Raw genomic sequence first — 56,307 nt, forward strand, 5'->3', positions numbered from 1 at the left:
TGAGGCTGGTCGCTCCGGCGACCAGGACAGCGGCGAGCGACTGGGCGAAGGTGCGGACGGCGCGCTCGGCGGTCGCTTTCCAGAAGGCTGCGGTGAACATGGCTCGCTCGCTCTCGGACGACGGGTCCGGGGCCGTGAGCCCGGTCTCCTCCCGGCATACCGCTCTCAAGCCCCGGGCGACAGATCCCACGTTCCTACTCCACGGTAGAATTGCGCCGCCATGGAGTTGAATGCCAATTACACCAGTCTCGTCGCGGTCGGCGACTCCTTCACCGAGGGAATGTCCGACCTGCTTCCCGACGGTTCGTACCGCGGCTGGGCCGACCTGCTCGCCGCCCGCCTCGCCGCCCGCACGCCCGGTTTCCGGTACGCGAATCTCGCCGTACGCGGAAAGCTCATCGCCCAGATCGTCGACGAACAGGTCGACGCGGCGGCCGCCATGCAGGCGGACGTGGTCACGCTGGTCGGCGGGCTCAACGACACCCTGCGGCCCAAGTGCGACATGGACATGGTCCGCGGTCGGCTCGAAGAGGCCGTCGAGCGGCTCGCACCGTCCTGCAAGCAGCTCGTGCTGATGCGCAGCCCCGGCCGCAACGGCCCGGTGTTCGAGCGCTTCCGTCCGCGCATGGAGGAGCTCTTCGTCTTCATCGACGACCTGGCCGCGCGCCACGGCGCCGTGGTCGTCGACCTGTACGGGGCCGAGGTGCTCGGCGACCAGCGGATGTGGGACGTCGACCGGCTGCATCTGACGGCCGATGGCCACCGCAGGGTCGCCGAGGCCATCTGGCAGGCCCTGGGACTGGACGTGGAGGACGACTGGCAGTCCCTGCTGCCGCCCGCCGTCGCACCTGGCTGGGGCGCCCGGCGCACCGCCGATCTGCGCTTCGCCCGCGAGCACTTGGTGCCGTGGATCGGGCGGCGGCTGACCGGCCGTTCCTCCGGCGACGGGCGTGCGCCGAAGCGGGCCGAACTGCTGCCGTACGAAAACGAGCCGCTCTCGTAGCAAGCCACAAACGAGGCCGGGGCTCTGGCCTGCACAAACCACCAGTAGAATCTGGTTACGTGACTGCAAAGCCTCGCATCCCCAACGTCCTGGCCGGCCGCTACGCCTCCACGGAGCTCGCCGTCCTCTGGTCCCCCGAGCAGAAGGTGAAGCTGGAGCGCCAGCTCTGGCTCGCCGTGCTGCGCGCGCAGAAGGACCTCGGGATCGAGGTGCCGGACGCCGCTCTCGCCGACTACGAGCGGGTCATCGACGACGTCGACCTGGCCTCGATCGCCGAGCGCGAGAAGGTCACCCGGCACGATGTGAAGGCCCGCATCGAGGAGTTCAACGCCCTCGCCGGGCACGAGCAGGTCCACAAGGGCATGACGTCCCGCGACCTCACCGAGAACGTCGAGCAGCTGCAGATCCGGCTCTCACTGGAGCTGATGCAGGGCCGTACGGTCGCCGTCCTCGCGCGCCTCGGCAAGCTCTCCGCGGAGCACGCCGAGCTCGTGATGGCGGGGCGCTCGCACAACGTCGCCGCGCAGGCGACCACCCTGGGCAAGCGCTTCGCGACCGCCGCCGACGAGCTGCTCGTGGCATACGGACGCCTGGAGGACCTCCTCGCCCGCTACCCGCTGCGCGGCATCAAGGGCCCGGTCGGCACCGCCCAGGACATGCTCGACCTGCTGGGCGGGGACGAGGCGAAGCTGGCCGATCTGGAGCAGCGCATCGCCTCCCACCTCGGCTTCGCGCACGCCTTCACCTCGGTGGGCCAGGTCTACCCGCGCTCGCTGGACTACGACGTGGTGACCGCCCTGGTGCAGCTCGCCGCGGCGCCCTCGTCCATCGCCAAGACGATCCGGCTGATGGCCGGGCACGAGCTGGTCACCGAGGGCTTCAAGCCCGGCCAGGTCGGCTCGTCCGCGATGCCGCACAAGATGAACACCCGCTCCTGCGAGCGCGTCAACGGCCTGATGGTGATCCTCCGCGGTTACGCGTCGATGACCGGCGAACTGGCGGGCGACCAGTGGAACGAGGGCGACGTGTCCTGCTCCGTGGTCCGCCGCGTGGCGCTGCCGGACGCGTTCTTCGCCTTCGACGGTCTCCTGGAGACCTTCCTGACCGTCCTCGACGAGTTCGGCGCCTTCCCCGCGGTCGTCGCCCGCGAGCTGGACCGCTACCTGCCGTTCCTCGCCACCACCAAGGTGCTGATGGGTGCGGTACGGGCGGGAGTCGGCCGCGAGGCCGCGCACGAGGTCATCAAGGAGCACGCGGTGGCCTCCGCGCTGGCCATGCGCGAGCAGGGCGCCGAGCGCAACGAGCTCCTGGACAAGCTGGCGGCCGACGAGCGGATGCCGCTGGACCGCGCCCAGCTGGACACGCTGATGGCGGACAAGCTCTCCTTCACCGGTGCGGCGGGCGCCCAGGTCGCGGCGGTCGTCTCCCGTATCGAAGAGATCGCCAAGCAGCACCCGGCAGCCGCCGGTTACACGCCGGGATCGATCCTCTGACGCTCCCCTCGCGCGAAGAGCTCGAAGCCGCCCGCGACCGCCTCGTTCCCGATGTGGCCGCGGGCGGCTTGCGCGTGCTGTTCTGCGGGATCAATCCGGGGCTGATGACGGCCGCGACCGGCCATCACTTCGCCCGGCCGGGCAACCGCTTCTGGCCGGTGCTCCACCGGTCGGGGTTCACGCCACGGCAGTTGAGGCCCGAGGAGCAGGAGGAACTGCTCTCGTACGGTCTCGGCATCACCAATGTCGTCGCGCGGGCCACCGCACGGGCCGACGAGGTGAGCGCCGAGGAGTTCCGCGAGGGCGGGCGGATCCTCACCGCCACGGTGGAACGGCTGCGGCCCCAGTGGCTGGCGGTCGTCGGGATCACCGCCTACCGCACGGCCTTCGGGGAGCCGAAGGCGCGGATCGGACCGCAGGACCGGACGTTTCGCTCCACCCGGATCTGGGCGCTCCCCAATCCGAGCGGCCTCAACGCGCACTGGACCGCCGAGACAATGGCGGACGAATACGCCCGGCTGCTGCGGTCCACCGGACCAGCCGGTAGCATCCGGCAGACACACGCATGAGCTGAGCTGGGAGGACACGTTGGGGCACCTGACCGGCGGGGATCCCTCGCTGCTGCGGCGGATCAACTCCGCGGTGGTTCTCCACGCGCTGCGCGCCGCCGACTTCCCGACCTTCACCGACCTCACCCGCATCACCGGCCTCTCCAGGCCCACGGTGGAGGGTGTCATCGAGGGCCTCATGGAGGCCGGGCTCGTCGTCGAGGACGCACCCGAGGAGGACGGCGAGACACGCCGGCAGGGACGGCCCGCGCGGCGCTTCCGCTTCCGTGCCGAGGCCGGGCACCTGCTGGGCATCGAGATCGGACCGCACCGGGTCGCCGTCTTGCTCTCCGGGCTCGACGGACGGATCATCGGGGCCGGCTCGCGCGAGGTGCCGGAGGCGGCGCCTGCGGACGAGCGTCTCGAGCGGGTGCGTACGACGGTGGCCGATGTGCTGCGCCGGGCCGGGGTCGCCCGCAGCAGCCTGCGCGCGGTCGGCGTCGGCAGTCCCGGGATCGTGGAGGCGGACGGCACCGTACGACTGGGAACCGCGCTGCCCGAGTGGACAGGTCTTGCGCTGGGCGAACGGCTACGGCGCTCGTTCCGCTGTCCCGTACTGGTGGAGAACGACGCCAACGCGGCGGCGGTCGCCGAGCACTGGAAGGGCGCGGCCACCGACTCCGACGACATCGTCTTCGTGCTCGCCGGACTGAGCCCGGGTGCCGGTGCGCTGATCGGCGGACGGCTGCACCGCGGTTACGGAGGCGCGGCGGGCGAGATAGGCGCACTGCACCTGCTCGGTCACGGCGCCACCCCGGAGAAGCTCCTCTCCACGACGGACGAGCCGCTGCACCCGCTCGACGAGCTCGCGGTGGCCCAGGTCTTCGCCGATGCCAAGCGGGGCGACGTACAGTCCGGGGCCGCGATGGAGCGGTTCATCCAGCGGCTGGTGCACGATGTGGCGGCGCTGGTGCTCGCGCTCGATCCCGAACTGGTCGTGATCGGCGGCTGGGCGGCCGGGTTGGAAGACGTACTGGAGCCGCTGCGCGGGGAGTTGGCGCGGATGTGTCTGCGGCCGCCGCGGGTGGCGCTCTCACTGCTCGGCGACTCCGCCGTGGCCACGGGTGCACTGCGCCTGGCCCTCGACCATGTCGAGGAGCAGCTCTTCGCGGTCGAGGGAACGGTGACGGCCCGCCGCTGAACCTTCGGCGACGGGCCGTGGGACGAAGCTTGTTCAGGAGGCCTGGCGCTCTTCGCCCTGGTGACTGATCTCCAGGTCGCCGGAGTCCCCGAAGGTGAGCCGGCAGGTGTCCGCACGGTAGGTCGCCACCGATACGGCGACGGTTTCACCACCGGCGAGGTAGCGCGTGGTGACGACCAGGACGGGTGCGCCGGGCAGCCGGTCGAGTTCCTTGGCGTCGTCCGCGCGGGCCGAGCCGAGTTCCACGGAACGGTCCTGGCCTTCGAGGGCGAGACGCTGCAGTTCGCGCAGGACACCGCGTGCACGGGAGGCGCCCGAAGGGGCGTCGATCGCGGAGAGTTCGGGCACGGACCCGGCCGGTACGTACAGCAGCTCGGCCGCGACCGCCTGACCGTGCGTCATACGGATCCTGCGTACGGTGTGCACCGCGTCGCCGGAGCCTTCGGCCACGTCCAGCATCCGTGCCACCGCGAGGGGCGGGGCCGCGAGCGTGCAGTCCAGCGGCTGCCAGGCGTCGTCGCCGGCTCCGGGCCAGACATGCTGCGAGGTCGAGACGTCCACGCCGACGCGCGGCGGTGCGACCGTGGTGCCCACACCGCGGCGGCGCTGCAGGCGCCCTTCCAGCTCCAGCTGTTCGAGTGCCTGGCGCAGAGTGGCGCGCGCGACACCGAAGCGGGCTGCGAGATCGCGTTCGTTCGGGAGGATCTCACCGACCGCGAAATCCGAGTCGAGAGCGTCACTGAGGACGGTCTTGAGGTGCCAGTACTTCGGCTCCGGCGCCGTTTCCAGCTGCGTGGTCCCCACCCTGATCCTCCGCAATCGCCGTGTCCCCGGCGGCTTTTCCGTGCCCTTGTTTATTAAAGGTTCCTGCACTAACTCTGCGACCATAGGGCGGCGCTCCCCCTTGGTCAAGACCAATCCTCCTTCCGTTACGCAGCGAAACCGAGGCCTGCCGCAGAGCGTTCACAGGACGTTCGTACGGCCGTGAGGTGCGCGCAGCACTGAGCCCCGCGTCCGGAACGGATCGCGGGGCCCAGTGGCGTCATCGGCCGTCTACTCCACGGCGAGCAGGGCGAGTTTGTCGGGATTGCGCACGATGTACACGCAAGCGATGCGCCCGTCGGCGACGTCCAGCTGGAAGACGCTGTCCACCACCGGGCCCGAGAAGATCACCAGCGCGGGCCCGCCGTTGAGCTCCGCGAACCGGAAGGACACGTCGTCGACTCCCTTGCTGCCTGCACCGCGCAGGAAGCGACCGACCTTGTCCGCTCCCTCGATGATGCGCAGCGGCGCCTTGGACTTGCCGCCGCTGTCGCCCACCAGCCGCACATCGGGGGCGAGGAGCGCGAACAGTCCCTCCAGGTCGCCTTCCACCGCCGCGGCGAGGAACCGCTCGGTCAGGTCGCGGCGTTCGGCCGGATCGACGTCGTAGCGGGGCTTGCGTTCGTCCACGTGCCTGCGGGCACGCCCGGCGAGCTGACGCACCGCCGCCTCGGACCGGTCCAGGGTCTCGGCGATCTCTCCGTACGGGAATCCGAAGGCCTCGCGCAGTACGAAGACGGCACGCTCCAGCGGCGAGAGCGACTCCAGGACGACAAGGACGGCGAGCGAGACGGACTCGGTCAGCATCGCCCGCTCGGCCGTGTCGGGGGTGGCGCCGGCGAACTCGGTGACGATCGGCTCGGGGAGCCAGGGTCCGACGTAGGTCTCGCGCCGCGACTGCATGTGCCGCAGGCGGTCGATGGCCAGGCGCGTGGTGATCCGTACGAGATACGCGCGCGGTTCGCGGACGGTGTCGCGCTCTCCGGCGGACCAGCGCAGCCACGTGTCCTGGACGACGTCCTCGGCGTCGGTGACCCTCCCCAGCATGCGGTAGGCCACCCCGGTCAGTACGGAGCGGTGCTCTTCGAAGGTGTCGGTTGCAAGGTCAGCTGCCACTCCCCCATCCCAGCCGACGGGTCTGCCGCTGTCCAGGCGGATTCTGCGTGCGACAGCGCACAATATCGGGGCGGCTGCCGCCCGGTGGCGGCCCAACAGGGGGAGGGTTTCCATGCGTTACGCAGTACTGGGGACAGGCGCGGTGGGTGCCGCGCTCGGCGGCAAGCTCGTCGAGCTGGGGCACGAGGTGGTGATGGGGTCCCGTACCAAGGACAATCCGCAGGCGCTGGAGTGGGCACAGGGCGCGGGTCCGCGGGCGGGCAGCGGGACGTTCGCCGATGCCGCGGCGTTCGGCGAACGGATCATCGTGGCGGTCAACGGCCGGGTGGCGCCGGCCGCTCTGCAGGCCGCGGGCGAGACCGAGTTGGCGGGAAAGCTGGTCGTCGACGTATCGAATCCGATGGCTTTCGAGGACGGTCTGCTGCGTCTTGCGCCGGTGGAGTCGGACAGTGTGGGCGCACTGCTGCAGCGCTCCTTCCCGCAGGCGCGGGTGGTCAAGACGCTCAACACCGTCAATGTGGCCGTGATGATCGATCCGGACTGCGTACCGGGCGATCACCAGCTGTTCATGTGCGGTGAGGACGCCGGGGCCAAGGCGGAGACGGTTTCGCTGCTCGGCGAGTTCGGCTGGCCGGCCGGGCGGGTGCTCGATCTGGGCGGCATCGTGGAGGCGCGCGATCTGGAGATGCTGATGCCGCTCTGGCTCAATCTGTACAAGCGGTTCGGCGACGGGGCGTTCAACTACGAGATCCGCCGGGCGCATTGACGCGCCTGTACGCGTCCGGATCGCGGCGGCCTCTTGAAGTGGAAGCTACTCAGGGGTAATCCTTGTTGACACGGTGTCTCACCACCGTCCCCGACAACAGGAGCAGCAGCATGGCCGCCGCCCAGGTCTCTTTCACCGTCGAGTCCCCCCAGGGGAACCGCACGGTCACCGTCGCGTACGAACGCACCGGCGGGGGCGAGCCCCTTCTGCTGCTGCACGGCATCGGGCACCACCGGCAGGCCTGGGACCCGGTCGTCGGGATCCTGGCCGCCGAGCGCGAGGTCATCGCCGTGGACCTGCCCGGTTTCGGTGCGTCGCCCGCGCTGCCCGAGGGGCTCTCGTACGGCCTCTCGACGGTGGTTCCCACCCTCGCGGCGATGTGCGCGGCGCTCGATGTCGAGCGCCCGCACGTCGCCGGGAACTCCCTGGGCGGCCTGCTCGCACTGGAGATGGGCCGCGAGAAGCTCGTACGGTCGGTGACCGCCCTGTCGCCGGCCGGTTTCTGGACGCAGGCCGAGCGCCGGTACGCCTTCTCGACGCTCACCGCCATGCGGTCCATCGCGAATCTGCTGCCGCTCCCGGCCATAGAGCGGATGTCGCGCTCGGCGGCCGGGCGCACAGCGCTCACCAGCACCATCTACGCCAAGCCCGCCCGCCGTTCACCCGAGGACGTCGTCGCCGAGACGCTCGCGCTGCGCGAGGCCACCGGCTTCGACCAGACGCTCGCCGCCGGCCGGTCCGTCCTGTTCACCGACGATGTGAGCGGCATCCCGGTCACGGTCGCCTGGGGTACGAAGGACCGGCTGCTCCTGCGCCGCCAGGGGATCCGGGCCAAGCACACCATCCCCGGCGCCCGCCTGGTCAGGCTGCCCGGCTGCGGCCATGTCCCGATGAACGACGACCCGGCGGCCGTGGCGCGCGTCATCCTCGACACCAGCCGCTGAACGGCGGCGCGCGAGAACCCCCGAGCCGAGCGCCACGCCCACGCCGACCAGCGCGCTCCCGGCTCCCTGCGCGATGCCGTACGTACCCGTGCCGACCAGCGGTGCGGTCATCGCGGCCGCGACCGGGATGAGCCCGGAGAAGAGGGTGGCGCGCTCGGCGCCGATCCGCTGCACCCCCATGTACCAGCAGACGAAACCGATGACGGTCACGACGGCGGCCTGCCAGATCAGCGCCGCTGCCTCCCCCGCATCGGGGACGCGTACGAAACCTCGCCCGTCCAGGACCAGCCCGATGACCGCCGACTCGACAGCGGCGACCCCGCACACGGTCGCGGAGAGCAGCCGGGGGCCGAGCGGGCGCAGCACGGGCACCGCCAGTACGGCGAAGCCCACTTCGCCCACCAGAGCACCCGCCGAGAAGGCGATCCCCGCGAGATCGGTGCGGCCCCAACCTTGGACGGTGAAGGCCCCGGCGGCGACAAGAAGCGCGCCGACGAGGACGGGCCTGGTGGGCCGCCTGCCCGCGAGCAGGGGGACGAGGACGGCGACCACGACGGGCGCGCAGCCCACGAAGACGCCGGGGACGGCGGGCTCCGCGCTGCGTTCGGCGGCGAGCACCGCCAGATTGAAGCCGACCATGCCGATGGCGGCGACGAGCGCGATCCGGGCCCATTGGGCACGGTCGAGGGTACGGAGCGGGGCCGTCGCGCCGCGTCCGAGCAGCGGCAGGAGCAGCAGGCAGGCGAGTCCGTAGCGCAGGGCCTGGCCGCCCGCGTACGGGTAGTCGCCGAGGACGGAGTTGGCGGTGAAGGAGCCGCCGACGAGGATGCAGGCGAAGGCGGCAAGAAGCGCTCCTCGCAGGGACGTTGTGGTCATGGGGATGACGCTATGCAGTGGAGTGGTCCGTATTAAGGTCCACTTCCATGGAGTCATCGGGGACCAATTCACCGTCCTGGGAACTGTTGCTGCCCGCGGCCGCCGCTCCCGCCCGGAGCCGGGGCAGGCAACTGCAGGAGGCACTGCGCGAGGCGGTCCGTTCGGGGCGGCTCGCCGCGGGCACCCGGCTGCCCGCCAGCCGTGAACTCGCCGCGGATCTCGGGGTCTCGCGCGGGCTGGTCACCGAGGCGTACGAGCAGCTGACCGCCGAGGGCTATCTGCGCAGCGGTCGCGGTGCGGGCACCTGGGTGGGCGATTCGGCGAGGGCCGCGGTGCGCGGTGCGGCGCGTGGCACGCGCGATCTGGCCCCGCACCAGGTCGACGCCCTCGTCAGCTTCCGGCCGGGCACCCCGGATCTCTCGCTCTTCCCGCGCACCGCCTGGGCGGCCGCGCACACCGCCGTGCTCAACACCCTGGAGCACCACGCGCTCGGCTACCCCGATCCGCGCGGGCTGCCCCAACTGCGTATCGCACTGGCCGCGTTGCTGACCCGGCGCCGCGGGGTGGTCGCCGACCCCGAGCGGATCGTGGTCTGCTCAGGGGTGGCCCAGGCCATGACGCTGCTCGGCTTCGTGCTGAACGCGGCAGGGCGGCACACGGTCGGCGTCGAGGACCCGGGGAGCCCCGAGCACGCCACCCTCTTCTCGGCGGCCGGGCTGCGTACGACCCTGCTCCCCCTCGATGACGAAGGGCTCGCCATCGGCCCGCTCGCGGCCAGCGGCGTACGCACCGTACAGACGACGCCCGCGCACCACTTCCCCTCCGGAATCGGTTATTCGGCCGCCCGGCGCGCCGAACTCCTCGAATGGGCACGCTCGGTGGACGGCCTGATCGTCGAGGACGACTACGACGGGGACTTCCGCTACGACCGTGCACCCGTCGGCGCCCTCCAGGGCCTCGACCCCGAACGCGTCGCGTACACCGGCTCGGTGAGCAAGTCCCTTGCCCCCGGTCTGCGGCTGGGCTGGCTGCTCGCACCGGGGTGGCTGACCGACGAGATCGTCGCCCGCAAACGCACCCTGGACCTGGGCCACCCGGTCATCGACCAGGCGACCCTCGCCGCCTTCATCACCGGAGGCGGCTACGACCGCCGACTGCGCCGCTGCCAGCGCCTGTACCGCGAGCGCCGCGACACCCTTCTCGCCGCGCTCGCCGAGCACTTCCCCGGCACCGAGGTGAGCGGTATCGCCGCCGGACTGCACGTCATCGCACGCCTTCCGGAGCGTTACGGCCCCGAGAGCGGCTTCCTCCGGCGGGCGGAGCGCAGCAAAGTCGCCGTCCGCCCGCTGTCCGACTACGGCAGTGCACGCCCGCAGGACGGCTGCGTACGGCTGGTCCTCGGATACGCACATCTGGCGCCCTCCGAGATCGTCCGCGGGGTGCGGCTGCTGGCGCAGGCCAACTGACGCCACCTGCCGTTCATTTGAGGTTCGCCCGGGCGCCTCGGCCGGGCAGTAGGCATGGCTCGGCACACCCGGCCGTCCCGCCCCTGGAGGCGCATCGATGTCGTACAGCCCCCGCATCCACATACCCGACCGCCGCACCGTTCTGCGCGGTTCGTTCGCCGCCTCTGCCGCCTTGGCCGTCCCCGCGGGCCTCGCGGCCGCACCCGCACAGGCGCTCTCCGGACGCCCCCGCGCCGACTGGGGCATCCAGGCGGGCGACATCACCACCTCGTCCGGGACCATCTGGGCGCGCTCCGACCGGCCGGCCTTGATGACGGTGGAGACCTCGGCGACCGAGTCCTTCCGGCGCGCCCGCACCTGGCACGGACCGCTGCTGGGCTCCGCGACCGACTTCACCGGTACGACGGCGCTGCACGGCCTGCCGGCCGGCGAGCAGATCCACTACCGCGTCACCCTGTCCGACCCGCACGACCCGCGCCGTACCTCGGAGCCGGTGTACGGCACCTTCCGCACGGCACCCGCCCGCCGCCGCGACGGGGTGCGGTTCCTGTGGTCCGGTGACATCGCCGGCCAGGGCTGGGGCATCAATCCGGACATCGGCGGCTACACCGTCTACGAGGAAATGCGCCGCCTGGACCCGGACTTCTTCCTGTGCAGCGGCGACAACATCTACGCCGACGGCATCATCCTGCCCAGTGTGACGCTGCCCGACGGGCGGGTGTGGCGCAATGTGACCACCGAGGCGAAGTCCAAGGTGGCCGAGACGCTCGACGAGTACCGCGGCAACTTCCGCTACAACCTCCTCGACCGGAACCTGCGTCGCTTCAACGCCCAGGTGCCCTCGATCATCCAGTGGGACGACCACGAGGTCCGCAACAACTGGTACCCGGGCCAGATCCTCGACGACGTCCGCTACACCGAGAAGAACGTCGACGTGCTGGCCGCCCGGTCGATGCAGGCGTTCCGCGAGTACTTCCCCGTCTCGACGCTCCGCCCCGACCGGCCCGGCGGCCGGGTGCACCGCGTGGTCAGCCACGGCCCGCTGCTCGATGTCTTCGTCCTCGACATGCGTACGTATCGCGACGCCAACTCCCCCGGCCGGCAGAGCGACGACACGACCGGAATCATGGGCGCGGAGCAGCTGGCCTGGCTGAAGCGCGAGCTGGCGCGGTCGCGTGCGACCTGGAAGGTGATCGCCGCCGACATGCCGCTGGGCCTGGTCGTACCCGACGGCGCGACCAACTTCGAGGCGGTCGCGCAGGGCGATCCGGGGGCGCCGCTGGGGCGGGAGCTGCAGATCGCGGAGCTGCTCAGGTACGTCAAGCACCGCAGGATCACCGGCACCGTGTGGCTCACCGCCGATGTCCACCACACCTCCGCGCAGCACTACGTACCGGAGCGTGCTCAGTTCAAGGACTTCGCGCCGTTCTGGGAGTTCGTCTCGGGCCCGCTGGCCGCCGGGGCTTTCCAGGCGAGCGCGCTGGACGCCACCTTCGGCCCTGACCGGGTCTTCGTCGCGGCCCCCGCGGTCGCCAACGCCTCGCCGCTGGAGAATCCGCCGTACTACGGTGAGGTCGAGATCGACGGCGACAGCGGTGAGCTGACGGTACGGCTGCGGGCACAGGGCGGCACCGTGCTGTTCACCCAGGTTCTGCAGCCCGGGCGTGTCGGGCAGTAACGGCAAGGGAACCCGGCATTTCACGCCATCCGTGGCGGGAAAAGGTACCCAAACAGCCAAAACCACACTTAACCCGTCAGTCACAGAACGTTCGTGATCACGCAACACCGCTTTGCCAGAGTGATGCCATGACTGATGTGACTTCCTCGAAGAGCGCCCGCCGTCCGCACCACTGGCGGCGGGACCTCGTCGAACTCGCCGCGCTCTTCACCGCTGTCGCCGTGGCCGACGGGATCGCCAATCTCGTCGCGCACGGCCCCGACGGCCGATACCTCCTGGTGTTCTCGGCCGTCGCACTCGCCGCCACGGCCGGCTTCCACACATGGTGGGCACGCCGCCACAGCCATGCACCACCGGCCGCCGAGCCTGTTCCCGACGCGGATACGGACACGACCGGCGCTGCCCCCGCCACCCTGTGGCGGATGCGGACGACCGTACGGGACGAACCGGGCACCCTCGGCGTGCTCTGCAGCGCGCTCGCCCGCCACCGCGTGGACATCCTGACCCTGCAGACCCACCCGCTCGCCGACGGAACGGTCGACGAGTTCCTCCTCAGGGCCCCCGCCACCGTGCAGGCGGCGCAGCTGAGCCGGGAGGTCGCCGCGGCAGGCGGCCAGGACACCTGGATCGAGCGCGCCGACGCCCACGATCTGGTCGACACACCCACCCGGGTCCTCGGCCTCGCCACCCGTACCGCACTGGACGCCGCCGAACTTCCCCTCGCACTGCGCCAGTTGCTCGGCCGCTGCACGATCCACTCGCTGCCCGCCGTCTCCTTCACCGGTCGTCCGACGGGCGAATCGGCCCCCGTGGAAGGCGTACTGGACGGAACCTCCCTGCGGCTGCGCGACCCCTCCGGCGGAGTCATCACCGTCGAGCGGCCCTATCTCCCCTTCACCCCCACCGAGTTCGCCCGCGCCCGCGCACTCGTCGAGCTCGACGCGCGGCTCGGCCCGCGCATCCCGCGCAGCCAGGACGTCCTCACCCTGCCCGAGGGCAACGAGATCACCGTCCGCCGGGCCGACGTCGCCGATGTCGAGGCGGCCCGCGCGATGCAGGAGCGCTGCTCCGAGCGGACCCTGGGCCTGCGCTATCACGGTCCGGTCGGCGACGCGGGCCGCTACCTCAACCATCTCCTCAGCCCCCGCTTCGGGCGCACCCTCGCCGTACAGACCGCATCGGGACGCATCGTGGCCCTCGGCCACCTCCTGTGGGACGGCGACGAGACCGAGGTGGCGCTGCTCGTCGAGGACGACTGGCAGCGCCGCGGCATCGGCTCCGAACTCCTCGGCAGGCTCGTCGCACTGGCCGTCGAGGCCGGCTGCGACAGCGTGTACGCCGTGACCCAGGCCTCCAACACCGGGATGGTCGCGGCCATGCGTGGCCTGGGCCTGCCGCTCGACTACCAGATCGAGGACGGCACCCTGGTGGTCACCGCACGGCTGGACGCAACGCCGGTCCGGTCGCGTCTGCCGTACGAGCAGTCGCAACGTTCGACGCCAACGGAGCAGAGCGAGCAGGCCGAGCGCTGAGGGCCTCGCACAGGTCCCTCCACAGGTCCTCGACGTCTTCGAGCCCGACCGACATCCGCAGCAGCCGCTCGCTGACCCCCGCGGCGCGCCGGTCTCCTTCGGCCACGATGCGGTGGCTGATGGAGGCCGGATGCTGGATGAGGCTGTCGACGCTGCCGAGGCTGACCGCGGGGGTGATCAGCCGTACGCCCGCGATGACCTCGTGCGGATCGCCGTACACCTCGAAGGCGATCATCGCGCCGCCCAGTTTCGGGTAGTGGACCCGTGCCACGCGCGGGTCCACGGCCAGCCTGCGGGCCAGTTCGGCGGCCGTCGCCGATGCGGCCCGCATCCGTACGGGAAGGGTGGACAGGCCGCGCAGCAGCAGATAGCCGGCCATCGGATGCAGGACGCCACCGGTGGCGAAGCGCATCTGGCGCAGCTTCCCGGCGAACTCCTCGTCGCAGGCCACCACCCCGCCCATCACGTCCCCGTGCCCGCCCAGGTACTTCGTCGCGCTGTGCAGCACGATCCGCGCGCCCAGTTCCAGCGGCCGCTGCAGCACGGGGGTGGCGAACGTCGAGTCGACGAGCAGCGGGACCGACCCGCAGGAGTGGGCGAGCGCCCGGATGTCGGTCTCCGCGAGGGTCGGGTTGGCGGGCGTCTCGACCATCACCAGACCGGTGTCGGGGCGTATCGCGTCGGCGACACCCGCCGAGTCGACCCAGGTGACCTCGGTGCCCAAGAGCCCGGCGGTGAGCAGATGGTCGCTGCAGCCGTAGAGCGGGCGCACCGCCACCACGTGGCGCAGGCCGGCAGCGGCCCGTAGGAGAAGGACCGCGGTCAGCGCCGCCATGCCGCTCGCGAACGCGACCGCGCCCTCGGCCCCTTCGAGCCGGGCGAGGGCCGTCTCGAAGCGTCCGGTCGTCGGGTTGTCGAGGCGGGCATAGACGGGCGGGCCCTCGGGGCGGGCACCGGTGGCGGCGAACTCGTCGATCCTGGCCGCCTCCGCCCTGCTGTCGTAGGACGGGTAGGTCGTCGAGAGATCGAGCGGCGGGGCGTGCACTCCGAGAAGGGCGAGGTCTTCGCGTCCGGCGTGCACGGCTTCGGTGGCCAGGGCCCGGGGTGTGGTCGAGGCGTTGGTGTCCATGGCCGTACTCTGAACAACCTCCGGGCAGTGGCCGTCAACTGCCGTGTTACGTTCGCCCGATGACCACATCCGTCGCACTGGACCCGGTCGATCTGCACATACTCCGCCTGCTGCAGAACGATGCCCGGACCACCTACCGTGAGCTGGCCGCCGAGGTGGGCGTCGCCGCTTCGACCTGTCTGGACCGGGTGGCGCGGCTGCGGCGCTCGGGGGTGATTCTCGGCCATCAGCTGCGGCTGGATCCGGGGAAGCTGGGGCGCGGCCTGGAGGCGCTCCTTTCCGTACAGGTGCGGCCGCACCGCCGCGAGCTGGTCGGCCCCTTCGTGGAGCGGATCCGGGCGCTGCCCGAGTCGCGGGCGCTGTTTCATCTCGCCGGGCCCGAGGACTATCTGGTCCATGTGGCGGTGGCCGACACCGCGGATCTCCAGCGGCTCGTCCTGGACGAGTTCACCGCACGGCGGGAAGTGGCCAGAGTGGAGACCCGGCTCATCTTCCAGCAGTGGGAGTGCGGGCCGCTGCTGCCGCCCGCGTCAGGAGTCAAGTCCTGAAGAGTGATGACGCGGACCCCTCTTTCGTATGAGGATGTCCGCATGTCAGAGACTCACCGCAGCCCGCTGCCCCGCCAGGTCGCCGACGCCTATGTCGACGAGCTCATCGCACTCGACCCGATCAACGGCACGTACCTCGGAGTGAAGGAGAGCTCCGCGGCCCTGCCCGACTTCTCCCCCGCGGGCACCGCGCGTCTTGCCGCGCTCGCCCGTACGACGCTCGCGAAACTCGACGCGGCCGAACAGCTTCCGGACGCCCAGAGCGAGGCCGAGAAGCGCTGCGGGCGGCTGCTGCGCGAGCGCCTCAATGCCGAACTCGCCGTGCACGAGAGCGACGAAGCGCTGCGCGCCGTCTCCAACATCCACTCGCCGGCGCACAGCATCCGCGAGGTGTTCTCGGTGACGCCGACGGAGACCGAGGAGGACTGGGCCGCGGTCGTCGAGCGGCTCGGCGCCGTACCGGCCGCCCTGGAGGGCTACCGCCAGTCGCTCGCCCTCGGACTTGAGCGCGGACTGCTCGGCGGGCCGCGCCCGACGGCGACCTTCATCGAGCAGCTCACCGAGTGGGCGGGCCCCGGGGACGCCGGGCGTGGTTGGTTCGAGGACTTCGCGGCGGACGGTCCCGACGCATTGCGCAAGGAGCTCGACACCGCGGGCCGCTCCGCCACCGAGGCCGTCGCGGCACTGCGCGACTGGATGCGCGACGTGTACGCACCGGCGGTCGCCGGAGCCCCCGACACGGTGGGCCGCGAGCGGTACGCCCGCTGGTCGCGCTTCTTCAACGGCACCGACCTCGACCTGGACGAGGCGTACAGCTACGGCTGGTCGGAGTACCACCGTCTGCTGGCGGAGATGAAGACCGAGGCGGAGAAGATCCTTCCCGGAGCGGGCCCCTGGGAGGCGCTCGCCCACCTCGACGAGCACGGCACGCACATCGAGGGCGTCGACGAGGTCCAGGCCTGGCTGCAGTCCGTGATGACCGAGGCGATGGACGCACTGGACGGCACCCACTTCGAACTCGCCGAGCGGGTACGGAAGGTGGAGTCGCGGATCGCCCCGCCCGGCGGCGCAGCGGCCCCGTACTACACCCAGCCGTCGGAGGACTTCTCACGCCCGGGCCGCACCTGGCTCCCGACGATGGGCCAGACCCGCTTCCCGGTCTACGACCTGGTGTCGACCTGGTACCACGAGGGCGTTCCCGGCCACCACCTGCAGCTGGCGCAGTGGGTGCACGTCGCCGACCAGCTCTCCCGCTACCAGGCGAGCATCGGCATGGTCAGCGCCAACGTCGAGGGCTGGGCGCTGTACGCGGAGCGGCTGATGGACGAGCTGGGCTTCCTGCCCGACGCGGAGCGCAGGCTCGGCTACCTGGACGCGCAGATGATGCGCGCCTGCCGGGTGATCGTCGACATCGGCATGCACCTGGAGCTGGAGATCCCGGCGGACTCGCCGTTCCACCCGGGCGAGCGCTGGACGCCGGAGCTGGCCCAGGAGTTCTTCGGCAACCACAGCGGGCGCCCCGCGGACTTCGTGGAGAGCGAGCTCACCCGCTATCTGTCGATGCCCGCGCAGGCGATCGGCTACAAGCTGGGCGAGCGTGCCTGGCTGCTGGGCCGCGAGAACGCCCGCGCGGCGCACGGCGATTCCTTCGATGCGAAGGCCTGGCACATGGCGGCGCTGTCGCAGGGCTCGCTCGGCCTGGACGACCTGGTGGACGAACTCTCCAAGCTGTAGCGGTGGTTGTACGTGGATGAAGGGCCGGGCCCGGGGCGCATCGCCCCGGGCCCGGCCCTTTGTGCGTGCCGCTCCGTTCAGCAGCCGCAGTCCTCGGAGTCGACCGGAGCGGTCAGCGGGTCGGCGTCGCGCTTCTCCCTGCCCTCCCACGTCTCGAACTCGAAGCCCTCGCGGGCCCAGTACTCGAAGCCGCCCAGCATCTCCTTGACCTGGAAACCGAGTTCGGCGAGGGCGAGCGCGGCGCGAGTGCCGCCGTTGCAGCCGGGGCCCCAGCAGTAGGTGACGACCGGCACCGCCTTGTCGAGGAGCCGCTCGGCCTGCTCCGCGATCAGCGCGGTCGGCAGGTGGATCGCGCCGGGAACGTGCCCCTGGTCCCAGGACGCGGTCGAGCGCGAGTCGATGACGACGAAGCCCGGGTCGCCCTCGGCGGCGATCGCCGCGGCGACGTCGGAGACGTCCGCGTGGAAGGCCAGGCTGGCGGAGAAGTAGGCGGCGGCCGCTGCGGGGGACGCCGGCGGTACGCGGAGAACGGCGTTGGCAGGGGCGGTGAGCTGTGTTGTCATGCCCAGAAATCTACGGTGTGGTGATCCTTGCCGGAAGTGGGATTCCCCGGCACTCCTCTTGATCGGCAGAGGATTTCACGCTTTGCTGGCTCGTATGACCGAGTATTCCCCGGACGCCACCGACTGGCGCATTCTCGATGTCCTGCAGCGCGAAGGACGGGCCAGTTTCGCCGAGCTGGCGCGGGCCGTCTCCATGTCCGCGAGCGCGGTGACCGAGCGGGTACGACGCCTGGAGGAGTCCGGGATCATCTCGGGCTACGCCGCTGTGGTGGACCCGGACCGGCTGGGGCTGCCGATCCTCGCGTATGTCCGGCTGCGCTACCCCAACGGCAACTACAAGCCGTTCCACGACCTGGTGGCGGTCACGCCGGAGATCCTGGAGGCGCACCATGTGACCGGCGACGACTGCTTCGTCATCAAGGTCGCGGCGCGCTCCATGGGACATCTGGAGGAGGTCTCCGGCAAGATCGCCACGCTCGGCGCGGTCACCACGAGCGTCGTCTACTCCTCGCCGCTGCCGAGCCGCCCGCTCAGCCGCTGAGGCCCGTGGCGCGCAGGCGCACCCGCGATCCGTCGCGCTCCTTGTGGATCTCCAGCTGGGCGGGGATGCGGCGCCGCAGATCGGCGACATGGCTGACGATGCCGACACTGCGGTCCCTCTCGCGCAGTGAGTCCAGTACGTCCAGGACCTCGTCCAGCGTCTGGTCGTCGAGGCTGCCGAAGCCCTCGTCGATGAAGAGGGTGTCGAGCCGGGTGCCGCCCGCCTCGTCGGTGACGACGTCGGCCAGGCCCAGCGCCAGGGCGAGCGAGGCGAAGAACGTCTCGCCGCCGGAGAGCGTCGCGGTGTCGCGTTCGCGCCCGGTCCAGGCGTCGACGACGTGCAGCCCGAGTCCGGAGCGGCTGCGGCCTCCCGCGCGGGCATCGGAGTGGACCAGGGTGTAGCGGCCGGACGACATGCGCTGGAGGCGCACGGTGGCGGCCGCGGCGACCTGCTCCAGGCGGGCGGCGAGGACGTACGACTCCAGGCGCATCCTGCGTTCGTTGTCCGCGGAGGTGCCTGCGGTGAGTCCGGCCAGCCGGGCCACCCGGTCGTACTCCTCGCGCAGGGGGCCCAGGCTCCGCAGTTCGTCGGCGGCCTGCCGCGAGAGGCGGGCGAGGGCGCTGCCGCGCTCGCGGGCCGCGTCCAGTGCCGAGCCCGCTTCCCGTACGGCACGCTCCGCCCCGTCGAAGGCGTCGCGTGCGGAGTCAGGATCCGCCCGGGGCAGCCGGGCCGCCCTGGCCGCGTCCTGCTCGGCGAGCCGGTCGGCGACGGTGGCCTCCTCCGCCTGCCAGGCGTCCGCCTGGTGCTGGAGACGGCGGTGCCCTTCCTCCGGCAGGAGCTCGGCGGCGGCAGCCTGCGGGGTGTCGAAACCGGCCCGGAACGCCGCGTCGGCGAGGCGGTCGTCGGCCTCCTTCAGCTGCTGCGCGGTCGTCTCGACCGCCCGTACCGCATCGACGGCCTCTTCGAGGAGCCGGACCCGGCGCTCCAGGAGCGCGGCGTGCTCGGCGACGCTTCCGGCGTCCGCGCGGGCCCTGACCAAGTCCTTTTCCAGCGCGATCCGTTCACCCTCCAGGGCTTCACGCCGTGAGGTCCGTCCCGAGGCGCGGAGTTCGGCCTGCTGCTGTGCGGCGAGGCGTCCCGCGTGCTCGCGCTCGGCCCGGTCGAGCGCTTCGCGGGCCGCGTGCATCCCGGCTGCGATGCCGCGCGCCTCGGTGTGCTCCTGCTTCAACCGGCCTGTCAGTTCGGCCAGTTCGGCGACGGTGGCGGCGCCCGCCTCGCTCCGGGCCACGGCAACCGCTTCCCGTACGCCCGCGAGCCTGCGCTCCGTCTCGGCGCGGGCCTCCTCCGCGCGGGTGTGGCGGGCATACGCCTCCTCCTCGGCCGCCCGGTCCACATGGCCGGCACCGGCCCGCGCCGGCGACGGGTGCGCGGTCGCCCCGCAGACCGTGCAGGCTTCGCCGTCGCGCAGTCCGGCCGCCAGTTCGGCGGCGATGCCCAGGAGCCTGCGCTCTCTGAGGTCGAGCCAGGCTTCGTGTGCCGCTCCGGCACGGTCGCGGGCCGCGCGCAGCAGGTCCTCGGCGCCGGCGGCCTCGACCTCGAGCCGGTCGCGCTCCCGCGCGGCCGTCAGCCGGCCACGGGCAGGCTCCAGCTGCCCGGCGAGGTGTTCGGCCCGCGTCCCCGCCTCCTGTGCGGCCTCGATCCGGTCCTGAAGGCGCCGGCGGCCTGCCTCCCAGCCGGAGAGCCAGCCCGCCGCCTCCTGGATCAGTTCGTCGTCGCCGTATGCCTCGCGCTCCAGCTCGGCCAGCTCCGCTGTGATCTCCGCGCTGCGCCGCTCGTCCCTGCGGGCGGCCTCCAGGCCGCCCAGTTCCTGGCGCAACGTCCGCCCCAGCGCGGAGAGTTGGTCCGCTCCGGCGTCCGCGAGCACGGCGGGGAGCTGTGCGCGGGATCTCTCGCGGCTGCCGCTCGCCGCACCGTGGGCGCGCTCGGCCTCGTCGCGGAGCGAGAGCGCGGGCGCGACCCGGTCCGCCTTCCGTGCCCGGTCGAGACGTGCCTTCAGCCGTTCGTACTCGGGACGGCGCGCCGCCAGGTCCCCGGCGCGACGCTCGGTCTCCGCGTAGCGCTGCTGCAGCCTGGCCAGTTCACGCTCCGAGTCCAGCGCGAGCTGTGCGGCCGCCTGCCGGCTCTCGGTCGCCCGCACGGCTTGTGCTGCGATGTCGAGGCGTTCGCGGGCGCCGCTGCGGGCGATCGCCGCCCATTCCAGTACGGACTCGGCGAGTCCGGGGTCGCCCGGCTGCGCGTCGGGCAGCGGCCACTCCCCCGCCGCCGCCCTGCCCGCGGCCTCCGCCATCCGGTGGGCCAGGGTCAGCAGCCGCTCGTCGCCCGCGCGCACCTGGTGCTCAGCGGCACGCCGCAGCTCCGCCAGGCGCTCCTCGACGGCGGCGAAGCGCCGGGTGTCGAAGAGCCGCCCGAGGAGTTTGCCGCGCGCCTCGGCGTCGGCGCGCAGGAAGCGCGCGAAATCACCCTGGGGCAACAGCACGACCTGGCAGAACTGCTCCCTGCTCATGCCGATGAGCTGACCGATCTCCTCCCCGATCTCCTGGTGGGAGCGGCTCAGCGCCGCCCACTTCCCGGCCTGCGGGTCGTACTCGCGCAGCCGGCTCTGCGCCTTCTCCGTCACATATCCGGTGCCGCGCTTCTTGGGCCGGGGCTGGGCGGGCTGCCGGGTGATCTCCAACCGCCGTCCGCCCACGGTCAGTTCGAGTCGCACCTCGGTCAGCTGCGCGTCGCCGGCGTGGTCGCTTCGCAGCGAGGCGCCCGGGCTCTGCCTGGCCCCCGGCACCGCCCCGTACAGCGCGAAGCAGACCGCGTCGAGGACGGAGGTCTTGCCCGCCCCCGTCGGCCCGTGCAGCAGGAAGAGCCCGGCGGCCGACAGCGCGTCGAAGTCGACCGTCTGGGGTGCGGCGAAGGGGCCGAAGGCGCTGATGTGCAGCGAGTGCAGTCTCAACGGGCCACTTCCTTCACTCCGTCGTCCACGCGTACGTCGTCGAAGGCGCCCACCAGCACGGTCCGTTCGCGCTCGTCCGGGCCTGCCCCGCCCCGTACATGCGCGACGAAGTCCTCGGCGATCTGCTGGTCGCTGCGGCCCTTGAGACGCTGGGCGTACGACGCGAGGGGATCTTCCGGGGCCCGCTCGGGCTCGAAGAGGAGGCTCAGCACGTGCGGGAAGCGCCCGGCGAGCTGCGCCATCGGCTCGGGCGGCCGCACCGGGTCGGTGAGCGTCGCCTCGACCCAGGACTCCTCGTGGCGTACGAACGCGGGATCCTGAAGGAGATCGTCCAGCCTGCCCCGGATCCGGGCGAGACGGCGCGGCACCGGACAGTCGAGCCGCTCGGCGTCGACCTCCCCGCCAGGACCGAGGTCGACGAGCCACATGGTCTTGCGGTGATCGACCTCGGAGAAGGAATAGGCGAGCGGAGAGCCTGAATACCGGACCCGCTCGGTGACCGTCTGACAGCCGTGCAGGTGCCCGAGCGCCACATAGTCGGCCCCGTCGAAGACCCCGGAGGGCACGGCGGCCACCCCGCCGACGGTGATGTCGCGCTCGCTGTCGCTGGGCTCACCGCCTGCGACGAAGGCATGGGCGAGGACGACGGAGCGGGTGCCCGCGGCCCGTCCCGCGAGATCGGCCCGCACCCGGCGCATGGCCGCGGCGAGGACGGCCTCGTGCCCGGCCTTCTCCGCCTGGAGCTCGTCCCTGACCAGCGCGGGCTCGAGGTAGGGAAGCCCGTAGAAGGCGACGTCACCGTGCGCGTCGGAGAGCACCACGGGCGTGGCGCAGCCTGCCGGGTCGGTCCGCAGATGGATCCCGGCCCGCTCCATGAGCCCCGCACCCACGCCGAGCCGGCGCGCCGAGTCGTGGTTGCCGGAGATCATGACCGTCTGCACGCCGGCGTCGGCGAGCCGGTGCAGGGCCTGGTCGAAAAGCTCGACGGCGGCGAGCGGCGGGACCGCACGGTCGTAGACGTCCCCGGCCACCAGCACCACGTCCACATCGCGCTCACGGACCGTCGCCACCAGATGGTCCAGGTACGCGGCCTGGGCGTCGAGAAGTCCGACCCGGTGGAAGGACCGTCCCAGGTGCCAGTCGGACGTGTGCAGGAGCCTCATGATCCCCGAGGTTAACCGGAGGGTCTGACATCACGGGCGGTTACTCCCGTATCCGTGCTTTCCGGGGAGACTCAGGCGTCCGAGTACGCCTCGCCGCCCAGCTCCAGCACCGCCGCCCCCGCGGTGGTGTCCGCGAGCCAGCCGCGGAACGACTCCACATCGGCGTCCGGCAGCCCGACCTCGATCGTCACCGTCTCGGCGTACCGCACGTCGCGCACGGCCCGCCCGGTGGCACGGAGATCGTTCTCCAGCTTCCCGGCCCGCTGATGATCGACGGTGACGGTGACCAGCCGGAAGCGGCGCCGGGTGACGGTGCCGACGGCGTCCAGCGCCTCGCCGACAGCTCCTCCGTACGCCCGGATGAGCCCGCCCGCACCCAGTTTCACCCCGCCGTAGTACCGGGTGACGACGGCGACGGCGTACCGCACCTCCCGCCGCATCAGCATCTGCAGCATCGGGACGCCGGCCGTCCCACCGGGCTCGCCGTCGTCGCTCGCCCTCTGGACGGAGGCATCGGCTCCTATGACGTACGCGAAGCAGTTGTGCGATGCGGTCGGGTGCTCCTTGCGGATACGGGCGACGAAGTCCTGCGCCTCCTGCTCGGTCGCCGCGGGTGCGAGCGCGCAGAGGAAGCGCGACCGGTTGATCTCGGTCTCGTGCACGCCTTCGCGGGCGAGGGTCAGGTACTGCTCCTGCATCCCGCCAGCCTATGCGCCGCGCCGCACCGGGGAATCCATCCCGGTTGTCGGCCGTTGCCTTCGAGCAGGGGTCGTGAAGCCTCTGGGCGACTGTTCCCAGGAGGCCGCCCCGGACATCCCCTCGGCGACGAGTCGCCGTCCAAGAACCGTGGACAGCAAGGTCGCAGGGCCGGGCCGCAAAGCCAATCCAGGTGCACCAGTTGATCGGGTTCGGGCACACTGCGCTGATGAACGCCGATACAGCCAGGTCGCCACAGGAAGAGGCCATCCGTCTGGTCGCGTCCCTGTCGTCCGGAGCCCCTGTCGACCCCGCCCTGCGCGTGACCCTGAACTTTCACCCGGACCGCATGGCGCGCGGTCGGCCGATCCTGCTCGCGCTGGCCGAGGATGGTGTCTATCACTCGCAGTTCGTCACAGGCACGAGCAACGGCGGTTTGACGGCCCATCCTGGCGGTGACCGGTGGCGCTGGGAGAGCAGGATGTTCGGTGGCGCGTATGACAACGCGCCCGCGCACGCGCGGCCTGTCTACGGCGCGCTGAATGTGCGGCGCAAGCCGCTCGGTGGAGCGCCCCGGTTCGGCTCCGCGCACTTCCGACTGACCGCCGGGACACTCCCGCGCACCACGTTCTGCTACCCGGACAGCGTCACCGAGCCGTCGGCCTTCGGTGTCGCGGCCGGCATGTCGCTCATCGAACTGGCCGACGCCGACGAGCGGGACGCACTCGACGACTACATCGAGGCACACGTACACGGACCACTCGCTCTGGACGGCGATGTCGAGGCACTGGTCCTGGACCCGAGCTATCGGGGAACAGCGGTGGAAGCCGCGGCCCGCCGTCTGCCCTGCCCGCTCGAATGGCACCCAGGACTCCGGATTGCCGTCGAAGAGCTCCGACGTCATCCGGACTACCGCGGGCAGGAGTACGTCGACCTCGGAGCCGAGATCGCCGTCGACGGCCACCTCGATCCCCACGTGATCGGGGACGCCGCACGCACCGGGCTCTACGACCAGCAGGCGCTCAAGAAGGTGTGGCACTGTCTGGCGCGCTTCGGGGCGCCGCCGCGATCCGGTGTCCAGGAAGCGAACGGGCAGCGGGCCGCGATCGGCGACCAGGCCGCCGACATCAGCCACCGGGCCACGCAGGAACCCGTCCGATGACCTCGCCGCCGGCCGGCCACAGCCCGCAGCGCGATCGACTCGCACCTCCCGAACCGAGGACCCGCCAGGCGATCTACCTCATCACCGGTATCCCCGCCGCCGGCAAGTCGACGATCGCTCAACTGCTCGCTGAACGACTGCCACAATCAGTGCACGTGCGAGGCGACCAGTTCCGACGGATGGTGGTCAACGGCCGCGCCGAGATGACTGCCGACCCGTCCGATGAAGCAGTCCGACAGCTCCGGTTGCGGCACCAGTTGACCGCGAAGGTCATCGACGGTTACTTCGATGCTGGATTCACCGTGGTGGCCCAGGACGTCATCATCGGCGACCACCTTGTCGAGATGATCAACCAGATTCAAAACCGTCCCCTCCATGTGATCGCTCTCGCCCCGCGACCCTCGGCTGTCGCCGCACGCGACACCGCCAGGGCCAAGACCGCCTACGACACATGGACGATCGACCCGCTTGATCACGTCCTGCGACAGGAGACACCCCGCCTCGGGCTGTGGATCGACACCTCGGAGCAGACTCCCGCCCAGACCGTGGACCAGATCCTCTCCCAAGCCCCAGAAGAGGCGTGAACCGAGGAACGCGGCACGTGATCAGGCACCCGCCGAACCGGAACTGCCTACGCTCCGACCCATGCGAACTGTCTTCGTGTTTCCCGCAGGTGAGCGAGCCGAGACCGTCGCCTCGCTCGATCGGCATCTGCCCGAGCAGGGCGATCCGTGGACTCTGGACGGCAATCTCTACATCGACATCGACGATGAGCAGACTGGCTGCCTCTTCTCCGACTGGGATCCTGGGGAGGTGGCGATCCTCGAAGCGGCCATCGGGCATCACCCCACTTGGGCGGTGCAGATCGACATCTCCGGGCGCGTTGACGGCACCGCAGAGGTTCACCAGATGATCGCTCTGCTGCTCGAGCATGGAGGCGTAGCAACGGATGACTTCACCACCCACCCATGGACCCTGCCGGAAATCCTGTCCGGTGCGGTGATCGACGGCCTGCACTTCTTCGACTTTCGCGGCTACCACGAAATCAACCGCGAACACGGGCGCTCCTGACTCGATCACCTCACCAGCGCACAACGGGATCACCTGGGCTCGTCGAGCATCCAGTGCCGGCCCGTCGTCCAGCCCAGGAACCGGCGGGGCTGGAGTGCATCAGCCGCGCCGTTCACGATGTCGCCCCCCGTTCCGGTTTCCGTGAAGGCACCGCCGTCGGCCACGAGGCGCAGGCCGGCCAGGGCCGGTGCGAGGCGTGTGGCCACGTGGGTCGGGTGGTGTGCCGTCTCCTCTCCCAACCATTGCTCGATGAAGGCCTGTTGGGCTTCGGGCGGGCACAGCGACAGGTAGAACAGCATCTGGCGCCACGCGTACGCCGCGTCCTTGATGGTGCTCAGCGGCCAGGGGTTGCCGTGCACCCGGGCCACCAGACGGCAGACCGTACGGAACGCACGCCGTGCCAGGTCGTCCCAGCCGGGTTCGGGTGCGATGCCCACGCGGTGGACCAGGGTGGCCAGGTTGTGCGTGGTGAGGATCTGGGCCTGCTCGATCACCTTGCCGTTGGCCGCCACCGACCAGCCATCGCCCGTCGAGCCGGCCCGTGCCGCGCACAGCTTGGCAAAGCCGGGTGAGGTACGGGCGCCGCCCGTGCGCAGCAGCCCCTCGCCCGCCTCCAGGACCGCGAGGTTACGGACGGCCGTGTAGTCGATGCCGTAGTAGCGCTCGTAAAGGGTCCCGGTGAGCAGTTCGCCCGCGACCCGTGCCGCGGTGAGGAACTTGGGGGTGAAGGTACCCATGAAGATGTCGGCGGCCAGCTCCTCGACCAGCGGCGCGCCGAGCTCGGCTTGGCGGGCGAGTACGGCGAGTTCGCGGATCAGCGGGTTGGGCAGGATCGTGCTGGGGAAGCCCTGCACGGCCAGTTCGCCGAGCCGCCGCAGGGCCGTGTGCGCGGTCTCCTCGGCCGCCCCTTCGCGGTGCTGCGCGGCCAACGCCCGTACCCAGGGCAGCTCTTCGACCCGGACCTGCCGCTCCAAGTTGAGCAGGAGCAGCGAGCGGCGGTTGCGGAAGGCGCGGTAGTGCGCGGCGCTCAGGGTGCGCAGCGTCTCGTCGGCGTACGCCTGCGCGGTGGTGACGGCGACCAGCTGCGGGACGAGTTCGGCGAGGACCTCGACCGAAGGCACGACGCCGCGCTCGACGAGCACGCCGAGGGGAGCGCTCGTGGAGGCCTCCACGACATGGCGCACGGCGGCAGGAACGGGCGTGTCCGCGGGCAGCCCGGTGTCCTGGTGTTCGCGTACGGTCACGGCCGCGACCAGCGGTGCGACGTCCTCCGCGCCCACGTCCTGAGGCAGGCCGGAGAGCCGGCGCAGAACGAGTTGGGCGAGCGCGTGGTGAGAGGGCAGCGCGGCCTGCGTCGCGTGCCGCTCGCGCAGCGCGCGGTGCCGGTCCGATCCCGGCAGTCCGCGCCGGCGCACCATGGAGTCGACGGCGTGCCGCAGCAGGCCGAGCCTGCGCGCGTCGAGGGGACGCCCGGCGAGGGTCTCCTCCAGGGCGCCGCGCAGGATGGCGAGGTTCTCTTTGGGCTTGTGGTGCTTGGTGCAGCGGGTGTGCTCGGCGGCCAACGTCCAGTAGTTGTCCAGGAGTTCGGCGCCGCGCCGATACCAGGCGGCGTCCGGCGCGCGGTCGAGGACCCGGCCGGACCCAGCGGTCTCCAGCCAGTGGGCGAGCAGTGCGTCGCCGAACGGCTGCCAGATCGTGACGGCCTCGCGCTGGGCTTCGACGGCAGCGTTGGGCCGCCGCCGCCCAAGGCTCGCCCCCGCCTCGGCGACGGTGCGCCGGTGTACGGCAGCGGGGTCGGGCGGGGGTGCGTCGGACGGTTTGGGGGTGAAACGCAGCTGGTCCGCGAACGGCTCGATGGCGCCGACGAGTTCGACCGCCGCATCCACCTCACCGGCCCGAACCAGCCAGGCCACCGTGAGCAGTGCGGCCTCTTCGGGGACGGTCACCTCGTAGCGTCCGCTGTCGAGGAGCGTGTTCAGCCGGGCGATACCGGGCTCGGTCAGGCAGTACGCGAACAGCGCGCGCCGCCCTGCGGGCACCCCGGCCGTTCGGGCCGCCTCGATCTCGTACGGCTGGAGCGGGCCCCCTGCGCTCGCCGCCTCGGTGGCGAACCCACCGCGGAGAACCTCGGGGGTCGCCCAGACGGGCAGATCGGCGACGGGGGTGCGCGAGCCCACGTTCAGGCTGCCGTCCGCCATGCCGGACAGCACCGCGCGCCAGCCGCGCACCCGACCCTCGGCACGTTGCCTGGTCTCGGCGTCGGCGTGAGTCAGCGCGGTGACGAAGGCCTTGGCCGCCTGGGCCTGCGCGTAGGGGTGGGAAGCGGACGCGGTCGGAAGCTGCTGCTCAGCGTCATCGTTCATAAGCCGACGTGGCAGGTTCCGCCCCTGCGCCCTCCGGGTCCGAAGCCCGGCGCTCTGGCTACTGAGCTACACGTCGTGGATTGGGAACTCTAGCCACCATTCCTGAAGCCGGACAACGCCATTTCGCTCGCATCAGGCTTCGCATCCCACGCCTGACCGTGCGGGCCGGAGGAGCGCGACCAGCGCAGACGCGCGGGAACCGAGGAGGAACACCACGCATCCCGGAATCTCCACGAGAGCCCTGTGGTTCCAAGGAACAGGAAGTCTTCCGAACGGCAAGGAGCCAGCATGTACGCCGATCCAGGCACGATCCGCAAGGTCCTCACAGAGACCGGTGACACCTGGGCCATTGTCGGGCTGTCCTCCAACGAGGCACGTGCCGCCTACAGGGTCGCCGAGGTCCTGCAGCGCTACGGCAAACGGATCGTCCCCGTGCACCCCAAAGCCGAGACGGTGCACGGAGAACAGGGTTACAGCTCCCTCGACTCCATTCCGTTCCCCATCGATGTGGTCGATGTCTTCGTCAACAGCGACCTCGCCGGCCCCGTCGCCGACGAAGCCGTCGCCATCGGCGCGAAAGCCGTATGGTTCCAGCTCGGTGTCGTCGACGAGGCCGCGTACGACCGCACCCACGCGGCCGGGCTCGACATGATCATGGACCGCTGCCCCGCCATCGAAATCCCGCGCCTAGGCTGACGGCGCTCCCCCGGTGCCGCCGCACGGCCCGTTCCGGCCACAGGACCCCACAGCCGTCTGTGATGCCTGATGTCCCGCGTGGTAGGAACGGGCCGTTGCCCTTGTTCCGGACGCCCGGGACCCGTGGGGGAAGGTGACACGGACAGGCCCTCCACGGCCCCTCGATGGAGGAAGCCATGTTGAGGGTCCATTTCACCGACGAGGACCTGATGCGGCTGCGTGTCGCTCCTGGACCCGACTTCCTCTGGGAGATCAGCAACAGTGTCCAGACCCTGCAACGCCGTGATGGTGCACGGGAGTTCGGAGCCTGGCGCCAGTGGGCGAGGCCGCGCCTGACCGGCAACTCCCGGGCGCTGGCGGGCCTGCTGCCGCCGCGTGGCTACTCCCCCGACTTCCTCACCCCCACCACAGGCGACCGCAGCACCTTCCAGGCGGCCGTCGACACCCTCCTGTCCACCCCGCGCCCGCGCCTGCGCTCGGAGCTGGCCCAGCTGGCGGCCGAGCGCCCGCTTCCGCCCTGGGCCCACCTGCTGGCCGACGGCGACGCCGACGTCCTGCGCAGCCTCGGCCGCTCCCTGCACGCCTGGCAGCGCGACGCGCTCGCACCGTTCTGGCGGCGCGTCCACGCACACATCGACGTCGACCGCGCGCTGCGGATACGCAGCCTGCTGGACGGCGGCACGGAGGGGCTCCTGACAGGGCTCGGACCGCAGTTCCGCTGGCGGCCGCCGTACGTCCTCGAAGTCGCCTACCCCGTGGACCAGGAACTCCGGCTGCGCGGCCGCGGACTCGTGCTGCAGCCGTCGTTCTTCTGCTGGCCGACACCGCTCACCCTGGCCGACGCGGAGCTGCCGCCCGTCCTGGTGTACCCCATCCATCACACCGCCGACTGGGCAGGCCCGTCCGCCGAAGGCGGCCAACTCGCGGCAACAGGCGACTCCTTGGGGGCACTGCTCGGTCATACGCGTGCTGCGGTCCTTCGTGCGGCCCGCGCCGGCTGCTCCACCGTCGAACTCGCCCGCGCCCTGACTGTCACCCATCCCGCCGTGAGCCAGCACGTGAACGTCCTACGGGCGGCCGGACTGGTCACCACCGTCCGCAGATCGGGCCGGTCCTGGCACGTCGCGACGGCCGAGGGGCGTGGCCTGCTGGACACGGCGGACGGGCAGGTCCCCTCCGGCGTACCGACCAGGACGGTCTGAGCCTGAGCCGCGTCCACCGCTCCGCTCCTGCGCGCCAACTCCCTTGGTAACCCTGAACTTTCGCCGCTTGCGCCCCACGAGCGCGGGGACTCACGCTGGCCCCGTCCGTCGCGAGGTCCAACCCTTCAGGAGCCCTCATGCGCAAGAGACTCGTGTCCGCCGCGATAGCAGCCACCGCCGCCCTGGCCCTCAGCTCTCCAGGACTTGCCCAGGCGGCGCCCCGCCCCCATGCACCGAACGTATCGGTACTCGCCCACGGTTCGTCAGCCGGAACCGCCGTCGTCAGCGGCCAGAACAAGCCGGGCACCAAGCTGCACGTCGACGGTGCGCGCACCGAGAGCGTGCACACCCTCCAGATCGACTACCAGGTACAGCAGACGGGTTACTGGTGCGGCCCGGCCGCCACCCGCATCGCCCTGTCCGCCCGTACATCCCCGCCCAGCCAGGCCGACCTGGCCGGACAGCTCGGCACCACGGTCAACGGCACGGACCACATAGGCCTGGTCACGAACGTACTCAACGCGAACCTCGGCACCGGCTGGTACGAGACCAAGCAGATGCCGAACGACCCGCCCACCCAGGCCCAGAGGGACCTGCTGTGGCGGGACATCGTCCTGGACGTCGACAACAACTACCCGATCGTCGCCAACATCGTCGCCCCGCCCGGCAACCAGCCCCCCGGCTACCCCTCGGACCAGACGATCTACCACTACTTCACGGTCATCGGATACGACGACGCGGACCGCACCGTCCTGATCGCCGACCCGGCGTCCTTCGGCGGCAACCAGATCTACTGGCTCTCCTTCGACCAGCTGGCCACGCTCATCCCGCCGAAGGGCTACTCCGCCTGACGTGCGCGCCCGCCGCCAAGGGGACGTGGATCACCCACAACTGACGGATCATCATCGATGATGATTTCATGCATCGACCGCAGTACAGCACACAGCAACTGACTTACCACCTGGCACAGTTGGGCGTGCAGCCCGGCGGCACCCTGATGGTGCACGCCTCGCTGCGCGCCGTCGGCGCGGTGGACGGTGGGGCCCACGCCGTGGTGAGCGCCCTGCGCGGTGCGCTCGGGACGGCGGGGACCTTGGTGGTGCCGGTCTTCACCCTGGAGAACTCCGACAGTTCACCGGCCTACCGCTCGCGGGTGCAGGGCCTCGGGGACGAGGCCACGGCCGCCGTACGGGCCGGCATGCCGCCTTACGATCCGGCAGCCACCCCCGCTTCGGCGTCCCTGGGGATCCTCGCGGAGACCGTACGCCGCACCCCGGGAGCCGAGCGCAGCGCCCACCCACAGACCTCGTTCGCCGCGCTCGGCCCCCGCGCCGGACAGCTCATGGCCGGTCACCGCCCCGACTGCCACCTCGGCGAGGACTCGCCGCTGGCCCGCCTGTACGACGCGGACGCCCATGTCCTGTTCCTGGGGACGGGGTTCGACACCTGCACCGCTTTCCACCTCGGTGAGTACCGGGTGCCGGCGCCGCCCCGCCGCACGTACCGCTGCGTGATCTCCGCGCCGGGCGGGCGTACGTGGTGGAGTTACGAGGACGTCGCCCTGGACGACAGCGACTTCGGCGCTCTGGGGGACGATTTCGAGCACAGCGGCGGCGGGACTCCGCGATCGGGGCCGGTCGGTGCGGCGCACAGCAGGCTGTTCCGGCTCACCGACGCCGTGGACTTCGCGCAGAAGTGGCTCCCGGCCCATCGCCCGTACTGACACGAGATGAACGAAGCACGCATTCGTCTTGTGCGGGTATGTACCGGGCGGCCTGTGCGCGCTCATACTTGCCGCGTACCCGGACCACGGGGGAGGCGTCAGGTGGGACAGGTGATCCGCACCAAGGACGGCCGGAAACTTGCGGTCGAGCACCAGGGAAATCCGCGGGGCAGACCCGTGTTCCTGCTCCACGGCACCCCTGGCAGCAGGCTGGGACCGGCCCCCCGCAGCGCCGTGCTGTACCGGCTGGGGGTGCGTCTGATCACCTTCGACCGGCCGGGATACGGCGATTCGGACCGGCTGCCAGGCCGCCCGGTGGCACACGCCGCCGCGGACGTGGAGACCATCGCCGACGCGCTGGGCCTGGCCGAGTTCGCTGTCGTCGGCCGGTCGGGCGGCGCCCCGCACGCGCTCGCCTGCGCCGCTCTGCTGCCCCACCGCGCCGTCCGGGCGGCCGCGCTCGTGGGGCTCGCGCCGCGCGACGCGAAGGGGCTCGACTGGTTCGACGGCATGACGGAGGGCAACGTACGCGAGTACATCAACGCGGCTGCCGGGCACAGCCAGTTGACCGCGGCGCTGGAGTTCCGGTCGGTGGCGATCAGGTCGGATCCGGCGGGACTGGTCGCCGACATGCACCGCGACCTCTCCGATTCCGACCGGAGCATCGTCTCGGACACCGGGATCCGGGCCATGCTGGTGCGCAACTTCGCCGAGGGGCTGAGGAGTTCGGCCGACGGCTGGGTCGACGACGTCATGGCCTTCGCCAGCGACTGGGAGTTCCGGCCCGAGGACATCAGCGCGCCGGTGCTGCTCTGGCACGGCGAGGACGACATCTTCGCCCCCGCGGCCCACACCCGCTGGCTGGCCGAACGGATCCCGCGCGCCGAACTGGTCGTGGAGCGCGGCGCGGCGCACTTCGGGGCCCTGCGGGTCCTCGCCCGGGTGCTGAGCTGGGCCACCCGGTGAACGGTCTGCGCCCCGCCGCCCCGCCGCCCCGCACCTCAGACCGGCTGCGGTTCGAGGTCCCGATTGAGCCGCCTCCAGGCCCGGGCCGCCTCGGTGATCGGATGGTCCACGCCGAGCTGACGTGCGGCGGGTTCCAGGACCTTGGTCCGCAGTTGCTGGGCCTCTTCGCTGCGGCCGGACGCCCGGAGCGTGATGGCGAGGTTGGACTGGCAGACGAGCACGTCCGGATGCGTGGGCCCGTACCTCTCCAACAGCCCTTCCAGCGCGGCCCGTTCCCACGCCTCAGCCCTGGCGAGTTCCCCGATGTCGCCGTACGCGTTGGCCAGGTTGAGCGCCGCACACAGAGTGAAGGGATGCCGCGCGCCCAGCGCTTCCTCCAGTGACGTACGGATCCATTCGCCCGCCTCCGCCGCCTCGGCGGCGGCCCCGAGCCCCCGCTGGTAGATCGCGATGTTGTTGCGGCAGGCGAGCGTGAAGGGGTGGTCGTCGCCGAGGGTCTCGCGGTACCCCTCCAGGACCTGGCCGGCGAGGTCGAGCGCAGCCTGCTTGTCCCCGACCGCGGAGAAGTCGGCGGCCAGGTTCAGCCCGCAGGCCAGGGCGTCGGGCACCTTGGTCCCGTACCGCGCCCGGTAGCGGTTGTACGTCTCCTCGGTGAGCCGTTTCGCGTCGTGCGGGTGCCCGGCCTTGCGCAGGGACACCGCCAGGCTCTTGGCCGTACGCAGCACTTCCGGCACATCCGCGTTGAGGACCCGCTCGAAGGCGGCCACGACCTCCCTCAGCACCTGGACCGACGCCCGGTACTCGCCCGTCTCCCGAAGGTCCCGGGCGAGATGCCCCTTGGTGGTGAGCGTGAAGGGATGGTCGTCGCCCAGGAGTGCGCTGCGGCGCTCCACCGTCTCCTCGTCGAGCCTGCGCGCCAGTTCGCTGTCGCCGCTCAGCCGGTAGTCGATCGCCAGGTTGTTGGCGGCGATCAGAGTCCGGGGATGGTTCTCGCCGAAGATCTGACGCAGACCCCGGAAGATCGCGAGGTCCCTGACAAGCGCCTCCTCGAACCGGCCCAGCGCCCGCAGGTCGGCTGCCAGGCTTCCCGTGGTGATCAGGATGCTGGGGTGGTCGTCGTGGGGGTGGTCCTTGTGGAGCACCCGGACCTGCCGGGCCAGGGTGTCCTCGTCCAGGGCGCGCGCCTCTTCGTACTTGCCCTGCGCGCGCAGCGCGTTGCCCAGCTCGAAGCGGATGTTGAGGGTCTGCAGATCGTCCTCGCCCAGCTGCCGGCTCCAGATGGTGTTGAGCTGCGTACCGAGTAATCGCGCGCTCTCGAGCTCCCCGCGCTTCAGCAGATAGCGGATGCGGTCGACCATGATCTGCCGGACCTTCTCGTCGTCGCAGTCCGCGATGCCGGACGGTCCCAGATGCGGCCAGATGAGCTCGAAACTCGGCCAGCTCTTCGGGTCGTTGACGGGATTGTCGCGGTCGACTCCCTCCGCGGGCCGGGCCTCGGCGAGGATCAGATGCACCTCGTGACTGGCCTTTTCCTGCTCCTCGGCGCTCAGCCCGGCGCGGACCGCCGCCTGGACGAGGCGGTGCACCTGGATGCTGCTGTCGGCCGGGTCTACCTTGGCGAGCGCGAACCTGTTGAGCGCCTGGATGACCTTCCCGAGCATGTACCGCTCGCGCAGGTCAGGGTCGTACGGCAGCAGCGACTGAAGCATCGCATCGCTGCCGATGAGCCGCATCGAAATCGGTTCGGCGGAGAAGAAGGAACAGAGTTCCAGGAGGCGGACAGCGGCCTTCGACTCCTTCCTGAGCCGGTCGATGGAGATGTTCCAGGTGGCCCCGATCTGCTGCGCGTAGTCCTCGGGCTTCCCCAGCGAGAGCACCCTGGTGCTCTGCTCCTTCAGCTGCTCCACATAGGAGTCGACCGGAGTCGCGGTCTCCGCCAGCCAGGCCGCGGCGACCTCGACCGCAAGGGGTAGGTCGCCGACGGCCTCGGCGACCCGTTCGGCGTCCGGGGACGCGAGTTTGCGTACGCGCCGGCAGAGGTGCTCGACACTTTCGCCGCGTGTGAAGACGTCCACCTCGGTCGACTCGACTCGGGTGGAGACCGGCTTGTTGCGGCAGGTGGCGAGGATGTGGCCGTACACATGGCCCGAGACGGGTCCGGTCTCCTCGGGGAAGAGCAGCAGCTGCTTGTCGAGGTCCTCCACGTTGTCGAAGATCAGCAGCCAGCGGCTGTACGGCCTTCCGCTCCGCAGCGCCTGCAACGCGGCTGCGGCCGCCTCGGCGACGACGTCGCCCGCACGCAGGTCCATGGCTTCGGCGAGCTCCGCCAGCGAGGACAGGACACGGTCCGACTGTTCGGCCTCGATCCACCAGACCAGGTCGTAGTCCGCCCGGAACCGGTGCGCGTACTCGCGGGCGACCTGCGTCTTGCCCACCCCGCCGAGCCCGTAGAGGACCTGGGGGAAGCGCTGGGCCGCGCGCGGGTCGCCGCGCATCTGGTCGCGCAGCCACTCCAGTACGGATGCGCGGCCGGTGAACCAGGCATGGCGCTGCCGTACGTTCCAGACGGTCGGCGTCAGCCCGGGATAGCGCGGACCCGCCGGGGCGAGCGCCGGGGCGTCGTCGGTCTCCTCACGGTCGAGCGCCGACATGAGCTCCGTGATCGCCTCGGTCTCCTCCACCCTCGTCAGCTCCACGATGCCGCCGGTGCTGATCGGCAGGGCGAGGCGCACGTCGCTGACCTTGACGAGGAGCATCTGGTGCAGGTCGGAGACGGAGTCCCAGAATCCTTTCACCCAGGGCGAGTTGATGAACGCCGCGGAGACGACCGGCATGACCCGGTACGCACCGCCCGACGCGAACTTCGCCTCGAACCCGGGCGAGGCGGCCGTCCGTACATCCGCGGTGACCACATGGAATCCGGCCCGGGTGAGCACCGACGACAGCCAGTCGGCCCACATCTGGTCCTCCGACCCGTGGACCAGGAGCACATTCGACGGAGGCAGGGGACGCCGCCGCGTATAGGCGGCCACATAGGTGAGCCGCTCGGCCTCGTCGATCGCCGGGAGCGCGCTGACGTGTCCGCCGGTGAGGACCGAGGTGAGGCGCTCGCAGGCGGTGAGCATGGAGCTGGAGACGTTCGGTGCGTCGCCGAAGGTCGCCAGGATCTCCTCGTACGCGTAGAACGGCCGGTACGGAATCTCCACCGATCCCCAGTAGTTGGCGAGTTCCGCACCGCTCAGCCCGGAGGGAAGCCCGGGGAAGCTCTCCCTGGCCAGCGCCCGTCCCGCGTCGGCCTTCTCCTTCTCGCCGTCGTCGATCCGCATCGGCACCGGCAGGATGCGGATCCCGTTGTCCCGGTAGCGCTCCTCGATGTCGCGGGCCACGGCGGATGCGCCGTCGATGCTCTGGTCGCTGAGGGTGAAGCAGACGACCAGGACATGGGGCATCTGGACCGTGCAGATGTCCGCGATGTCGCTGAGGCCCGTACGGCTGTCGATCAGGGTGAAGTCGTAGTGCGTACGCATGTCGGCGCGCATGGCGTCGAAGAACTGACCGCCGCCGAACCGCTCGTAGAAGTCGTCCCAGTCCATCCGGCCGACAGTCGACGAGTAGTCGCGGTTCCGCCTCCCGGCCGAGAGGAAGTCGAGGCTCCCGTTCTGCGGGAACTTCCATTTGAGGGAGGTGGCATGCGGACGCACCCGTGCGTAGCGGCGGTGCCAGTCACTCTCGCGCTCCGCGGGCCGCCGGGCCTCCTCCTGGTATTCGGTGATCAGGTTGATCAGCCCAGGCGTCGCCTCGAGGTTGCTCAGATCGAGGAAGGGATGGAAGAACCGGTGCAGTCCCGGCGCTTCCAGATCCCAGTCGACGGCGAGTACCCGGTGTCCGTTCGAGGCCAGGATCCAGGCGACGTTGGCCAGGGCCATCGTCCGGCCGGTGCCACCCTTGTAGGAGTAGAAGGTGACAACGGTTCCTTCACGGTTCTCGGTCACGTTACGAGCCCTCCGGGTCGTCTGCGTTACCCCTGGTCTCCCTGGGGGGAATTCCGGAGCCGTACCCCACGCCCGACGGCAGGACCTGGGGCTTGGAACCACCGTCCCCGTCGGGCGGGTAGGTCTGTGCGTGGCGGGCATGGTGTTTGGCCGCCGACTTCACCGCGAGGGGCAGTTCCCGGTCGAACGCGTACAGGTCGGGGGTCCCGCCGTTGGGCGAGCAGTGGCCGCCCTCGTCCGCGGGACGCGGCGCCAGGCTCCGTATCGTGGCGCGCAGTGCGTCCTCCTGGTGCGCGGAGTCCGGGTCCGCCCGGTTCCAGGGCACCATCACGCTGATCCACGGCCGGTTCTCGGCGGTCAGTTTCCCCAGCAGCTCCGCGCCGCGCGAGGCGTTCGCCGCCCAGTGGTCGAGCAGGAGCAGTCCGGGGGTGGGCGGCGGTCCTTTGGGCAGCATGCGGTCCGCGTCCGCCTCGAACTCCCCTACGCTCACCTCGTAGTCGAGGTTGCGGACGAGCTCGGCGGCATGGTCCGCAAGCGGCCGCGAGGACTCCGGATGGTAGGGGTTCCACTCGCGCGCACCGACTCCGTAGCAGTCGGGGCCGCGGCCGTCCGGCAGCTCGGACCGGGAACAGGCGAGCACGGAGATGTCCATCTTGCGCTTGCCGCCGGGCGGTCCGAATCCGGTGGGTACGGAGTGGTAGTCCTGCTGCGGGTCTCCGTCCGTGATCGAGGTACTTTCCGCAGCCTCCTTGATGCGCTTCGCCAGCCGGTAGACCGCGCGTTCGTACTCGTTGCGCAGATAGCCGAGCTTGATCAGTCCGTAGAAGCCCTCAGCCGCGTAGTCCTCGCCGAACTCCTCGTGCGCGAACTGCAGTCGCTCGGCCTGGCTCGGCAGCTCTTTGACCGGGACGGGGACCCAGAGCGCGGGCACGATTCCGCTCGACTGGGCATTGTTCGACTGTGCGTTGCTGTCGCTGTTCACCGTCTGGGAATGCGCGGCGCGGCGGGAGAAGGCAAACCATTCCCGGCCGCACTGCTCGCTGCGGAAGTAGCGCGGCGAGTAGAGCGGCACGAAAACACGGCAGTGCGCGAGCGCCCTGGAGAGTTCGACCGGCCACCGCTCCCCCGGCCTCATCTGACGGTCCATGAACCCGGGCGGCGCTCCGGCGGGGAGAGCCGTCATGTTCATCAGGTGCTCGCAGAGGTCCTGATAGAACTTCTTCACCCAGACATTGGGGTTCGCGTCCTTGGGGTCGCTCTTCGGTATGTGCGCGTAACTGAGAAAGAAGTACGGTCTCGGGTCGTCCCCCGGAGCACCGGCAACTCCGCTCACAGGCGTCTCCCCCGGTCCGCGTGGCTGGGAACCCAGTGTAGGAAACGACAATTCTCCGCCCGAAGTGACGGAACGAACCTATTCAGTACGGGAGTTGGCCTGAATCCAGCTCTTCCGGTGCTCCTGGGCCGACAGCTCCGCTCGTGCCTGCGCAGCAGCCGACACCGGTTCCTGCAGCCACTGGCGCACCGTGTCGCCCATCCGTGCCACGAACCGCTCCCCGAGCGGGGTCAGCGCCCCCGACCCGGCAAGCACCTCCACCGCCGCGGCGGTCTGCCCGCGCCAGCGCGTGAAGTGCGCCTCCGCCGCCTCGAAGTCCCGCCCTTGGGAGGCGTGCCGCCGGGTGCGCCAGAAGTCGGTCACCGCGACATGGGCGTACGTCCCCTGAAGCAGCCCGGGAAGCGGTCGCGGGTCGGGGCGCCAGGGCGCGTAGAAGGTGCGCCGCTCGGCGGTGTCGTACAGGTCGAGGCGGTCCAGTACCGCACCCAGTTTGACGTGCTGGAACTCATGGACGATGAGCAGCGCCAGCAGGCCGGGGGCCGCCGGCCTGGCCGCTCCGACGGCGCCGAACGCCTTCCGCGAGGCGGCACTGACGTCACTGCCGTCCGGCGCTTTCAGCGGTGTGATGGACCGGAGTCCGGTGGCCACTCCCGGTGCGTAGCGGGGGAGTTCGCCGCCGATCAGCGACCAGGCTTCCGCCAGATCCTCCGCCCAGATCTTCGCCTCGCCCTCGGTGAGCCGTTCCGAGACCGGCCACTGGTGGCTGTCGCGCAGCGGGTCGGTGTCCTCGAGCGCCACGGTCCAGCCGGGCAGCTGGACGAGCCGTACCGGGTTCCAGTACGGGTTGAGCCCGTCGACCCCTTCATCCCAGCCGATCCGCAGCGTCCGCGATCCGGCCCGTACGGTGAACTCCTGTGCATCTGCGGTGACTTCGGCCGTTCCCTGATGACCGGCGAGGGCCAGCGAGCCAAGTCCGGGCAACCGCAGCAGGCCGGCCCGTACCGGCACCCGTACCGTGTCTCCGCGCCTGGCGTGCATCGCTGCGGCGGCGGCGAGCTCCGCGAGTCCGCAGGACGCGGCGGAGGGGGCGCTCCCCTGCAGGACGCTCAGGCCCCACGATCTGGTGTAGGGGTGGGCGATCACCGCGTCGAAAGCCTCGGGTTCCTTGGCGTCCAGGTCGACCAGCAACTCCCATGCGTGGTCGGCCAGTTCATCACCCGATGGGATCCGGTCCACCACGGCTGCGACCAGTTCCCGGTCGGTCTCCAGCTGGGCCGCCACCAGGCGCCCGACCGTCTCCGCATCGCCGAAGCCCTCGGCCAGCAGATCGAGATCGGCGAGCGGAACGGCAGGGCCGGCAGCGGGTTCCCTGTCCCGTACGGTCACGATGAACTCCATCAGATCGGGGCAGAAAACCGACGGATTGTCGAATCCGCCGCCGGTGCGATAGCGGTGCGCATAGAGCCCGCCACCGCAGGAGTTGACCACCGGGCAGGACCGGCAGTCCTCGCTCAGCTGCTCGACGCCCAGGTGCCGGGCCCGCATCCCGGGGTGGGCCACCACGTCGTCGAGCGAGTGGGTGAAGACGTCCATTCCGGTGGCCGGAGCGCCGTCGTAGGCGGCCTTGAGGCTGTCGGCCTGCTCGTAGGTGCCGTCCGTCTCGATCACCACGAGGTCGGCCGGCGCGAGCCCGAGCGATTCGGTGAGACTGCTCTCGCCGCGCAGGGTGCGCAGTACGGAGTCGAAGATACGCACCGGCACGGCACGGCCGCCCGCGTCCCAGCGCCGGTACACGGCATCGAGCCAGTCCGCGTACGGGGTGGCCGAAGGACCGGGTCTGTGCGGCGGGGTGTCCCAGGTCGCATGGGGCAGCAGGAAGTCGAGCCGGGGCGGATCGAGTGCGACGAGCGCGTCGTAGACGTCGACGGGGTCGTTCAGGACGTCGATCGTGCAGAGCAGCCCGGCGAAGAGGGGCCGGTAGGCGGGGCGGTTGAGGAGTTCGACCGCCCGCAGCACCTGAGGATGGCTGGTGCGGCCGTCCGCATAGCGGCGATGGCGGTCGTTGGACGCCTTGTCGCCGTCGAGGGAGACACCGACCTTGATGTCGTACTCGAGGAAGAGATCGAGGAAGCGTTCGCTGAGAAGAACGCCGTTGGTGTGGATTCGCAGATCCAGCGCGCTCACACCCGATAACGCCCGGCTCAGTTCCTTGGCGGCCCTGCGGAGAAGTCCGGGGCCCGCGAGCAGCGGTTCGCCCCCGTGCAGCACGACGTGGACGGCGGGGAGCTGGTGGGCGGCGGCATGCTCGGCGATGCGGTCCGCGGTGCGCGCCAGCACTTGTTCGGGTAGCGCTTTGGGCCGACCGCGCCAACTCTGGTCCGCGTGCTCGTACACATAACAGTGATCGCAAGCGAGATCACAGCGACTGTGCACCTTCAGGACGAACTGGCTCAGAGACGGCGACGGCCGGTCCATGGTCGGGTCTACGTCCGGCAGCTCAGACCGAGGACTGGAAGGCCGCGACGATCGGGGTCGTCCCCGCACCGGCCGACATCAGGCGGCCGACGGATGCCGGAAGATCACCGCCGCTCCGTACGACACCACGATTAGCCAGTGATACCCGGGGCATGCTCTGCCGAGGAGCTACGGGTGCGGGCCTGTCGGCCGCGGATACCAGAGCGGTGTTCATGTTGCGCGCCTTTCCAGAGGGGTCGTACCCCCCCGATAACGATGATCGGCCGTTTTCGTGGCGGGCGCGCGGGCGCGCATTAGGGTGCCCCCCACAGAGGTGCAGACACCAGGGCAGCCCATTGTCCCGACAGGGGGATGTGCTGTGTAGTCGTTTGAGATATCCAGCTGGTCTCAATTTCCGAGGCCGCTCAGCACGACCGCGCCAGGCAGCCCCGCGAAGGCCTTGCCCGGCACGATCAGTTTCCCGCGCCGGCTGCCGCTGCCGATGAGCACCCACTCGGTGTCGACGACAGCCGGATCGACCAGCACAGGCCAGCCGGTGGGAAGCCCGATCGGAGTGATGCCCCCGTACTCCATTCCGGTCTCCCCGGTCGCCGTGTCCATCGGGGCGAACGACGCCTTTCGCGCACCGAGGTGCTTGCGCACGACGCCGTTCACGTCGACGCGGGTGCTGGAGAGCACCACACAGGCGGCGAAGGAGGTCTCACCGCCGCGCTTGGCCGCGACGACCACGCAGTTCGCGGAGGCGGCGAGGAGCCCGGGGCCGTGGTGCTCCAGGAAGGCAGCGGTGTCGGCGATCTCCGGGTCGGTGTCCACATGGATCAGCTGATCCACGGGGACATCGCCCTGCCAGGTACGTACAGCGTCTGCGACAGGTGCGGTGAGCCGGTCCAGACGCTCCGGGGCAGGAGCCGCGTCGTCGAAACCGCCCAGGGGTGCGCGCATGGCGGCACGGTAACAGCCGTTGCCTGAAAGGCGGTTGACCGTCTCAGGGAACGGGCGGGATGGAGACCGCCATGGTCATCTCGACCGGCTCCGTGCCCTCGTTGCGGTACGCGTGCGGCACATTGCCCTCGAAGGTCGCCGAGGTCCCTGCCGGCACAGCGTGCGGGACCCCGTCGACGACCAGCGTGAGCTCGCCCGCCGTCACATGGAGCAGTTCGATGGTCCCCTGCGGATGCGGATCCGACGCGCTGCCGTCCCCGGGCTCCAGGCGCCAGGCCCACAGTTCCAGCGGTCCGCGCTCCTCGGTGCCGACGAGCAGGGTGGTGTGGCTGCCCGCCTCCGTCCACCACATCCGTACCGCCTGGTCCTTGGGTACGACCCTGACCTGCGGCCCCTGTTCGTAGTCGAGGAGCGTGGTGATGCTGACCCCGAGGGCGTCGGCGAGCTTCACCGTGGTGCCCACGCTCGGGTTGGTGCGGGCCTGCTCGATCTGGATGATCATGCCGCGACTTACGCCTGCGCGGGCGGCGAGGGCATCGAGCGTGAAGCCCCTCTCGCCGCGCCAGCGCTTGAGGTTCCGGGCGAGCGACTGCGTGAGCTGGTCGAGGTCCGACACATTCCGTCCATTATTTTGGATGACAGAGTTCAATATTTTGCACTACGGTGTGGTGCACCCGAAGGTCCACCACACTGTACTGCGAGGCGCCCCCATGACCGCACTGTTCGCCCTGGCCACCAGTCTCCTCTGGGGGCTGGCCGACTTCGGCGGCGGACTGCTCACCCGGCGCATCCCGGCGCTGACCGTCGTCGTCGTCTCGCAGATCATCGCCGTGGTGGTGCTCGGCGCGGTCGTCGTCGCCACCGGCGGCTGGAGCGAGTTCGGACCGCAGCTGTGGTTCGCGGTGGCGGCCGGTGTGGTCGGCCCGGTCGCGATGCTCAGCTTCTACAAGGCGCTCGCGCTCGGGCCGATGGGTGTGGTCTCCCCGCTCGGCTCGCTCGGCGTCGTCGTCCCGGTCGCCGTCGGCCTGGTCCTCGGCGAGCGGCCCGGGCTGCTGCAGTTCGCGGGGATCGCGGTCGCCGTCGCGGGCGTGGTGCTGGCCGGCGGACCCGAGCTGCGCGGGGCGCCGGTGCAGCGGCAGGCGGTCGCCCTCACCCTGGTCGCCGCGGTCGGATTCGGTGCGGTGATGTCGCTGATCGCCGAGGCGTCCACGACTGTCACCGGGCTCTTCCTCGCACTCTTCGTCCAGCGCGTCACGAACGTCGCCGTCGGGTCCACCGCCCTGTTCGTCTCCGTGAGGCGCGGTGCGCGCGCCCTCCCCGAGGAGGGCGGAGCGAGCGTGATCCGGGCCTCGCTGCCCGCGCTGGCCTTCGTCGGACTCGCGGACGTCGCCGCCAACGGCACCTACTCGGTGGCCGCGCACGCGGGCCCGGTCACGGTCGCCGCCGTACTCGCCTCGCTCTACCCGGTGATCACCGCGGTCGCCGCCCGATCCGTCCTCAAGGAACGGCTGCGCGCCATCCAGGCGGCGGGCGCAGGACTCGCCCTGGTCGGCACGGTGCTGCTGGCGACGGGCTGACGCCGACCGGTCAGGACTCCTCCAGCTCGGCCAGCGCGAGGAGTTGCTCGGAGGTGATCCCGTCCGGGATCGGTACGGGAGCGGGCGTACGCAGCGGAGGCGTCCAGCCCCCTTCCGCGTCCCAGCTCCGTACGACACGGGCGGGCGCCCCGGCCACCACCGAGTGGTCGGGCACCTCTCCGCGTACGACCGCACCCGCAGCGACCACCACATTGCGGCCGAGCCGGGCGCCGGGCAGGATCACCGCTCCCGTGCCGAGCCAGCAGCCGGGGCCGATCTCCACCGGCTCCATGCGCGGCCACTGCTTGCCGACCGGCTCGTGCGGATCGTCGTAGCTGTGGTTCGTGGACGTGATGTAGACGTACGGACCGCAGTAGGTGTCGGCCCCGATGGTGATCTTCGTGTCGGCGATGACATGGCTGCCGCGCCCCAGCACCACCCCGTCGCCGAGGCGCAGGATCGGCTCGGGTCCCAGGTCGAGGTCCGGCATCATCCCTGCCGTCAGCGTCACCTGCTCGCCGATGATGCAGTGGTCGCCCAGCTCGATCCAGGCTTCGCCGAAGACCGTTCCCTGCGGGAACGCCAGCCGGGTTCCCGCGCCGATACGGCCGAAGCGCAGCTGTCCCGGGCGCTCGGCTGTCACCGCGCCCGCCTGCTGCACCCGGCGCCATCCCGCGTGGAGCACACGGGACGTGAGCGATGAGAACGTGTTTCTGTTCTTCGGCACCCGCTCACCGTACTCACGGGTACGGCGCCCGGCCCGGCCCGTACGCTGTGATCTTCACCCCACCGAGAGGCAGAACCCGATGAAGACCCGCCTGAACGGCAAGGAGCCCGAGCTCGACCCGGCGGCCTTCGCCGCGCCGACCTCCGTGCTGATCGGCGAAGTGAGCATGGCCGCGGGTTCCAGCGTCTGGTACCACACGGTGCTCCGCGCCGACTGCGGTCCGATCGTGCTCGGCGCCGACAGCAACATCCAGGACAACTGCACGGTCCATGTGGACTTCGGCTTCCCGGTGACCGTCGGCGAGCGCGTCTCGGTCGGTCACAACGCGGTGCTGCACGGCTGCACGGTCGAGGACGACGTCCTGGTCGGTATGGGCGCCACGGTGCTCAACGGGGCCCGGATCGGCGCCGGTTCCCTGGTCGCGGCTCAAGCGCTCGTACCGCAGGGGATGCAGGTGCCGCCCGGTTCGCTGGTCGCGGGTGTGCCCGCCAAGGTGAAGCGGCAGCTGACCGAGGAGGAGCGCGAGGTCATCAAGCTGAACGCCGCCATGTACCTGGGTCTGGCCAAGGCGCACGAGGAAGCCCACCGGGAGAGCGGAGCACCCGACTCCTGAGCGGGCGGGATCAGTCGGCGGCCGACACAGGCTCGGCCGCCGCAGCCGCAGCCGCCGCCGCGTGCTCGGCCTGCGCCTTCTTGGCGCGGTTCCTGACGACGAGCATGGAGCCGACCCCGATGAGCACGGCGAGCGCGAGGCCCGCGTACGAGAAGTTCTTGAGGTACTTCTCCGCGCTGCTGCCCACGTAATAGATGACCGCGGTCGTGCCGCCCGCCCAGACGATCCCGCCGAGGACGTTGGCGATCAGGAACTTCCAGTACGGCATGTGCAGTACGCCCGCGAGCGGACCCGCGAAGATCCGCAGGAACGCGATGAAGCGGCCGAAGAAGACCGCCCACATGCCCCACTTCTGGAACGACCGCTCCGCCATCGCCACATGCGATTCGCTGAAGTGTCTGGGGAACTTGGCGCCCAGCCAGGCCAGCAGCGGCCGTCCGCCCCTGCGTCCGATGGCATAGCCGATCGAGTCGCCGACGATCGCTCCGACCGTGGCGCAGGCGCCGACCATGACCGGGTTGATGTGCCCGCTCTGGGAGGAGAGCAGCGCGGCGCTCACCAGGACGATCTCGCCCGGCAGCGGAATACCGAGGCTCTCGACCCCGATGACCAACGCCACCAGCAGGTAGACAAGGGCCGCAGGCACGCTGTCGAGCCAATCCTGGACGTGCAAGGCCGCATCCTCCCGTTTGGTCTGTCCTTGTCCGGCAGCCTACCTGGTCACACCGACACGGCCGCCTGCCCGGTGAGCCGCAGATCCCTTGCCGAGGCGCCCACTTGGACGGTCCGCTGCCCGGTGCCCAGGACCCATGTGCGGTGTGCGGTGTCCCAGGAGGAGAGGGAGCGCGCGGAGACGCGGACGGTGACCTCCCGCCGCTCCCCGGGCCGCAGTTCGAGGCGCCGATAGCCGGCCAGCGCCTTCTTCGCCTGGTCGATACCGAGCTCGGCCGAGGGCCCCACGTAGACCTGTGCGATCTCGATGCCCGAACGCTCTCCAGTGTTGACGACGGCGAACCGCACCTCGACGCACCCTCCCCCGAGCGGCCTCACGAGGAGGTTCTCGTAACGGAAGGTGGTGTACGAGAGCCCGTGCCCGAAGGGGAAGAGCGGCTCGACTCCCTGTGCGTCGTACCAGCGGTAGCCGAGATGGATCCCCTCCGTGTACTCCTCCCTGCCGCCGGCTCCCGGGTAGCGGAGCGGGTCGCCGGCCGTCGGGTGGTGGTCCTCGGAGGCCGGGAAGGTCTGGGTGAGGCGGCCGCCGGGATCGCAGTCGCCGAAGAGCACCGCCGTGGTGGCGGCCGCGCCCTCCTGGCCGGGGTAGTACATCTGCAGGACGGAGGCGGTGCGCTCCAGCCAGGGCATGGCCGTGGCCGATGACGTGTTGAGGACCACGGTGGTACGGGGGTTGACCGCCGTGACCGCCTCGATCAGCTCGCGCTGGTGCCCCGGGAGCGCGAGCGAGGTGCGGTCCGCCCCCTCGGTGGCGTCCTCGTAGGCGAAGAGCACCACGCTGTACGAGGTCCCCGCGGCCAGCACCGCCTCGGCGACATCGGCGGCGCGGGTGGCGCCGGTGCTCCTGCGCAGCCGGAAGACATGGTCCTCGCCGCCTCCCCACGCGGTGATCTGCAGCCGGTGCGGGCCGGGCGTGAGGTGCAGGGTCCGGCGGCGGACGGCGAGGCCGTCGGGGGCGATGCTGGTCATGGAGCCGGGCAGGAAATCACCGTATCCCGGTGCGAGGGGGAAGAGTTCCCCGCCGTCGATCCTGATCTCCGGGCGCAGCCCCTCGTAATGGACGACGAACGTCCACTCGTCATCGGCATCGACGGTGAGGGTGCCGTCGTACGTCCAGAGGCGGCCGGCCGGGATGCTCTGACCCTCGAAGTCGGCGCCGGGCGCCAGGGATGCGGGGGGCAGCGGTTTGCCGAAGAGGTCCTCGCCGAGGGCGTACACAACCCTGGCCCCGCTACCCGCGCGCGACGTGATGGTCTCCAGCGGGCTGGCCGCACGGTCGGGCACCACCCGCGCGCTGCCCCCGCCGCCCACGCACGGGATCGATCCGGTGGGGCCGATGACGGCGATGCTCCGCGCCGCGGGCCCGGTCAGCGGCAGCATCCGCCGCTCGTTGCGCAGCAGGGTGGCCCCGGCCTTCGCGACGGCGAGCGCGGTGCGCGCACCGGCCGCCGGGTCTCGGTGCGGACGCTGCGGAGGGGCGGCGCCGAGCAGTCCGAAGCGCTCCATCACGGTGAGGATCCGGCGTACGGACCGGTCGACGAGTGCTTCAGGGACGGCGCCGAGCACGGCGCCGCGCAGAGCGTCCGCGAAGTAGATGCCGCTGGGCATCTCCATGTCGAGGCCTGCCGTGATCGAGGCGAGGGTGCTGTGTGCGGCGTACCAGTCGGTCATCACCCAGCCGTCGAAATTCCAGCGCTCGCGCAGGATTCCGGTGAGCAGTTCCCCGTTCTCGCAGGCGAAGGTTCCGCCGACCCGGTTGTACGCGGCCATCACCGAGCCCGCGCCGGCGTCGACCGCCGCCTCGAATCCGGGCAGCCACACCTCGTTCAGGGCTTGGTCGCCGACGCGTACGTCGACGCTCATCCGGTCCTGTTCCTGGTTGTTCAGGGCGAAGTGCTTGACCGTGGCGATGAGCCCCTCGCCCTGGATGCCCCTGATCTCCTCGGCCACCAAGTCGGCGGAGAGCAGCGGGTCTTCGCTGAAGGTCTCGAAGTTCCGCCCCGCGTACGGCGTGCGGATCAGATTGACCATGGGCGAGAGCAGCACGTCCAGACCGAGCGCCCGGCCCTCGCGGCCGATGACCTCGCCGTAGGCGCGGGCGAGGGCGGGGTCGAAGGCCGCGGCGAGCAGGACGGGCGCGGGAAGTGCGGTGGCGCGGCGGTCGATGCGTACGCCCGCAGGTCCGTCGGCCAGTCGCAGCGGCGGGATGCCGAGCCGGGCTACGCCGGGGACGAAGCCGGCCTGGCCCAGGCCTGCCGGATCTTCGGCGCCGTGCAGGAAGCTCAGCTTCTCGTCGAGAGTGAGGCGGCCGAGCAGCGATTCGACGCGCGGTCCCGCGCCTGCGGTGCGCCCGGCCGCCCGTACTGGTGCGGTGAAGCCGGCGGTCGCGGCTGCCGCCACGGTGACGGCCCCGCCCAGAATCCGCAGGGCTGATCTCCGGGAGACATGTCGGGGCATGGGCCGCCGCTCCTTCGCATACCGATTGCCGATGTGCCGAACTTCCGTAATTCGGCATATAAGCGCACTATGCGTCCTGGCCCTTCGGACACGCCGTCGTTCGGCGCGCGCCGTACGCGAAAAGGGCGCCCGCGGCGGGGCGCCCTCCTCGTCGGCCCGTGAGCGGGTCAGTTGTTGGGGCGCAGCGTCCAGAGGACGTTGACCTCGCCGGTGACCGCCCCGTCCTCGCGCTGGATGGAGACGGCGACCGGGAACTCGGGGCGCTCCCCCTTGTCCAGTTCCGCGACCACGTCGGCGACGGGCCGGCCCAGGGTCGCGGTCGCCGTGACCACTCCCCTGGCGATCTTCTTGAAGGCGATGTCGGCCGTGACGGGGAGCGGCACGGCACGGCTCAGCTGGTCGCCGAAGGCGGCGAGGACGATCGCACCGCTCGCCGACTCGGCGAGCGTGAACATCGCGCCGGCATGCGGCCCGCCGACGTGGTTGCGGTACTCGGGCTGGTCCGGCAGGCGCAGGACGGCGCGCTCCGCGGTGGTCTCCAGGTACTCCAGGTTGAGGGACTTGACCATGGGGACCGTGGCAGCGAGGAACTCGCCGAGGGACTTCTGCTCTTCACTCATGGAGCAAGATGTTACCCACGAGTAGGTTGGCTTGGCCATCCTTTGCGACGGACTGTCGAGTTGGCAACGGAGCACCTGAGCATCCATAGTCCCGTGGTGACTACACCCGCCGACTCCCGCCGAATACGCCGACCCGCATGGGCCGGGCGCAATTACACGCTCCTCACGTCCGCGGCGGTCGTCACGAACCTCGGCGCCGGCGGCGCACTGATCGCGGCGGCGTTCGCGGTCCTGGAGTCGGGCGGCGACGCAGGCGACGTGGGCCTGGTGGCGGCGGCCCGCACGCTGCCTCTCGTCCTGTTCCTGCTCGTCGGCGGAGCACTCGCCGACCGGCTTCCGCGCCATCGGGTGATGGTCGCGGCCAACACCCTCAACTGCCTCTCCCAGGCTGCATTCGCGGTACTCGTCCTGGCCGGCGACCCGCAGCTCTGGCAGATGATGCTGCTCACCGCGCTCTGCGGCACCGGGCAGGCCTTCTTCTCGCCCGCCTCCGAGGGCATGCTCCTCTCCACCGTCAGCGGCGAACAGGCCGGCCGGGCCTTCGCCCTCTACCGCATGGCGATGCAGGGCGCGGGCATCGGCGGCGTAGCCATCGGCGGCGCTCTGATCGCCGCCGTCGGACCGGGCTGGGTACTGGCCGTGGATGCCGCGGCCTTCGCGGTCGCGGGCTCGCTGCGCGCTTTCCTGGACGTCGATCACATTCCGGCCCGCGAACCGGGCGGCGGGATGATCTCCGATCTCCGCGAGGGCTGGCAGGAGTTCAGCAGCCGCCCGTGGCTGTGGTCGGTCGTGATCCAGTTCGCGGTGGTCAACGCGGTCGTCGGCGCCGCCGAGGCGGTGTACGGACCCCTCGTCGCCCAGGACAGCCTCGGCGGTCCGGGCCCGTGGGGCCTCGCGCTCGCCGCCTTCGGCGCCGGGACGGTCGGCGGTGCGCTGGTGATGATGCGCTGGAAGCCGAGACGCCTGCTGTTCGCCGGTTCGCTCTGTGTCTTCCCGCTCGCGCTTCCGTCGGCGGCCCTCGCCCTGCCCACCTCGGCCACCGTACTGATGGTCATCATGTTCCTGACCGGTATCTCCATCGAGGTCTTCGGCGTCTCCTGGATGACGGCACTGCACCAGGAGATCCCCGAGGAGAAGTTCTCCCGGGTCTCCGCCTACGACTGGCTCGGCTCGATCGCCATGCTCCCGCTCGCCACCGCGCTGGCCGGACCCGCGGCGAACGCCTTCGGCCGTACGGCCGCCCTGTGGGGGTGCTCCGGGCTGATCGCGCTGCTCACCGCAGCGGTGCTCTGTGTTCCTGACGTACGGAATCTGGAACGCCGGACCCCGGACCCCGCTCCGGAAAAGGCGTCAGCCGATGTGGAAGGCGCCGTCGGGCGGCTCGGGTGAGGCGACCGCCTCGGCGTCGCGGACCGGCTGCGCCGCCCCGATGAACCGCTCCAGCGACGCCCCGTGCTCGACACGGGCGGGGAAGGCGTCGGATGCCGTACGGCGGGCCAGGCGCGCCGTGTCGATCTCGGTGTGCGAGGCGACCAGTACCGCGTTGCCGAAGCGCCGGCCGCGCAGGACGCCCGGCTCGGCGATCAGCGCGAGCTCGGCGAACACTGCCCGGAACGTGGCCAGTTGGGAGCGGAGGAAGGCGAAGGGCGCGCCGTCGGCGAGGTTCGCGGCGTAGATCCCGCCGGGCTTCAGGGCCCGCTCGGCCGCCTGCGCGTACTCCAGCGAGGTGAGGTGCGCCGGCACCCGTGAGCCGCCGAAGACGTCCGCGATCAGCACATCGGCGCCGGCGGCCGGGGCATTCTCCAGCCAGTGGCGCGCGTCGGCCGCGTGCACGGTGATGCCCGACCCGTCCGGTAGCGGCAGATGCTCGGTGACCAGTGCGAGCAGCCCACGGTCCGCCTCCACCACGTCCTGGCGCGAACCAGGGCGGGTCGCCGCGACGTAACGGGGCAGGGTGAGCGCGCCGCCGCCGAGGTGGATCACGTCCAGCGGGTCGCCCTCCGCCGCCGTGCAGTCCACGACATGGGCGAGCCTGCGCGCGTACTCGAACTCCAGATACGCCGGATCGTCCAGGTCCACGTACGACTGCGGCGCACCGTCCACGGTGAGCAGCCAGGCGCGCTGGCGGTCCACGTCGGGCATCAGCTTGGCGGTGCCCGTGTCCACGTCCCTCATCACCGGTATCTGTTCGCTCACGCCTTCATTGTGCCGCCCGCCCACAGGGCCGCCACCGCCTCCGCGTGCGCGGCGGCCTGGGCCAGACCCGCGCGGGCTGCCGGGGCACGGCGCGCGGGGTCCAGCACGTTGCGCCCGAAGGCCATTCGTGCGGCGGGATCCGGGGTGATGACCTCGACCCGTGCACCTTCGGCGGCGAGTCGTGCGGCCTGCCTGCGCGGGGAGACCACCACGCCGCCGCCGGCCGCGGTCGGGGCGATGACGACGATGCGTGCGTATCCGGCGGCGAGGTGGGCGTTGGCGCACGAGTGCACGCCCCCGTCGATCCACTTGCGTCCTTCCAGGGTCACGGCGGGCCAGACACCGGGAACCGCACAGCTGGCCGCGACGGCGTCCACCACGGGAACCCCGCTGTCCTTGCCGAACGCCCGGAGTTCACCGGTGACCGCGTCGACGGCGGTCACCAGCAACGGCCGCCCGGGCCACTCGTGCGAGACGAGCCGCCGGGCGATCACCTCGCGCCGGTCGGCCCCGCCCTGCGCGCCGTCGCCGGGTTCCATACGGGCCAGCTTCCGTGCGTACGCCTCAGGGGTACGGGAGGTGATCGCCGCCTGCACGAAGCGCAGCATCGTGCCCGCCCCCAGGTGGGCCGGTATCTCGCCCCGGGGATCGGCCAGTTGGCGCTCGTACAGCTCGGGGAGCGTGAGCAGTCCGGACGTCAGCTGCGCGCCGACGACCGATCCGGCGGAGGAGCCGATCACCAGGTCGGCGGTGGAGAGATCGGTGCCCGCCTCCGCGAGGCCGTGCAGAATGCCGATCTCCCAGCCGACGCCGGTGAGTCCGCCCGCGCCCAGTACCAGAGCCGTATCCGTCATGAGCGCAGTGTGGCCCGTCCGCCGGGACCATCCAAGGGCCGGCTCCGTCTTCACACCCAGGTCGTCGACAGCCAGACCGCGGCGACCGAAACAGCGATGAGCGTGGCATTGAGGGCGATCTGCCGGTCTCCGAGCTTCAAGTGGACGCGGACGGCGCCGAGTTGCAGCACGACGAAACCGACTGCCGCGACCAGGGCCAGCCACGGTGCGACGCCGGTCAGCGGCGGGAGGACCAGCCCGAGCGCACCGAGCACTTCGACCACCCCGATGGCCCTGACGGCCGGCATCGGGGTGGTGTCCACCCACGCCATCATCGGCCGGAGCTGTTCGCGGCTCCGGACCACCTTCACCCCGCCCCCGTAGAGATAGAAGAGCGAAAGGAGGCCGGCGACGATCCAATATGCGATGTTCACCGTTCGATTGCACAGCCGGGACGCCGCGACTGTCCAAGACCGATCCTGCGGCCCCGATACCGTACGGGTATCGTCGCAGCATGGAGCTACGTACGCTGCGCTACTTCGTGGCGGTCGCCGAGGAACTCCACTTCGGGCGGGCCGCTGCCCGACTGCACATGAGCCAGCCGCCGCTGAGCCGGGCGATCAAGCAGCTGGAGAACGAGGTCGGTGCGGTACTGCTGGAGCGGTCACCCGCCGGCGTGACGCTCACCCCCGTGGGTGCGGTGCTGCTCGACGAGGCACGCGCCCTGCTCGACCAGGCGACCAGGGTGCGCGACCGCGTGGCCGCGGCGGCCGGGGCCGCGACCCTCACCGTCGGCATCCTGGGCGACAGCGGCGACCCGGACGCGACGCGGCTGGCCGACCTCTTCCGCCAACGGCACCCGCACGTCGAGATCCGCATCCGTGAGACCGATCTGACCGACCCGACCTGCGGGCTGCATGCCGGACTGGTGGATGTCGCCCTGACCCGTGGGCCGTTCGACGACACCGGCCTGGACCTGCACGAGCTGCGCGCCGATCCGGTGGGCGCACTGCTGCGCACCGACGATCCGCTGGCCCGCCAAGACCGCCTGGAACTGGCCGACTTGGCCGACCGCCGCTGGTTCCTGTTCCCGGAGGGCACCGATCCGCTCTGGCAGTCGTACTGGAACGGCGGCGAGCCCCGTGAGGGGCCTGTGGTGCGGGCCGTCCAGGAATGCCGGCAGGCCGTTCTCTGGAACGGCACGATCGGCATCACCGTCCTCGGCCACTCCCCGGGCCAGGGGCTGGCCGTGGTGCCACTGACCGACATGGAGCCGAGCCGTGTCGTGGCGGCATGGAACGCGGGTGACACGAATCCGCTGATCCGCTCGTTCCTGCGGCTCGCGACCACCGCCTACGGCGACTGAAAACCGCCGCGCACCACGGGACCCACCCGTTGCGCCGGTCAAGGGCCGTGTCGTAGAACAGCGCCCATGAAGAGACGCGTCATGTCCATGCTCGCCGGGGCGATCCTCGCGGCAAGCACCTTTCTCACGCCGGGTGTTGCCTCTGCTGCAACCCAACCACCCTCCCCGCCAGCCGAGTTCGGAACGGACTGGCACGACCCGGTCACCGCGGCACCGCCCGTGACCAGGCCGCACACCACAGCATGTGAAGTCACCGTCGCCGAGGCCCAGTTCCGCGACTTCACGCCGTACACCGGCACCTACACGCCGCCCGAGGGGTGCGGGGACCGCTGGAGCAAGGTCGTACTGCGGCTCGAGGGCAAGGTCAAGGGACGGCAGTACGACCGGCTGGGCTCGCTGCACATCGGCGGCGTGCTCGTCCTGCAGACCTCGACCCCCGAGCCCTCCCCGGACGGCATCGCCTGGAACGTCGAGAAGGACGTCACCCGCTACAGCGCCACGCTGCGCTCCCCGCAGCCCGTCTCCATGCTCATCGGCAACACCGTGAACGACACCTACACCGGGGTCATCGACACCAAGGTGACCCTGACGTTCTACGCGGCCGCCCCCTCGACCCGCCCCGCACGCACCCCCGACCGCATCCTGACCCCGGCCGCGGACGGCACCCTCACCACGCCGCGCAACACCGAACGCCTGCTCGCCGAGGTGTACGCCACCGGCTCCGGCGGCGGCTGCGAGGAGACCTGGTACCTGACCGTACCCACCGCCGCGGGCTACTCCTGCAAGGCGGACAACGGCCCCTACCGCGAGGTGCAGATCAGGGTCGACGGCCAACTCGCCGGAATCGCCGCCCCTTTCCCCAACGTCTGGACCGGCGGCTGGTCCAACCCCTTCCTCTGGTACGTCATCCCGGGACCGCGGGCCTTCGACGTCAAGCCCATCGAGTACGACCTCACGCCGTTCGCAGGGCTGCTCAACGACGGCCGACCGCACCGCATCGAGGCATCCGTCCTGGGCGTCCCCGCAGATCAGAGCGGCTGGAGCCCCTCGGTCAACGTACTCGCCTGGCAGGACGCGGGCCGCGCCCACGTGACGGGCGCGCTCACCCACAGCACGGCGGGCCCGCTCACCAACGCCACGACGTACACCCCCGCCCCGGCCGGTGAACTCAACCGCCTCGACAACAAGGGCGGCCACAGCCTCACCACTTCCGGATACCTCGACACCTCGCACGGCCGCATCACGACAACCGTCACCCGCACCCTCACCTCCCGCTCCGCGCACCAGTGGACCGCGAGCGAGGACACCGATGCGATCAAGGCCACCTGGAACGACCGGGAGAACGTAGGGACGGGCGGGCACGCGACCCGCACCGACCGCACGTACACCATGGACGGCACCGTGACCCTCGGTACGGACGACCGCCTCCGCACCGTGATCACCCTCGGCGACCGGTCCGCGCAGAGCAGCGGCAAGGAGTGGAGCGTGCTCGACGACACCTACACCGGCGACGCCTCCTACGCATCGAGCGCGCCACGCGAGGAGCGACACGCCGTCGGCGTCACCTCGGAGCGCTATCGCGCTTATGGCCCGGCGCTCTGCTACGACCGCGAACTACGCACGGAACAGGGCATGTTGACGCTAGACCGTACGCGCTGCTGACGCACTGCGGGGCCCGGACCCCACAGGATCCGGGCCCCGCAGTCGGGCGCCCTAGCCGAGCACCTCGGTCACCGTGCCCGCGCCGACCGTGCGCCCGCCTTCGCGGATCGCGAAGCCGAGGCCCACTTCCAGCGGTACGTCATGACCCAGCTCGACGGTCATGGTGACCGTGTCGCCGGGACGCGCGACCGCCGCCTCGCCCAGGTCCACATCGCCGACGACATCGCCGGTACGGATGTAGAACTGCGGCCGGTAGCCGGTGGAGACCGGAGTCGTCCGGCCCCCCTCGCGCGCCGACAGGACGTACACCTGCGCGGCAAAACGCCTGGTCGGCGTGGTGCTGCCGGGCGCCGCCACCACATGGCCGCGGCGCACCGCGTCACGCGGCAGACCGCGCAGCAGCAGCGCCACGTTGTCCCCCGCCTGCGCCTCGGTCATCGGCTTGCCGAAGGTCTCCAGGCCGGTGACGACCGTCTCGGTGTCCGCGCCGAGAACCTCCACACGGTCCCCGATGCGTACGGTGCCGCGCTCGACGGCGCCGGTGACGACCGTGCCGCGACCGGTGATGGTCAGGACGTTCTCCACCGGCAGCAGGAACGGCGCGTCCACATAGCGCTCGGGCATCGGTACGTACGTGTCGACCGCGTCCAGCAGCGCCTCGATCGACGCCGTCCAACGCGGGTCGCCCTCAAGGGCCTTGAGGCCGGAGACGCGGACCACCGGGACCGTGTCCCCGCCGTACCCGTGCGCGGAAAGCAGGTCGCGGACCTCCAGCTCGACCAGGTCGGTCAGCTCGTCGTCCCCCGCGTCCGCCTTGTTGAGGGCGACGACGATGTGGTCGACGCCGACCTGGCGGGCGAGCAGGACGTGCTCGGCGGTCTGCGGCATGATCCCGTCGAGCGCGGAGACGACGAGGATCGCCCCGTCCAGCTGGGCGGCGCCGGTGACCATGTTCTTGACGTAGTCGGCGTGACCCGGCATGTCGACATGGGCGTAGTGGCGGGTGTCGGTCTCGTACTCGACGTGCGCGATGTTGATGGTGATGCCGCGCAGCGCCTCCTCGGGGGCCCGGTCGATGCGGTCGAACGGGACGTAGGCGGCGGAGCCGTGGTCGGCGAGGACTTTGGTGATGGCGGCGGTCAGGGTGGTCTTGCCGTGGTCGACGTGGCCCATGGTGCCGATGTTCAGGTGCGGCTTGGTGCGCACGTATGCCGTCTTGGGCATGGCTGTTTTCTTCCCTCAAGGAACTCGAAGCGTGGTGGGACCCCCTGGCCTGGCCGACCCTCCCCCTGCGGGGTCCGCCGGACGATCCGGGAAGGGTCAGCTTCGGGCGCCGCCGAAGGGCGCTGCCGCAGCGAATGCTGCTGCGGTGGCTGCTGCGGTGGCATCGGTGAAAGCGGCAGCCTTCGGCGCTGCCGCGACTGCGGCCCGCGCTGCGAGGAAGACATACCGGAACATGGGGCTGATCATGCCCCGGGAGGCCGGGGCACGTCGAATGGTTTTCCCGTACGGCGGTTACAGGTTCTTCAGGGCTTCGCGCACCGACAACGGCGAGAGGCGCGAGTCCGATGCGGCGACGAACGCGCGCACCGCGCCGGGGTCCGTCTTGCCGTATTCGCGCAGGCACCAGCCGATCGCCTTGCGGATGAAGAAGTCGGTGTGTCCGGACTGGCGCAGGCAGTAGTCGAAGAGCCGGTCGGCGTCGGTCGCTTCCTTGTAGCGGAGCTGGTGGAGCAGCGCGGTGCGTGCGACCCACAGGTCCTGGTCGACGATCCACTCGTCCATGACGGCTCTCAGCTCGCCGTCGGCGGCGACGAGCGGGCCCACGACGTGTGCGGCGAGATGATCCACCGTGTCCCACCAGGAGGTGGTGGTGACCAGGCGCCTGGCCACCGGCAGGAAGTCCGGGCCGCAGCTCTTGGCATGCCGGCGCAGGTAGTCGACGGCGAAGTAGTGGTACTCACGCTCCGGCAGCTCCCAGCAGCGCAGAGCGATCGCCGTGCAGTCCGTCTGATCCGGGCGCGGGATCCCGTCGAGAACCGTCCGGGACAGCTCGCGGCGGAGCGGTGTGCGGATGCCGAGGTACGGGGCGATGCCCTTCATGTACGCGGTCATCTCCGCGGCGCGAAACGGGTTCGCGGCAGCGGGATACACGGTGGTGAGGCGCTCCAGCACGGTGTCGGCGAGCGCACTCGACGGCGTCCCCGCGATCGTCATGCGATACACATTACGGCGATCACACCCACATGTCGGTTACGCTCCCCGGATGCTCCAGACCGCCACCCAGCCGCAGTCCGCCGGCTTCGCAGCGCGTTGTTCCAGAGCTCTGCTCTCCCCCCGTTCGCGCCTCTCCCTGCTGGTACTGATCCTGCTGGCGGCCGCGACCACCATGGTTCTCTTCCAGCCGCAGCGCCTGCTCTCCTCCGGCTGGCCGCCGGCGGTGAGCGGCGGCGCCGCGGTGGTCCTGTTCGGCTTGGCCTACGGCGTGTGCACCGCGGCGTTCGTACCCCGCCCGCTCCTCAATCTGGCCGCGGGCGCGCTCTTCGGCACGGTGGCGGGGCTCGGGGCGGCCATCGCGGGAACGGTCCTCGGTGCCGGGATCGCCTTCGGCCTCGGCCGGGTGCTGGGGCAGGAGGCGCTGCGGCCGCTGCTCAAGGGCCGGTGGCTGAAGGCGGCGGACGGGCAGCTGAGCCGACACGGTTTCCGCTCGATGCTGGCGCTCCGGCTCTTCCCCGGGGTGCCGTTCGCCGCCGCCAACTACTGCGCCGCGGTCTCC

At 70.9% G+C, this 56,307-nt stretch carries 50 protein-coding genes, 1 tRNA gene and 1 pseudogene (2 of these 52 only partly in view); 26 read left to right on the plus strand and 26 right to left on the minus strand.

The window, feature by feature from the left end:
- Positions 1 to 100, minus strand: partial view of a holin gene (locus AB0H78_RS28625; protein WP_363237524.1) — the beginning only. 128 nt of this gene lie to the left of the window's left edge; only the first 100 of its 228 coding nucleotides appear in the window; its start codon is at positions 98 to 100; its stop codon lies off the left edge, out of view.
- A gap of 120 nt (positions 101 to 220) precedes the next feature.
- On the opposite strand from AB0H78_RS28625, the gene AB0H78_RS28630 reads away from it, so the two are divergent.
- The 4 genes from AB0H78_RS28630 to AB0H78_RS28645 are packed head-to-tail and all read left to right on the plus strand — an operon-like array spanning position 221 to position 4,245.
- A complete protein-coding gene (locus AB0H78_RS28630; RefSeq protein ID WP_363237525.1) occupies positions 221 to 1,003 on the plus strand; it encodes an SGNH/GDSL hydrolase family protein in 783 nt (260 codons plus the stop codon).
- Between the two features lie 59 nt (positions 1,004 to 1,062).
- Positions 1,063 to 2,496, plus strand: a complete 1,434-nt coding sequence (gene purB, locus AB0H78_RS28635; protein ID WP_363237526.1) for an adenylosuccinate lyase — start codon at positions 1,063 to 1,065, stop codon at positions 2,494 to 2,496.
- Positions 2,493 to 3,065 (plus strand): G/U mismatch-specific DNA glycosylase, encoded by a 573-nt coding sequence (gene mug / locus AB0H78_RS28640; protein ID WP_363237618.1) that lies wholly within the window; start codon positions 2,493 to 2,495, stop codon positions 3,063 to 3,065. Before purB ends, mug begins: the two co-directional genes overlap by 4 nt.
- 19 nt (positions 3,066 to 3,084) lie before the next feature.
- The gene (locus AB0H78_RS28645) at positions 3,085 to 4,245 is read left to right on the plus strand and encodes an ROK family transcriptional regulator (RefSeq protein WP_363237527.1); all 1,161 of its coding nucleotides are present in this window, start codon (positions 3,085 to 3,087) and stop codon (positions 4,243 to 4,245) included.
- Positions 4,246 to 4,278: 33 nt separating this feature from the next.
- Here the strand turns inward: AB0H78_RS28645 and AB0H78_RS28650 are convergent, their stop codons facing one another.
- The gene (locus AB0H78_RS28650) at positions 4,279 to 5,049 is read right to left on the minus strand and encodes a GntR family transcriptional regulator (RefSeq protein ID WP_363237528.1); all 771 of its coding nucleotides are present in this window, start codon (positions 5,047 to 5,049) and stop codon (positions 4,279 to 4,281) included.
- Positions 5,050 to 5,298: 249 nt separating this feature from the next.
- Complete coding sequence (locus AB0H78_RS28655; RefSeq protein WP_363237529.1) at positions 5,299 to 6,183, minus strand: RNA polymerase sigma-70 factor; 885 nt, start codon at positions 6,181 to 6,183, stop codon at positions 5,299 to 5,301.
- Positions 6,184 to 6,295: 112 nt separating this feature from the next.
- Between AB0H78_RS28655 and AB0H78_RS28660 the strand changes: the two genes are divergently transcribed.
- The gene (locus AB0H78_RS28660; protein ID WP_363237530.1) at positions 6,296 to 6,949 is read left to right on the plus strand and encodes an NAD(P)-binding domain-containing protein; all 654 of its coding nucleotides are present in this window, start codon (positions 6,296 to 6,298) and stop codon (positions 6,947 to 6,949) included.
- Positions 6,950 to 7,059: 110 nt separating this feature from the next.
- The gene (locus AB0H78_RS28665) at positions 7,060 to 7,893 is read left to right on the plus strand and encodes an alpha/beta fold hydrolase (RefSeq protein WP_363237531.1); all 834 of its coding nucleotides are present in this window, start codon (positions 7,060 to 7,062) and stop codon (positions 7,891 to 7,893) included.
- A 39-nt stretch (positions 7,894 to 7,932) separates the two neighbouring features.
- Here AB0H78_RS28665 and AB0H78_RS28670 read toward each other — a convergent pair.
- A pseudogene (locus AB0H78_RS28670) lies at positions 7,933 to 8,826 on the minus strand (DMT family transporter); the annotation flags it as partial.
- Here AB0H78_RS28670 and AB0H78_RS28675 point away from each other — a divergent pair.
- The 3 genes from AB0H78_RS28675 (at position 8,817) to AB0H78_RS28685 (ending at position 13,445) form a co-directional block, all read left to right on the plus strand.
- Positions 8,817 to 10,235: a PLP-dependent aminotransferase family protein gene (locus tag AB0H78_RS28675; protein ID WP_363237532.1), complete on the plus strand. Its 1,419-nt coding sequence runs from the start codon at positions 8,817 to 8,819 to the stop codon at positions 10,233 to 10,235. The pseudogene AB0H78_RS28670 and the gene AB0H78_RS28675 sit on opposite strands and share 10 nt — an antisense overlap.
- Positions 10,236 to 10,332: 97 nt before the next feature.
- Complete coding sequence (locus AB0H78_RS28680) at positions 10,333 to 11,913, plus strand: alkaline phosphatase D family protein (protein WP_363237533.1); 1,581 nt, start codon at positions 10,333 to 10,335, stop codon at positions 11,911 to 11,913.
- Positions 11,914 to 12,041: 128 nt separating this feature from the next.
- Positions 12,042 to 13,445 carry a GNAT family N-acetyltransferase gene (locus AB0H78_RS28685; RefSeq protein WP_363237534.1) on the plus strand — a complete coding sequence of 468 codons (1,404 nt, stop codon included), beginning with the start codon at positions 12,042 to 12,044 and terminating at the stop codon, positions 13,443 to 13,445.
- Here AB0H78_RS28685 and AB0H78_RS28690 read toward each other — a convergent pair.
- A complete protein-coding gene (locus tag AB0H78_RS28690; RefSeq protein ID WP_363237535.1) occupies positions 13,345 to 14,574 on the minus strand; it encodes a PLP-dependent transferase in 1,230 nt (409 codons plus the stop codon). The genes AB0H78_RS28685 and AB0H78_RS28690 overlap by 101 nt on opposite strands.
- Before the next feature lie 59 nt (positions 14,575 to 14,633).
- On the opposite strand from AB0H78_RS28690, the gene AB0H78_RS28695 reads away from it, so the two are divergent.
- Together AB0H78_RS28695 and AB0H78_RS28700 are read left to right on the plus strand one after the other, a co-directional pair.
- Positions 14,634 to 15,122, plus strand: a complete 489-nt coding sequence (locus AB0H78_RS28695; RefSeq protein ID WP_363237536.1) for an Lrp/AsnC family transcriptional regulator — start codon at positions 14,634 to 14,636, stop codon at positions 15,120 to 15,122.
- A 42-nt stretch (positions 15,123 to 15,164) separates the two neighbouring features.
- On the plus strand, positions 15,165 to 16,856 hold the full coding sequence (locus tag AB0H78_RS28700) for a DUF885 domain-containing protein (RefSeq protein ID WP_363237537.1): 1,692 nt from the start codon (positions 15,165 to 15,167) through the stop codon (positions 16,854 to 16,856).
- Positions 16,857 to 16,933: 77 nt separating this feature from the next.
- Here AB0H78_RS28700 and AB0H78_RS28705 read toward each other — a convergent pair whose 3' ends face one another.
- Positions 16,934 to 17,425 (minus strand): rhodanese-like domain-containing protein, encoded by a 492-nt coding sequence (locus AB0H78_RS28705; protein WP_363237619.1) that lies wholly within the window; start codon positions 17,423 to 17,425, stop codon positions 16,934 to 16,936.
- Positions 17,426 to 17,513: 88 nt separating this feature from the next.
- Here AB0H78_RS28705 and AB0H78_RS28710 point away from each other — a divergent pair, with 88 nt between their 5' ends.
- Positions 17,514 to 17,960 (plus strand): Lrp/AsnC family transcriptional regulator, encoded by a 447-nt coding sequence (locus AB0H78_RS28710; RefSeq protein ID WP_363237538.1) that lies wholly within the window; start codon positions 17,514 to 17,516, stop codon positions 17,958 to 17,960.
- Here AB0H78_RS28710 and AB0H78_RS28715 read toward each other — a convergent pair.
- The 3 genes from AB0H78_RS28715 to AB0H78_RS28725 all read right to left on the minus strand — a co-directional run bounded on the left by AB0H78_RS28715 (position 17,950) and on the right by AB0H78_RS28725 (position 22,825).
- Positions 17,950 to 20,964, minus strand: coding sequence for an SMC family ATPase (locus tag AB0H78_RS28715; protein ID WP_363237539.1), 3,015 nt, complete (start codon positions 20,962 to 20,964; stop codon positions 17,950 to 17,952). The genes AB0H78_RS28710 and AB0H78_RS28715 overlap by 11 nt on opposite strands.
- A complete protein-coding gene (locus AB0H78_RS28720) occupies positions 20,961 to 22,127 on the minus strand; it encodes an exonuclease SbcCD subunit D (protein WP_363237540.1) in 1,167 nt (388 codons plus the stop codon). Before AB0H78_RS28720 ends, AB0H78_RS28715 begins: the two co-directional genes overlap by 4 nt.
- Positions 22,128 to 22,198: 71 nt before the next feature.
- Positions 22,199 to 22,825: a YigZ family protein gene (locus AB0H78_RS28725; RefSeq protein ID WP_363237541.1), complete on the minus strand. Its 627-nt coding sequence runs from the start codon at positions 22,823 to 22,825 to the stop codon at positions 22,199 to 22,201.
- A gap of 227 nt (positions 22,826 to 23,052) precedes the next feature.
- Between AB0H78_RS28725 and AB0H78_RS28730 the strand changes: the two genes are divergently transcribed.
- From AB0H78_RS28730 to AB0H78_RS28740, 3 genes are all read left to right on the plus strand, one after another.
- Positions 23,053 to 23,985 (plus strand): DUF3626 domain-containing protein, encoded by a 933-nt coding sequence (locus AB0H78_RS28730; protein WP_363237542.1) that lies wholly within the window; start codon positions 23,053 to 23,055, stop codon positions 23,983 to 23,985.
- Entirely contained in the window at positions 23,982 to 24,569 is a 588-nt protein-coding gene (locus AB0H78_RS28735; RefSeq protein ID WP_363237543.1) for an AAA family ATPase, read from the plus strand. Before AB0H78_RS28730 ends, AB0H78_RS28735 begins: the two co-directional genes overlap by 4 nt.
- A gap of 61 nt (positions 24,570 to 24,630) precedes the next feature.
- The gene (locus AB0H78_RS28740) at positions 24,631 to 25,056 is read left to right on the plus strand and encodes a hypothetical protein (RefSeq protein WP_363237544.1); all 426 of its coding nucleotides are present in this window, start codon (positions 24,631 to 24,633) and stop codon (positions 25,054 to 25,056) included.
- 29 nt (positions 25,057 to 25,085) lie between these two features.
- Here the strand turns inward: AB0H78_RS28740 and AB0H78_RS28745 are convergent, their stop codons facing one another.
- Both AB0H78_RS28745 and AB0H78_RS28750 read right to left on the minus strand, forming a co-directional pair.
- Positions 25,086 to 27,419 carry a hypothetical protein gene (locus AB0H78_RS28745; protein WP_363237545.1) on the minus strand — a complete coding sequence of 778 codons (2,334 nt, stop codon included), beginning with the start codon at positions 27,417 to 27,419 and terminating at the stop codon, positions 25,086 to 25,088.
- A gap of 3 nt (positions 27,420 to 27,422) precedes the next feature.
- Positions 27,423 to 27,495: transfer RNA gene (locus tag AB0H78_RS28750), tRNA-Arg, on the minus strand.
- Between the two features lie 212 nt (positions 27,496 to 27,707).
- Between AB0H78_RS28750 and AB0H78_RS28755 the strand changes: the two genes are divergently transcribed.
- From AB0H78_RS28755 to AB0H78_RS28775, 5 genes are all read left to right on the plus strand, one after another.
- Positions 27,708 to 28,115 carry a CoA-binding protein gene (locus AB0H78_RS28755; RefSeq protein WP_363237546.1) on the plus strand — a complete coding sequence of 136 codons (408 nt, stop codon included), beginning with the start codon at positions 27,708 to 27,710 and terminating at the stop codon, positions 28,113 to 28,115.
- 176 nt (positions 28,116 to 28,291) lie between these two features.
- The gene (locus AB0H78_RS28760; RefSeq protein ID WP_363237547.1) at positions 28,292 to 29,317 is read left to right on the plus strand and encodes a helix-turn-helix domain-containing protein; all 1,026 of its coding nucleotides are present in this window, start codon (positions 28,292 to 28,294) and stop codon (positions 29,315 to 29,317) included.
- A 137-nt stretch (positions 29,318 to 29,454) separates the two neighbouring features.
- Positions 29,455 to 30,168, plus strand: a complete 714-nt coding sequence (locus AB0H78_RS28765) for a C39 family peptidase (protein WP_363237548.1) — start codon at positions 29,455 to 29,457, stop codon at positions 30,166 to 30,168.
- Between the two features lie 68 nt (positions 30,169 to 30,236).
- On the plus strand, positions 30,237 to 31,040 hold the full coding sequence (locus AB0H78_RS28770; RefSeq protein ID WP_363237549.1) for an AAC(3) family N-acetyltransferase: 804 nt from the start codon (positions 30,237 to 30,239) through the stop codon (positions 31,038 to 31,040).
- A 102-nt stretch (positions 31,041 to 31,142) separates the two neighbouring features.
- Positions 31,143 to 32,006, plus strand: a complete 864-nt coding sequence (locus AB0H78_RS28775; protein ID WP_363237550.1) for an alpha/beta fold hydrolase — start codon at positions 31,143 to 31,145, stop codon at positions 32,004 to 32,006.
- 35 nt (positions 32,007 to 32,041) lie between these two features.
- Here the strand turns inward: AB0H78_RS28775 and fxsT are convergent, their stop codons facing one another.
- The 5 genes from fxsT to AB0H78_RS28800 form a co-directional block, all read right to left on the minus strand.
- Entirely contained in the window at positions 32,042 to 35,998 is a 3,957-nt protein-coding gene (fxsT, locus tag AB0H78_RS28780; protein ID WP_363237551.1) for an FxSxx-COOH system tetratricopeptide repeat protein, read from the minus strand.
- 1 nt (position 35,999) lies between these two features.
- Entirely contained in the window at positions 36,000 to 37,331 is a 1,332-nt protein-coding gene (locus AB0H78_RS28785; RefSeq protein WP_363237552.1) for a TIR-like protein FxsC, read from the minus strand.
- Positions 37,332 to 37,409: 78 nt separating this feature from the next.
- Entirely contained in the window at positions 37,410 to 39,806 is a 2,397-nt protein-coding gene (locus AB0H78_RS28790; protein ID WP_363237553.1) for an FxsB family cyclophane-forming radical SAM/SPASM peptide maturase, read from the minus strand.
- A 387-nt stretch (positions 39,807 to 40,193) separates the two neighbouring features.
- On the minus strand, positions 40,194 to 40,748 hold the full coding sequence (locus AB0H78_RS28795; RefSeq protein ID WP_363237554.1) for a YbaK/EbsC family protein: 555 nt from the start codon (positions 40,746 to 40,748) through the stop codon (positions 40,194 to 40,196).
- A gap of 43 nt (positions 40,749 to 40,791) precedes the next feature.
- Positions 40,792 to 41,364 carry an XRE family transcriptional regulator gene (locus AB0H78_RS28800; protein WP_363237555.1) on the minus strand — a complete coding sequence of 191 codons (573 nt, stop codon included), beginning with the start codon at positions 41,362 to 41,364 and terminating at the stop codon, positions 40,792 to 40,794.
- A 94-nt stretch (positions 41,365 to 41,458) separates the two neighbouring features.
- Here AB0H78_RS28800 and AB0H78_RS28805 point away from each other — a divergent pair, with 94 nt between their 5' ends.
- Positions 41,459 to 42,325 (plus strand): EamA family transporter, encoded by an 867-nt coding sequence (locus tag AB0H78_RS28805; protein ID WP_363237556.1) that lies wholly within the window; start codon positions 41,459 to 41,461, stop codon positions 42,323 to 42,325.
- A 10-nt stretch (positions 42,326 to 42,335) separates the two neighbouring features.
- Here the strand turns inward: AB0H78_RS28805 and AB0H78_RS28810 are convergent, their stop codons facing one another.
- The gene (locus AB0H78_RS28810) at positions 42,336 to 43,052 is read right to left on the minus strand and encodes an acyltransferase (RefSeq protein ID WP_363237557.1); all 717 of its coding nucleotides are present in this window, start codon (positions 43,050 to 43,052) and stop codon (positions 42,336 to 42,338) included.
- 79 nt (positions 43,053 to 43,131) lie between these two features.
- On the opposite strand from AB0H78_RS28810, the gene AB0H78_RS28815 reads away from it, so the two are divergent.
- Entirely contained in the window at positions 43,132 to 43,665 is a 534-nt protein-coding gene (locus AB0H78_RS28815) for a gamma carbonic anhydrase family protein (protein ID WP_363237558.1), read from the plus strand.
- A 10-nt stretch (positions 43,666 to 43,675) separates the two neighbouring features.
- On the opposite strand, the gene AB0H78_RS28820 is transcribed toward AB0H78_RS28815, so the two are convergent.
- From AB0H78_RS28820 to AB0H78_RS28830, 3 genes are all read right to left on the minus strand, one after another.
- Positions 43,676 to 44,338, minus strand: a complete 663-nt coding sequence (locus AB0H78_RS28820; protein ID WP_363237559.1) for a DedA family protein — start codon at positions 44,336 to 44,338, stop codon at positions 43,676 to 43,678.
- 47 nt (positions 44,339 to 44,385) lie between these two features.
- On the minus strand, positions 44,386 to 46,854 hold the full coding sequence (locus AB0H78_RS28825) for a beta-glucosidase (protein WP_363237560.1): 2,469 nt from the start codon (positions 46,852 to 46,854) through the stop codon (positions 44,386 to 44,388).
- Between the two features lie 167 nt (positions 46,855 to 47,021).
- Positions 47,022 to 47,474, minus strand: a complete 453-nt coding sequence (locus AB0H78_RS28830) for a DUF4442 domain-containing protein (RefSeq protein WP_363237561.1) — start codon at positions 47,472 to 47,474, stop codon at positions 47,022 to 47,024.
- A gap of 96 nt (positions 47,475 to 47,570) precedes the next feature.
- Between AB0H78_RS28830 and AB0H78_RS28835 the strand changes: the two genes are divergently transcribed.
- The gene (locus AB0H78_RS28835; RefSeq protein WP_363237562.1) at positions 47,571 to 48,863 is read left to right on the plus strand and encodes an MFS transporter; all 1,293 of its coding nucleotides are present in this window, start codon (positions 47,571 to 47,573) and stop codon (positions 48,861 to 48,863) included.
- Here AB0H78_RS28835 and AB0H78_RS28840 read toward each other — a convergent pair.
- Genes AB0H78_RS28840 through AB0H78_RS28850 form a run of 3 tightly spaced genes read right to left on the minus strand, consistent with a single transcriptional unit; the run spans position 48,825 to position 50,937 of the window.
- The gene (locus AB0H78_RS28840; RefSeq protein ID WP_363237563.1) at positions 48,825 to 49,670 is read right to left on the minus strand and encodes a fused MFS/spermidine synthase; all 846 of its coding nucleotides are present in this window, start codon (positions 49,668 to 49,670) and stop codon (positions 48,825 to 48,827) included. The genes AB0H78_RS28835 and AB0H78_RS28840 overlap by 39 nt on opposite strands.
- Positions 49,667 to 50,524, minus strand: coding sequence for a patatin-like phospholipase family protein (locus AB0H78_RS28845; RefSeq protein WP_363237564.1), 858 nt, complete (start codon positions 50,522 to 50,524; stop codon positions 49,667 to 49,669). The genes AB0H78_RS28840 and AB0H78_RS28845 overlap by 4 nt, the downstream gene beginning before the upstream one ends.
- A gap of 50 nt (positions 50,525 to 50,574) precedes the next feature.
- Positions 50,575 to 50,937 carry a DoxX family protein gene (locus AB0H78_RS28850; RefSeq protein ID WP_363237565.1) on the minus strand — a complete coding sequence of 121 codons (363 nt, stop codon included), beginning with the start codon at positions 50,935 to 50,937 and terminating at the stop codon, positions 50,575 to 50,577.
- 80 nt (positions 50,938 to 51,017) lie between these two features.
- Between AB0H78_RS28850 and AB0H78_RS28855 the strand changes: the two genes are divergently transcribed.
- Together AB0H78_RS28855 and AB0H78_RS28860 are read left to right on the plus strand one after the other, a co-directional pair.
- Positions 51,018 to 51,869 carry a LysR substrate-binding domain-containing protein gene (locus AB0H78_RS28855; RefSeq protein ID WP_363237566.1) on the plus strand — a complete coding sequence of 284 codons (852 nt, stop codon included), beginning with the start codon at positions 51,018 to 51,020 and terminating at the stop codon, positions 51,867 to 51,869.
- 66 nt (positions 51,870 to 51,935) lie between these two features.
- On the plus strand, positions 51,936 to 53,531 hold the full coding sequence (locus AB0H78_RS28860) for a peptide-N4-asparagine amidase (protein ID WP_363237567.1): 1,596 nt from the start codon (positions 51,936 to 51,938) through the stop codon (positions 53,529 to 53,531).
- A 51-nt stretch (positions 53,532 to 53,582) separates the two neighbouring features.
- Here AB0H78_RS28860 and tuf read toward each other — a convergent pair whose 3' ends face one another.
- The 3 genes from tuf to AB0H78_RS28875 form a co-directional block, all read right to left on the minus strand.
- Complete coding sequence (tuf, locus tag AB0H78_RS28865; protein WP_363237568.1) at positions 53,583 to 54,755, minus strand: elongation factor Tu; 1,173 nt, start codon at positions 54,753 to 54,755, stop codon at positions 53,583 to 53,585.
- A gap of 96 nt (positions 54,756 to 54,851) precedes the next feature.
- On the minus strand, positions 54,852 to 54,989 hold the full coding sequence (locus AB0H78_RS28870; RefSeq protein WP_363237569.1) for a hypothetical protein: 138 nt from the start codon (positions 54,987 to 54,989) through the stop codon (positions 54,852 to 54,854).
- A gap of 57 nt (positions 54,990 to 55,046) precedes the next feature.
- Positions 55,047 to 55,748 (minus strand): DNA alkylation repair protein, encoded by a 702-nt coding sequence (locus AB0H78_RS28875; RefSeq protein WP_363237570.1) that lies wholly within the window; start codon positions 55,746 to 55,748, stop codon positions 55,047 to 55,049.
- A gap of 49 nt (positions 55,749 to 55,797) precedes the next feature.
- Here AB0H78_RS28875 and AB0H78_RS28880 point away from each other — a divergent pair, with 49 nt between their 5' ends.
- Positions 55,798 to 56,307, plus strand: the 5' portion of a protein-coding gene (locus AB0H78_RS28880; protein WP_363237571.1) for a TVP38/TMEM64 family protein. It continues 210 nt past the right edge of the window; the window shows 510 of its 720 coding nt (coding positions 1-510); it begins with the start codon at positions 55,798 to 55,800; the stop codon falls past the right edge of the window.

Source organism: Streptomyces sp. NPDC050738, from assembly GCF_040654175.1.
GTDB lineage: Bacteria > Actinomycetota > Actinomycetes > Streptomycetales > Streptomycetaceae > Streptomyces.

Excerpts from the sequence above, each read along its gene's own strand:
- AB0H78_RS28630 (WP_363237525.1), top strand. The coding sequence starts at position 221 with ATGGAGTTGAATGCCAATTACACCAGTCTCGTCGCGGTCGGCGACTCC.
- AB0H78_RS28660 (WP_363237530.1), top strand. The coding sequence starts at position 6,296 with ATGCGTTACGCAGTACTGGGGACAGGCGCGGTGGGTGCCGCGCTCGGC.
- AB0H78_RS28665 (WP_363237531.1), top strand. The coding sequence starts at position 7,060 with ATGGCCGCCGCCCAGGTCTCTTTCACCGTCGAGTCCCCCCAGGGGAAC.
- AB0H78_RS28675 (WP_363237532.1), top strand. The coding sequence starts at position 8,817 with ATGGAGTCATCGGGGACCAATTCACCGTCCTGGGAACTGTTGCTGCCC.
- AB0H78_RS28680 (WP_363237533.1), top strand. The coding sequence starts at position 10,333 with ATGTCGTACAGCCCCCGCATCCACATACCCGACCGCCGCACCGTTCTG.
- AB0H78_RS28685 (WP_363237534.1), top strand. The coding sequence starts at position 12,042 with ATGACTGATGTGACTTCCTCGAAGAGCGCCCGCCGTCCGCACCACTGG.
- AB0H78_RS28690 (WP_363237535.1), bottom strand. The coding sequence starts at position 14,574 with ATGGACACCAACGCCTCGACCACACCCCGGGCCCTGGCCACCGAAGCC.
- AB0H78_RS28695 (WP_363237536.1), top strand. The coding sequence starts at position 14,634 with ATGACCACATCCGTCGCACTGGACCCGGTCGATCTGCACATACTCCGC.
- AB0H78_RS28700 (WP_363237537.1), top strand. The coding sequence starts at position 15,165 with ATGTCAGAGACTCACCGCAGCCCGCTGCCCCGCCAGGTCGCCGACGCC.
- AB0H78_RS28710 (WP_363237538.1), top strand. The coding sequence starts at position 17,514 with ATGACCGAGTATTCCCCGGACGCCACCGACTGGCGCATTCTCGATGTC.
- AB0H78_RS28720 (WP_363237540.1), bottom strand. The coding sequence starts at position 22,127 with ATGAGGCTCCTGCACACGTCCGACTGGCACCTGGGACGGTCCTTCCAC.
- AB0H78_RS28725 (WP_363237541.1), bottom strand. The coding sequence starts at position 22,825 with ATGCAGGAGCAGTACCTGACCCTCGCCCGCGAAGGCGTGCACGAGACC.
- AB0H78_RS28730 (WP_363237542.1), top strand. The coding sequence starts at position 23,053 with ATGAACGCCGATACAGCCAGGTCGCCACAGGAAGAGGCCATCCGTCTG.
- AB0H78_RS28735 (WP_363237543.1), top strand. The coding sequence starts at position 23,982 with ATGACCTCGCCGCCGGCCGGCCACAGCCCGCAGCGCGATCGACTCGCA.
- AB0H78_RS28740 (WP_363237544.1), top strand. The coding sequence starts at position 24,631 with ATGCGAACTGTCTTCGTGTTTCCCGCAGGTGAGCGAGCCGAGACCGTC.
- AB0H78_RS28745 (WP_363237545.1), bottom strand. The coding sequence starts at position 27,419 with ATGAACGATGACGCTGAGCAGCAGCTTCCGACCGCGTCCGCTTCCCAC.
- AB0H78_RS28755 (WP_363237546.1), top strand. The coding sequence starts at position 27,708 with ATGTACGCCGATCCAGGCACGATCCGCAAGGTCCTCACAGAGACCGGT.
- AB0H78_RS28760 (WP_363237547.1), top strand. The coding sequence starts at position 28,292 with ATGTTGAGGGTCCATTTCACCGACGAGGACCTGATGCGGCTGCGTGTC.
- AB0H78_RS28765 (WP_363237548.1), top strand. The coding sequence starts at position 29,455 with ATGCGCAAGAGACTCGTGTCCGCCGCGATAGCAGCCACCGCCGCCCTG.
- AB0H78_RS28770 (WP_363237549.1), top strand. The coding sequence starts at position 30,237 with ATGCATCGACCGCAGTACAGCACACAGCAACTGACTTACCACCTGGCA.
- AB0H78_RS28790 (WP_363237553.1), bottom strand. The coding sequence starts at position 39,806 with ATGGACCGGCCGTCGCCGTCTCTGAGCCAGTTCGTCCTGAAGGTGCAC.
- AB0H78_RS28795 (WP_363237554.1), bottom strand. The coding sequence starts at position 40,748 with ATGCGCGCACCCCTGGGCGGTTTCGACGACGCGGCTCCTGCCCCGGAG.
- AB0H78_RS28805 (WP_363237556.1), top strand. The coding sequence starts at position 41,459 with ATGACCGCACTGTTCGCCCTGGCCACCAGTCTCCTCTGGGGGCTGGCC.
- AB0H78_RS28815 (WP_363237558.1), top strand. The coding sequence starts at position 43,132 with ATGAAGACCCGCCTGAACGGCAAGGAGCCCGAGCTCGACCCGGCGGCC.
- AB0H78_RS28825 (WP_363237560.1), bottom strand. The coding sequence starts at position 46,854 with ATGCCCCGACATGTCTCCCGGAGATCAGCCCTGCGGATTCTGGGCGGG.
- AB0H78_RS28830 (WP_363237561.1), bottom strand. The coding sequence starts at position 47,474 with ATGAGTGAAGAGCAGAAGTCCCTCGGCGAGTTCCTCGCTGCCACGGTC.
- AB0H78_RS28845 (WP_363237564.1), bottom strand. The coding sequence starts at position 50,524 with ATGACGGATACGGCTCTGGTACTGGGCGCGGGCGGACTCACCGGCGTC.
- AB0H78_RS28855 (WP_363237566.1), top strand. The coding sequence starts at position 51,018 with ATGGAGCTACGTACGCTGCGCTACTTCGTGGCGGTCGCCGAGGAACTC.
- AB0H78_RS28860 (WP_363237567.1), top strand. The coding sequence starts at position 51,936 with ATGAAGAGACGCGTCATGTCCATGCTCGCCGGGGCGATCCTCGCGGCA.
- tuf (WP_363237568.1), bottom strand. The coding sequence starts at position 54,755 with ATGCCCAAGACGGCATACGTGCGCACCAAGCCGCACCTGAACATCGGC.
- AB0H78_RS28870 (WP_363237569.1), bottom strand. The coding sequence starts at position 54,989 with ATGTTCCGGTATGTCTTCCTCGCAGCGCGGGCCGCAGTCGCGGCAGCG.
- AB0H78_RS28875 (WP_363237570.1), bottom strand. The coding sequence starts at position 55,748 with ATGACGATCGCGGGGACGCCGTCGAGTGCGCTCGCCGACACCGTGCTG.